Here is a 56242-nt window from a genome sequence, read left to right as displayed (position 1 = left end):
CGGTCGCCGATCGGTCCAGCGGCATTGCCCCCGAAGCGAAGACCGAATGTTCCACTCCGTCCTTGACCACACTGAAGGCGGCGTCGATGATCCCGCGAACCGGGTAGTGGCCCATCGCCGCACCGAAGTAGAACTCGCCGTCCCGCTGATGACCGTTGAACCAGTAGCGGTCGTAGTGGTTGGGGTCGGCACTGACCGGTGTGGCGACCGGGTCGGCCGAGCTGTGAATGGGGTAGTCATCAAAAGGGGTCAGCACGGTGTCAGTTTTCCGGTTCGTTGATCCTGACGAGCATCTTGCCGATGTTGGCCCCGGTGAACAGTCCGTTGAGGGCGTCGATACTGGATTCGAGTCCCTCGTAAACGGTTTCGCGATGGACGAGCAGCCCTTGTTGCTCCCATTCACTCAGCGCGGCGAAGGCCTCATCGAAGTGCGCCCACTCTTCGAGTGCGATGAAGCCCTGCATCGTCGAGGACGTGGCAAGCAGGTTGACGTAGTTGGCCGGGCCTGGGTGATCGCCGTTGAGATAGCTCGAGATGATGCCGCACATCACCACCCGTGCTTTGTGCGCCAAGTTGCCGAGCACCGCATTGAGGATGTCTCCGCCGACATTGTCGAAGTAGACGTTGATCCCGTTCGGACACTGCTCCTTGAGCGCGGCGGACACGTCGCCGGCCTTGTAGTCGACGCACGCGTCGAAGCCGAAATCCTCGACCACGGCCCGGCATTTTTCCGGGCCGCCCGCGATACCGACCACCCGGGCACCGGCGATCTTGGCGATCTGGCCTGCCACCGATCCGGTCGCGCCCGCTGCGGCCGACACCACCACCGTCTCACCGGCCTGCGGCTTGCCGACCCCCTTCATGCCGAAATACGCCGTGGCGCCCGTCGGTCCGTAGATCGACATCACCGCCAGCGGATCGGTGTAACCAACCACCGGCGTACTGAAGAGGTCGTCGCGGATGATCGCGTAGTCCTGCAGCCCCGTCAGCGTGGTGACCAGATCGCCCACCTTGTAGGCATCGCAACGTGATTCGACAACTTCGCCGATGCCGGCGACTCGGACGACCTCGCCCAATTCGAGAGCCGGCAGGTAGCCGGGTTCGCCGTCCAGCCAGGTGCGAGCGGCCGCGTCGATGCCCACATACGTCGTCCGCAGCAGTGCCTCACCGTCGGCAGGAACCGGCGCAGACGTGGTCACCATTTCCGTGTCGTCCGGGGAGACCAGCCCATTCGGGCGGCGACGCAACAGGACTTGACGGTTCTGGCGGTGCGCGGAGTCAGTCATGTCGCTGCTCATTTCTATGGAGGATCGAGAAGATCGAGGTGTCCATCCGATTTTTCATATTGATTCTTAGAATGCATATCGATTATCGTCAAGCCCCAGACTGAAAGTGTCTCGCCAGGCGGGAGGACACCCATGAGCCCGCGGGAGAAGCAACCGGGATGACATGAGCGCCAACGAATTAACGCCGCGTCGAGGGAGGCCTCCCCGTATCGACCACAGCGCCATTGTCGCAGCGGTGCGGGAGATCGGCACCGAAAACGTCACGATGCGCCGCGTGGCCGAACACCTCGGCATCAGCCTGCCCGGGCTGTATCACCACGTGAAGAACCAGGACGATCTGCTGCGACTGGCCACCGAGAGCGCCTTGGTCATGTCACCGCCCCCGCGTTATTCCGGCGAGCATTGGGCGACCTGGATGCGCAGCTATGCGTCCTACATCAGGACGGTCTTGGCCTCCGAGCCGGCGCTGGTCGAGAAGTTCGTCACCGGCGGGGTCCGCGACGAGATGGAGATGCAGTGCAACGGCGACGCCGTCGAAGCACTGGCCGGGCACGGCCTGTCGCCTGACGACGCGATGGCGGTCTGGGCTGCGGTGAGCGCGATGGCGATCGGCAGCGTCACCGAGGCGCACCGTGAACACCTCCACGCCGAAAGCGGACAGCCCTGGCTGGCCCGGATCTTCAAACTCACCGCCAAACGTTCCGCGTCCGACTATCCGACGTTGCGTGCGGTCGCACAGTCCGGGTTCGATCCGTTCAGCGAAGACGCCTTTCAGCACCGAATGACGATGTTGCTCACCGGTATCGCGGTGCAGTATGGGCTTCCGCCCGAACCCGTGGGCTAGCTACCCGGCATGCGGCGGACCAGCCCGTCGTCGAGCATCTGCTGGAAGTGGTCGGTGACCGTCTGCGCCGCCGGACGATAGGTGAGCCCCAGCTCGTTGCGGCTGCGGCTGTTGTCGAACGCCAATGGATATCCCACGTTGTGCTCGACGAACTCTCGCGTGAGTCCGGCAGCCGGCGCGATTGCCTTCACGAGCACCTTGGGTGCGGTCATCCTCGGGAACGGGTAGAACGGGCCGAACCGCCGCCGCAGTAGCTTGCCGATCTCCAGAAGCGTCAGAGAATCGGCGTTGACGATGTAGCGGCCGTGGGCCTCGGGTGTGAATCCGGCACGCAGATGGGCATCGGCGACGTCGCGCACGTCCACCACGCCCATGGTCAGCGCGGGCGCTCCGGCCAGGAGACTGCCGTCGGTGAACTGCTTCATGGTGCTCAGGCTGGCCGAATCACTGGCCGTGGTCAGCGCCGGGCCGAGCACCAGGCCCGGGTGGATGGTGACCATGTCCCAGCGGTTCTGCGCCCGTTGGTACCGCCAGGCCTCCTGCTCCGCGACCGTCTTGGAGTAGGGATAGGGCTGGTGGTCGACACTGCTGGTGGTGTTCCAATGTTCGTCGGTGAAGACACCGCCCGCGACATCCAACACCTCACGGGCGTCCCCGTAGATCGCGACCACGCTGCTGGTCAGCACCACGCGTTTGACGCTATCGGTGCGGTTCACCGAGTCGAGCACATTGCGGGTGCCCTCCAGCGCCGGGCGGACCAGTGCCTCCTGCGCGTCCTTGAAACCTGAGAGCAGGAACGGCGAGGCGGTGTGCATGACAAGCTCGCACCCGGCCATCGCGTCGTCGAAACTGCCGGGCTCGAGCAGGTCTGCCTTGAACAGTTCCAGTCGGCCGGGATGGTCGGCGGAGAGCTTGTGCAGATGCTCCAACCCGGTGGCCTTGGCAGGGTTGCGCACCGTGCCGTGGACGGTGTGACCGGCTTCGAGGAGTAACCGGACGATCCAGCTGCCGATGTACCCGCTGGCGCCCGTGACGAGCACCGGCGCGTCCGGGTCGATCGAGGTGCGAGGTGTGCTCATACGGGGGTTCCTCTCGTGCGGGTCAGCTCGAGCATATTGCTGACGGAGTGGCCGACGTGGGGGGACAGTTAGCGGTATGAGTAGCCAGAAGGTACCTAAACCCAGCGACCTCAAATCGGCCGCTCAGGCAGCCGTCGAGACGGCTCAGTCCGCCGTCGGCGCCGCCCAGGCGGTGGCAAGCGGCGCGATGCGCATTCCGCCGGCGTCGGCTCAACTTGCCGCCCAGTTACCCGATCTGCTGGAGAATCTTGCGGTCGCGACAGAACGGCTCAACACCACCATCGATCGGACCGAACGGTATATGGCCATGGCCGACCCGATGTTCCGTACGTTGGACCGCCTCCTGCCGCAACTGGAATCGTTGATCAACACGGGCAATGACGTGTTCCGGATGTTGACGAACCTGCCGGGCGTCTCCGCCATCAACCGGTTCACGGGGCGCGGTCGCGACGACCGGGACTGACACCGTTGGGTCATCGGCCTAGGTGATGCCGAGGACCGCAGCAGTGAAGCGCCAAAGTGTCTGTGTGGCTTGATCGGAATTCGGCGTCGGGATGACTCGGAGTTGTTGCGCGATGCCGTGACGCAGGCCTCCGATGACGTAAGCCGCTGCACCGTCGGGGTCCAGATCTGTTGGGAGTTCGCCGAGTTGCTGTCCATGGCGGATGTTGGCGGCGGCGTTGTCGATGAGGTCGTGAATGTAGGCCTCCCCGAGTTCGGTGAGCTGCGGGTCGCCGGCGGTACGGTTGAGCAGAATCGGCGCCAGCGGGTCGGCAAGGTGATAGGCGACGAAGCGGTGAGTGCGGTCGCGTTCACGAGTAGCCCAATCTCCGTCGGGTAGGTGGGCATCGGCGATCGCGTGGCGCAACCCGTCGTAGAAGCCGTCATAGATCGCGGTCAGAAGCCCGCTCTTCGATCCGAAGTGGTGATAGAGGGCGCCGGTACTGAGGCCGGCGCGGCGGGTCAGGCCGCTGAGTTCGAAGACGCCGTTTCCGTGCACGAGTTCGTCGCGCGCGGCATCGATCAGTTGTTGACGTCCGACCGGCGCGCGTGCCATAGTCCGAACCATAACAGAAGTCAGTTATGTTTCGGCGAGGGCGATATGAGCACTGAAGTGACGTCGTTGACGGAGTTGGCCGGCGACCTGGCCGGTACGTATCGGCGGACCCGTAGCAGTGGTGAGCAGGTGGATCCTGCGCTGGCAGACGCAGACCTGGCGGCGGTGCTGCGCGAGGGGTACGTGGTCCTGCCTGATCTGCTGAGTGCCGCCGAGCTCGACGAGATTCGGGATTCTGTAGGTCCACTGTTGGATATGCTGGGCCGCAACGGATTTGAAGGACACTCTACCCAGCGGGTGTACAGCGTGTTGAACAAGACCCGCAGCTGCGACCGCATCGCCGACCATCCGCGGGTGCTGGCGCTGCTGGATCGGTTGTTCATGCCCAACTACCTGTTGTCCATGCTGCAGGTGATCAACATCCTGCCGGGGGAGCAGGCCCAGATGTTGCACACCGATGACGGCTTCTATCCGCTGCCCCGACCGCGAAAGGCACTGGGCGCGGCCACGATCTGGGCAATCGACGACTTCACCGCCGACAACGGCGCCACCGACATCGTCGCGGGTAGCCACGAGTGGGGTGATCGACTGCCCGAGCCCACCGATCGCGAGCCGGTGGTGATGAGCGCCGGATCCTGCGTGTTCTTCGTCGGAACCCTGTGGCACGGCGGGGGCGCCAACCGTTCTGCGAACGCACGCCTGGCCCTGACAGCGCAGTATTGCGAGCCGTGGTTGCGTCCGCAGGAGGCGTTCACCTTGTCGATGACCCGCGACACCGTTCGGGCCGTCTCCGAGGACATCCGCCGCATGCTCGGCTACAGCATCCACCCACCGTTCATCGGTCAGGTCGACGGCATGCACCCCAAGCGTCTGCTCGAGCCGGAAGCCTGATCAACCGGCTGAACCCCGCAGCGTGATCTCTGAGATGTTCGTGCGGCTCTGCCCATCGAGGGTGCCCAACTTCGAAATCCACACCAGCACATTGGACGTTTCGGTCTGATTGTCGACGGTGATGGTGTTGTCGCCCGGCTGTAACGCCACGTTCGGCGTCAGCTCGGTGGTGTCGGACAGGCTGTTCGGGTGGGCACTGTCGGCCGCACGAATCTGGACTTCGGTTCCGGTGCTGGGCACGTCGATCGTCACCTCGCTCAACGCGGTCGGTGAGGGGAGCTGCAGTAGCAGGCCGACGCCCTGTTTGAAGGCCGGGAACGGCGCGGCATCCTGGTAGATGTCGGTAGACCACGACGTATCCGGGTTGCCGTCGACGGCCAGACTCGCCTGATCCGGATGGTCTGGTGAGCCGCCGGGGGAGAAGACCGTCGCACTCTGGGGCTTCACGATCGCCCCGGGCGTGGTGCCGTGCTCCGACGAGCCCAAACCGCGGATGAGAACGACCGACGTCGCAATTATCGCTGCGATCACGGCCAGAACCAGCGCGATGCGCACCGGACGCGACGTCAGTGCACGGCGGCGTTTACCTGACCTCACTTCGAACGAGTCGCGCCGGCGGCGTCCGCGGGTGCCGGCCGAATGATTGACCACCGAGTCGGCGAACAGCGTTCGGTCGTCCCAGGGGCCGCTGACCTCCACCACATCGCCGTCGGAGAGATCGCCCGTGATGGAGTTGCCACGGAGCTCGACCGGCACGACGGTGTGCGCCTCACCGGTCGACTCGTATCGCTCCACGCGGAACGTCCAGACCTCTTCCTCGCCGTCAGGCCCGGATGGTGTCTTCTGAACGTCGCGGGCGGTGCCCAGGATCGTCAGCATGGCCAACCGCTTGGTTTCCGGTGAGCTGCTCCGCTCGGGGACGTCGGATATCTCCAGCGGGGCGGTCTGGACACCAGTACCAGGCGCCACCGGTTGAGGTGTCGTCGACACATCCGTGCTCCCGCCCAGCGCCCTCGCGAAGTCCAGGCACCGCGCGTAGCGCTTGTCGGGTTGCTTGGCCAGCGCCTTGGCCATCACGGCATCCAGATGGGCGAGGTCGCGGCGGCGCTCGGACAGCCGGGGCGGTGGCGCATAGAGGTGGTTTCCGGCCTGGACGATGCGATTGGTGTCTTCGAAGACAGGCGAGCCGGTCAACAGATGGAAGGCGGTCGCCGCCAGGGCGTACTGGTCTGCTCTGCCATCGAGCGCCTTCCCGGTGAGCTGCTCGGGAGCTACATACGCGACGGTACCGATGGCCACGTCGGTCTCCGTGAGGCCATTCGCGTCGTCGGCTTCTCGGGCGATACCGAAATCGGTGAGCAATATGCGTCGCCGGGCACTTCCCGACGGGACGGTGACCAGGATGTTCGCCGGTTTGACGTCGCGGTGCAGCAGGTTGCGTTCATGCGCGACGTCGAGCGCTTCGGCGACTGCCGTGACGATCTCCACCACATCCCGCAAGGGCATCCCAGATGGGTTCTGCTCGATCAAGTGCTTGGCGTCGGTGCCCTCGACGTAGTCCATCGAGATCCACAGCCGGCCGTCGAACTCGCCCCGGTCGTGCACGCCGACGATGTGCGGATGCCACAACGATGCGGCCAGCTCCGCCTCGCGGTTGAACCGGGCGCGGAACTCCTCATCGCGCGTGGTGCTCACCGAGAGGATCTTGAGTGCATCCAGACGGGGAAGGCGAGGATGTTGGGCCAGGTAGACCTCGCCCATGCCACCGGCGCCCAGGAGCCGCTGAATGGTGTACCCGGCAAAGACGTCACCGGCATTTAACGGCATGTTCGCAGCCTACAAAGGACAGCAACTCGAGCGCGAACAGATGTTCGTCAGGGATCGCGACGTCCCGAACAGCTTCAGCCGAGGCCGTCCCAGAAGCGGGTGAGGGCCGCCGCGCCACCAGCCGGGTCCTGCACCATCCACCAATGTCCCAGTCCGTCGAGTACCTCCGTGTGTGCACCGGCCCGCGTCGCCGCTCGCTGTCGAATTTCGTCGGAGCCGATGTAGGGATCGTCGGTGGCGAGCAGGGAAAGGCCGGGCCGGGCCCGAGCATTCTCCAGTGCTCGCCCGGCCTCCGCCATCGCAGGTTGGCGGGCCGAGCGGTACAGCGCGAGGATCGCCCGTCCCATCTCTGGTCCTTGTTCGGCGGCAATCGAGGCTGCGATGTCGATCGGGATGCCCAACCCGGACATCTGGGCGGCGCGATCCTCGATGGTTCCGCCGAGCATGGTGTCGACGAGTTCTTCGCCTTCTCCGGGTGTCTGCCAGACCTGGGCCATGTCGTGCCACACGTAGTCGGGGTCGAGGACACCGATCACATCGGTGGCCCAGCTGCGCACCAGTTCGGGTCGGTGCATGACGACGCTCATCACATGGCCGCCACCCCAGTCATGCCCGACTACGTCGACTGGTTCGTCGATGTTCTCCAGCTCACCTTCGAGCCAGTCGCGGTAGGCAAGGAAGGTCGCAGCAAAGCCGTCGGGGAGTGGTGCACCAAATCCCGGCGGCGACAGCCGCACCACGTCATCGCGACCGAGCGCATCGACGAGTGGACCCCAGATCGCGTCCGTCTCCGGATTGCCGTGCACGAGAACCACAGTCATGCAGGCCATCCTTGCATCGTCATCGCCGCAGGGGCGCCTGTTGGCTTGATCCGCCTGCCGCGCTCGGAAGCTCCGTCGTTGCTGTCCTCGGTGTTGTCCGGGGAGCGTTCGGTCGGTCAGCGGGGATCGGTCGGTTCGGAGTCCTCGAGGTAGACCAAACCATTGCCGTCGGGATCGGTAAAGGAAAACATCGCCGGTACTCCCGCCATCCGGATCAGCTCGTCGTTGTGCAGCGTCACCCCGGCATCACGGACCGTGTCGTGGGCTTCTTGAGCATCAGCGGTGCCCAGGCGGATCGCGATCGGGATCTGGCTGTCGTGCGGCAGGAGCACCAGCGCGACATCCGAGCCCGGCGGCACGACCTCGATCATGCGCGCACCCGGCCAGACCTCCATGTCGGTCCGGAGTTCGCATCCCAGCACCTCGGTGTAGAACTTCAGCGCGGCGTCCTGGTCGGACACCGGAACCGACACACTCAACACTCTCGTCGTCATCGTCATGTTGGTAAGACCCTGCCGGGAAGCGAGACTCATCGCAGCGCCGCTGTCAGGGTCACGGAGCGGCTCAGCAGGCGATCTCCAGGTCGATCCATTTCGCATTGGCTTCGGCGACGAAGCCGTCCGGCAGCACCTCGTTGCCCTTGTCGCTACGTGCACAGCTGATCTCGTGGTCTCGGAGAGCCGTGAGCAGCTCGTCCAGCGGGATGTTGTTGCGGTATCTTCCGAGGCCGGCCTGTGTGGAGACCATCGCGGGGATCTCTCGCGGCAACACCTTCTCGACGAGAGTCTTGGACGTGGCGTTGTGGCTGCCGTGGTGGCCGACCTTGAAGAAGGATGCGCCACGCAGCAGCGAGCGCGCTTTGTTGTTCGCGAGGATGCGCTTCCAGGTTCCCCATTCGGCGTCGCCCGGCAGCAGCAGGCGTGCGCTGCCGATGTCCAGCACGAGCACCAGGCTTGTCGAATTGATCATGTCGTCAACGGCTTTCGCGGCCAGCAGCGCGTCGGCCGAGTGCGCGAGCCCCTTCAGCCGCTTGAGGTCGTCGTCGGCGAGCTTCGGCCCCGGATCGGTGTCGGGCACGCGCCACTGCGCCGAGAATGGGGCCGTCACCTCCTGGTGGCGGACGCCGGCGGCCTGCAACATGAGCGCCTTGTAGGTCTCGTCATCGCTCGCGGGATCAAGCTCTTCGATCTCGTCGGGATCACGCGGCGGACCGAGGACGTGCACCTTCATCCCGGTGATCACGTTGCTTTCGAAGGTCTCGGGAAAGTCGTTGCCTTCGGGCAAAAATCGGGGATCGGATCGCTCGCGGTGCTTGAACCCGTCGTGAAGCACGTCCAGCGCTCCCTGGTTGCTCCATGCCGCCAGCTCGGCATCGGGCACGAGGCCGGTGATGTCGATCCCGGCGTTCCACAGCAGGAAGTCCAGCTCCGCACGGTCGTCCGGATGGAGGTCAAAGCCCGGGGCTGCTTGGGCCAGCGCCATCGCAAACCCTTGCTGCTTCTTCCAGAGCTTCTTGGCGTCCGGGTTGTCGCGGTCCTCGACCCAGGGCATCCATACTTCGCCGATCTCGACGTTCTCCCATTCGGCCGAGTTGAAAGCGAACACATGGTCCTGGTGCCGGTGCGTAGCGATAACGACATCGATGCGGGCTCTGCCGCTGTGCGCCTTGACGTCCGCCACAATCTGCCTGGCGAGGTCGTTGGCGGTAAACGCGCCCTTGCCCTGACTGTGGAAGCCGGCGTCCACGAGGATCGTCTTCTTGCCGGGCAGTAGCAGCAGGAACGAGTCGCCGAAGCCGACGTTGTACATGCGGATCGTCATTTTCGAGCTCATCGCCACCTCCGTGCATCCATGGCCCGCGCCGAGTACGCCGCGACGATTCTGTTGGGTTCGGGATTGCGTGGCTTCCAGCCCATCCCGTATGCGTCGTCGAACGCGGTGACCCGGTCGCGCAGGGCTTGCTTCCGGTCGTCACGGAACGGCTTGCGAATGTAGTAGCGGATCTGACCGTCGATGTTGGCAACGAGTGTCAGCCCTGCGCGGTAGCGCAGGCCACCGAGGTCGTCTTCGACACTCATGGTCTGGACGATCTGCGCGACCATCTCGACCAGGAGCTCGCCAGTGGCCGCGATCCGGTGCACCGGATGGAATCCGACGACTGCCGCGGGAATGTCGATTTCGAGACCGAGATTCGGGCGGTTCAACTTCACCCAAGATCCAAGCCTGCCGCCCAGGCTTCGCCAATCGTCGTCCGGTTCCTCGGTTTCGGGGATCTGCGCATCTTCTCTCGGCGGCTCCGAAAGAGACTGGTACTGCTGCGCGTCCCAGTCGGAACGGCTCGTCACCTCGCGTGCGCGCGGCCTCTTCGTGTAGGTGCTCGACTTCGCCGGGCCCGTCGTCCGGCCGAGCTCACGCGCACCAACCTCGACCAAGTCCGCGACGATCCTCGCGAGGTCGATGTCCTTCGGCGCGGTATCGGGCTGCGCCTCGAGCAGCAGCGATTCGACAGCCAGCGAACCGACTGCCTGGGGCCGGATTCCGCGTTGACGGAACGCCTCGATCATCGAGGCGCGCACGCCGGTCTCGTCCGATCGGTTCAGTTCGAAGTCGGCCGTGATCATCGCCCGCAGGTAATCGCTGAACGTCGGGTCGACAGGCGGCAGGTAGTCAGTGGCGCGGATGCACATCGACAGGACCGTCTGCGCCGTGCGGACGCACTCTCCGGCGAGGCGGTTCACCAGGTCTGGATGCAGCTCCCCGTCCGGCAGCTTGCCGCTGCCTCCGGTCGCGATGCGAATGAGGTCGCGGGTGCGCCGTTCGTAGGTGTCGACGAACCCGTCGTACACCGCGGATACCAGGATCCAGCCGAGTGCGTGCGGCTCGGTGGTCGAGGCGACTTTCGAGGGATCGCGCGTGGCCGCGATGCTGCGCAGCGCATGGCCTTTACCCGCGGCAGAGCCGAATTGCGCGCCGATGTCCAGCAGCCGTCCCTTCGGATCCAGGAGGTTGTTGCGCGTCTCGCGGATCGCGGCGGCCACGACTTCCGGGAACGTCAGGCGCTGGAACAGCGCGACGATGTCGGCGAACGCCTCGTGCAGGGCGGGCACCTGCGCGTTCGTGGGCTCGCTATACCGGCGATGCAGGCGGCTCAGCGCCGCGTGCGCGACCTCGTGAGCCACGATGTCGTGCGACAGGCAGGTGAAGATCAGCTGGCCGGGGAGGTTCGCGCCGGGATCGTCCACATCAGCGGAGAAGTACCCGAAGAGCACGGCGTTCAGGTCGTCGTCGAAGTACGCGTTGCTGCCTTGAAAGGCGTGCGGCATGAGGCGCAGCCGCGCGCCGCCCCAGAACCGCAGGCGTCGGCCGAGCGCGCGGTCGAAGTTCTCGAGCACACGCGAGGCGACCGCGTACACCATCTGCTGGTGGAACTGCGGATCGGAATCCGACGGCTCAATGCCCTGCTGCATCGCGATCGCGGCGTCGTCGAGTTGGACCGCCTTGTAGTACACGTCGGCGGCCGCGTCGTAGTCGACCACTTCAAGCCGGTCGTCCCAGAAGGAACGCTCCGTCCGTTCGAGCTTGCGATATGGCACTTCCACGGTGACACGATGATCTCCTGCTCGCGAGATCATCGGATCGAACGCGAATATTCGCAGGGCTCTGCGTTCCGGGGATTTGCGCATCGAGGTCTCCTTGCCGGCTGCCGAAGGGGCTACTGCGGTGGAACCGTTGGCTGGAGATGCGGCGATGATTCGGGGCTGTCGATACGACGGCGCCGCAACGGGTCTGGCGTGACCAACTGACGAGTCTTCTCGTCGGTCGGAATTCCGACGAGCGGATAGTCGAGCAGAACGTGGCAGTTGACCATGCTCAGGACGTAGCCGTGCCGGATCAGCGACTCGGCGCGTGCCTGGGAGACCCGGGACAACGTCGTCTTGACGCGGCGATTGCGATCGGCCTCGCCTGCCCAGAATGCCCTGTTCTCTTCCCCCAGTGTCACGATTGCCGCCCGTGCGCGAGCGGCAATCGCATCGGACCCCGACTTGTAGGCATCGGCTATCGCGAATGGGCTGCGATTAATCTGAATCGTCGTGCCACGCAATGCCTCCTGCAACACGCCCGCGTTGGGGCCGATGTTGCCGAGGTCGTCGTCGCGGGAGATGCGGTAACGCGTGTTGAGCAGTCGCCGCCGCACCGCGGTCGTCTGGCGGTACATCACGTCCTTGACCGCCAGCAGGCTTCGGACCTCGCCGATGAGCGGAAGTGTGACCGATGGACGCGAAACCACGTCGTCGCCCGCGGAGGCATTGACCACGATGACTTCGCCGACCGGTTGCAGGCCGGGCGGGGGAGAACCTTTGAGTCGATCATCGAGTTCCAACAACCACTCTGAACCCATGTTGTCGTAGACGCCCCCATCGAGAAGCTTGAAGCATTGGGGCGCTTGCCGATCGGGGACGCCCTGCTGAGGCAGACCGAAGCGGCTCAGCGGCAGCGACACCACACTGAAGGCCCCGGGTAATGCGGCTGAGGCCTGCACCGCTCGCGCGATCCTCAGGTCACCCGGTGTGCCCCATCCGGTGCGCCACGAGTTGACGAAGTTGCTCGAAAAGAAGACGGCCTGGCCCATCTGGAGATCGGTGGCGCACAGGACGTGTGACACAACGGAGTTCATCGATGTCAGCGGTCTGCGGTGGAAGAGCGTGGTGTCGAGGGCGCGGGCAACCACTACGCTGCGCTGCTGGGCCAGCCATCCACACAGTGCGATCACGATCACCCACACCGCGGCGACCCACCAGCCGGCACCGACGAAACTGACGGTGGCCGCGAGTGCCAGCAACGCCCCGATGCTGCCCAGGTAAAGGTAGGTGACGGGAGCGGCCCATAGCGTCCCGCGGCGGGCGACCTGGGTCGCGAGCGCGCGGGCGTGCGCCCACACAGTCTCGGGGTCCACACTCGACAAGTCGACGGCATGCCCGAGGTACGCGTTGGTCAGCGATCCTCCCGAGACGGACGACACGGATCGCAGCTGAGGGCCCTTGCGGGCGTCGATCAGATACAGCAGCGCGCCGAGGTTGAACAACGCGGCGCGGTGCCCACCTCCGGACAGTGCCACCCCGATTCCGGGTCCGTCGTTTGCCATCACCCGCCCCCTCTGTTGCACATCGCGCCCGGTGGCCCGCCGAGCGCGCGAGGCGTGGGTCGTCGAGCAGCGGGACCGCCGGCCGCCGGCCGCCGGTCGTCATGTCGATTTTCGCGTGCCGTCGGCGCACCGACGTGAGTAATGCACTACTCGAATCGACATGTCTGATGGGCGGAATCCTGTGGTCGAGGAACTGCCGCCACAGTCTTGGCGCCCCGATCGAGCAGCCCGCATGCCCGGTCACCGGGTTTGAACTCCGTGCCCTTTGAGATGCCAGGGCCGCCAGGACGCGCTGCCCGCGTGGGGCATGGCCGCTCCGATGTCGTGGGCAACGATATCGAGATGCATTGCCACAACAGGCGATTTGCTTCTCTGACCGAGCGGGGGCGTGGCTGCCCGATATGGCTTGAACCCATACTTGACAGGCGTATGAGACAGGGTGTCCCATGTACCTACGGAATGGGACTCGCAGTCTCGGTAAATCGGCCACGGTGATCAACCGTCTAGGAGAAATGACGTCATGGCATTTGCGAAGGCGGTCAGTCGCTGGCGGGACGCGATGAACGTCCGTGGCGACGCGGGCTATTGCACGAGGCTGGAAACCCTCTCGGCAGGGTCAGTGCGCCGGAACTTCAACCCCTACCTGGACATTCCGTGGGATTCGCCGGAGTTCAAGGTGATCGAGAACGACCCGCGCTGGGTACTTGCGGCGGACAGCGACCCAATTGGGATGAGCCCGTGGTATCAGGCGCAGCCGCTGGAGAAGCAGATCGCGATCGGCATGTGGCGTCAGGCGAATGTCGCCAAAGCCGGCCTGCAATTCGAGAACATGCTGATCCGAGGAATCCTGAATTACACCTTCTGGGTTCCCAACGGCAGCCCCGAATATCGGTACTGCCTGCACGAGGCGGTCGAAGAGTGCAACCACACCCTGATGTTCCAGGAGATGGTGAATCACGCGGGCGTGGATGTTCCAGGTTTGGCGCGGTGGCTCAGATGGTTGCACTCACTGCCTCCGCTGTTCGCGAGTCCGATGCCGGTGTTCTTCTTCATGATGGTCCTCTGCGGCGAGGAGCCGATCGACCACATGCAGAAATCCATTCTGCGCGAGGGTAAACCGATACACCCCATCATGGAGCGCGTGATGGCGATCCACGTCGCCGAGGAAGCCCGGCACATCTCATTTGCCCACGAATTCCTGCGTCGGCGGATCCCGGAGATGCGGCGGCTCAACCGATTCGGGCTGTCGATCATCTATCCGCTCAGCTTCCGTCTGGCGGCCACGCTCATCGCGAAGCCGCCGCGCTCCTTTTGGCGTGAGTTCGACATCCCACGCTCGGTGAAGAAGGAGATCTACTGGCGGGCACCTGAATCCAGGGCGATGCTCCGTGAGATCTACGGCGACGTGCGGATGCTCGCCGTTGACACCGGCCTGATGAATCCGATCGCCAAGATCCTGTGGCGGGTTCTGCGAATCGACGGTCCGGCGTCGCGTTACCGGAGCGAACCCGCGCGCCAAGCGGTCAGCGTGGCTTGATCGACGAAACCCCCTCCACCGGATTCGCTGAGAGGGCATAGGGGACGGCGGAAGGCACATCTTTTAGGATTCGGCTCGTGCTATCCCGCCCAGCGTCCATCAGTGACGAGACGATTGCCAATGTGGTCGCCGTACACTGGCTGCCCCAGATCTCCGACATCAGTTATTTGCCATGGGGTTTCGGTGCGCACCACTGGCGGGCGAGCGGCGGCGGCACCACACTGTTCGTGACGTTGGACCAGTTGGAACCCCGACACACCAGATCGTCTCTCGAGGCTGCTTACGCCGGGGCCGCCGCCCTTGCCGCCGCCGGCTTGGACATGGTGTGCGCACCGCTGCCGGCCCGCTCCGGACGATTCACCGTCGATGTCGGAACCAGTGCGCTCAGCGTGACGCCATGGCTGCAGGGCAACAGCCCAACCGAGGCACAGGCCCGTGAACCCCAGCACGCCCGCCAAGTGGTTCTGGCTCTGGACGCGCTGCATCGCGCCGTTCCGCCTGAGGCGCTGCGGTCATGGACCCCGCAGGTCGGGCCATCGTTCGCCGACGAATTGCGGACGCGTACCGCCGAGCCCTGGACGAGCGGTCCGCTGGCAGAGAAGGCGCGGCTGGCGCTCGATGCGCACATTGAACCGATTCAGCGCTGGACCGAGCGCTACCTGGACCTGTCCGAAACAGCCTGCTCCCGACGCGACACATGGGTGCCGACGCATGGCGAGCCGCACAACGACAACCAGGTCGTGACCGCCGACGGGGTCCGGCTCGTCGATTGGGAGTCGCTAGCTCTTGCACCGCCCGAACGTGACTACGCCGACCTGGTCGCTGAGGCACAGGACCTATTGCGGCCCGACCCCGCGATGTTAGAGCTGTTCGCACTCGACTGGCGTCTCTCCGAAATCGCTGAGTACGCAAGGTGGTTCGCCGCTGCGCATATCGGCTCCGAAGACGACCACACCGCCCTGCAAGGGTTGTACGAAGAGTTGACCGAGGGTGGGAGTTAACCCATGCCACTCATCAAATCCGTTCCGCCACAACATAATACGTCACAGTGACGAATATCGCCCCTGGCCCTGGACTTTACGGGAAGGGGATAGGAGGGATCGCAGAAGGCAACTGGATCTGGGGAATCGCGGCCGGCAACTCGATCTGGGGCACATCGGCCGGCAGCTGAGCCCGCGGGATGTCGCTCGGCAGCTGGACGGTAGGCACGGCGCTGGGCAACGGGACCTGTGGAATGTCACTCGGATACGGGAACGGTGGCATGTTGGCCGGGACGGGAAGTGTTGTCACGGGATCATCCGATGCGACCGGCCAGCCCGGGTCGCCAGAGCACCCGGTGGCGAGCGCCGCGGCGGCCATCATGGCCAGCAGCGGCGCAACTCGCCACCGAGTCCGTCTCACACCAACAGCCATCTGGTTAGCCTCTTGCATTCACTGACAACGCTATCACCGGCCGTCCATGCCGGCGCGGCCGAAAGCGCCTGCGCTGCAATCGAATCTGCCACACGGGCACCAGAAGAGAAATCGTCACTGTGACGTAACTGCAGGGTCGTACCCCGGGGGTGGCCAGGGGGCGTCAGCGGCCGTCGTCACCGATCGACCGGCGCGAGTACCGGCGTGCATATCCGAGGCGTCGACGTGTGGCGACCGGCCGGCGCCGCGACGCTTGTGCGGTTTACACATCGCGCAGCCACGCCACGAACGAGACGGATGATGGTTGGGCATGAGAAGCTCCCGGAACGACTCCGCAGGCAAGGCGAAGAGATCGACTGTACGCGGCACCGGCGGTTGCGTATCGCCAGGTTGATTATGTACCGATAAGCGACATTATGTCAGTTAAAGTACTCGGTTTTCATCAGATGAATCACGAACACGCCATGTGACTCTCGCCCACCGGATCTGTGCAACTCGGCCAAATGGCGAGGAACACAACAGGTTACCGTCGACTGTAGCGAGTATGCGTTGCCGCCTTCCCGGTCGCTCCACGCGACACGCGGCGAATGAACTTCGTTTTGCGATGGACCTACCTGCGTCGATGTGGTAATGATTCATTAGATGATTCAATGATGCATCAGATGAGACAGGCTGGGAGGCTGATTTGCCCGTCGACAAGAGCGGCCGCGTGTTCCTCGTTGGCTCAGTTCCTCTGTTGCATCCCGAGGCCCAAACCGTCGAGGAAATGCTCGATGGGTGGCGCAACCAGCAACTGTGCCGCAACCTCGCCCACGACACCATCGATAAGCGCATCGCCCTGGTTCGGCGCTTCATTGCCCACTCCAATGAGTTCCCCTGGTCCTGGACGCCAGCGGTCGTTGAGGAGTTCTTCGCCGATCTGCGCGGCATCAAAGGCCGCGCACAGTCGACGTCCCGCGGCTATCAGAACGGCCTGCGGTTGTTCTGCTCGTACATCGCCGACCCAGACTACGGCTGGGATCGGGTCTGCGAGCAGCGTTTCGGCACACACCCAGCACAGGTATTTTTCGCCTGGAACAGCGCGACCCACGTCCAAGACAACGAGCAAGATCCAGAGAAGCGCCCCTTCAGCAAACAGGAGTTGCAGCACTTCTTCGATCACGCCGACGATCAAGTGACACTGATCGCCAACTCGCGGAAGAAAGGCTGGCTGCCGGCCTACCGCGACTCGGTGATGTTCAAGATCGCCTACTCCTACGGTCTGCGCTTCAACGAACTGCGTCACCTGCAGACAATCGATTTCTCGCGCAATCCCCATGCTCGCGAATTCGGCAGCTATGGAGCGGTCTTAATCCGATACGGCAAGGCGAAGAAAGGTTCCCCGCCGAAACGACGCACCGTGTTGACTGTTTTCGACTGGACACCCGAGGTCATCGCAGACTGGCTCACCCACGGCCAGCCGTATATCGCCGACGGCATTGATCTGTTCCCGAGCGAGCGCGGTTCCCTGGTTGCCGAGAACACCCTACTGAGTCGATTCCGTCGCTATTGCGACGAACTGGATCTGCCGAGCGGTCTGGACCTGCACTCGTTTCGCCGCTCCCACATCACCCACCTCATCGAAGACGGCTGGGACGCCAAATTCGTCCAGGACCAGGCTGGCCACGACTTCGCCAGCACGACAGCGCTATACACCGGCGTGTCCAGCGACTACCGGACCCGCACGGTCCGCCGCATGCTCGACCAGACCATCAAAGATGCACTCTCCTTCGGGGAGGAAAGCTCGTGAAACGCGAAGTCGACTACACCTGGCGCCTCGCCGAACTCATGGCCGCCCACGGCATGCACAACAGTACCGACTTGATCCCGCGGCTTGCAGAACGGGGAATCCAGCTCTCCCGGCCTCAGGTTTACCGCGTCGTTCACCAACGGCCAGAACGCATTTCGCTGCAATTGATGGCCGCACTCTGCGACATTCTCGGCTGCGGCGTGGAAGACCTAGTCACCGTCACCGCAACTGACGCGCGCCGCCGGAAGACCGCATCCGGTGCTGCTCCCGTTCCACCGCCAAATGTCGTCGAACTCAACAAAGCCGTCCGGCCACGGCGGGCCCGGGTCATCACAGATGGCACCGATTAACCCCACACCTCGTTCCCGTCGCCGCGGACGGCCGCCGGTCACCACAGGCCACCAAGAATGCGGCCGGTGTCACCGCAAAGCCAACAAGTTGCGGGTCTACTGGCCGGGCGACCAGCTCTGTCACAGCTGCTTCTACACCGCTATGCGCACTCACGGCATCTGCCCGATCTGTGGACACGATGGGGTGCTCCCCGGCCGCTGCAACCGCACCGATCCGAGGCCAGTCTGCTTGAACTGTGCCGGCATCCCCGGCGATTTCACCTGCCGAACCTGCGGACACGAAGGCGAAATCTACCGCCGCGGCGAATGCGCCCGATGCGCCCTACGCGATGACCTGTGCAAAGTCCTGCTGCACCATCCCGCCGATCCGGCGGCGATGGAAACCTTCCTCGAAGTTCTCTGCGGCGTCGACCGACCCGAAAGCATCCTCACCTGGAAACGCAATATCCAGGTACTTCAGTTGCTCGGCGGAATCACCTCTGGTGCAATACCTCTCACCCACGACGGCCTCACCGCAGCGGGTCCTGGCCGCCACGTTGAGCACCTCCGCAGCCTGCTGCAGCACCACGGGATGCTCCCGCCACGCGACGAACACCTTGCACGTTTCGAAGCATGGCTGGCCGCCAAACTCGACGCCGTCGCCTCACCGACGGTACGGGGCCCGGTTGAGCAATTCGCGACCTGGCACCATCTACGCCGGCTGCGCGGTGAATCCAAGCCCGGCCAAGGAACCGATGGGCCCAAACGCGCAGCGCAACAGGAAATCACCGAAACCATCAAATTCCTGACCTGGCTCGAGCAGACACACGGTCGAACCGCATCGACCTGCATACAACAGGACGTCGACGCCTACCTTGCGTCGGGGCCGACCACCCGACACTTGATCCGAACATTCTTCGTGTGGGCCAAACGCAGCAAGATCAATAATTCGGTCCAGATCGGGTTCCGACAAGCCAGGACAACCCCCTTGATCACCCAAGACCAGCGCCTTGCGTGGCTTAAAGAACTACTCACCGGCGACTCCGAAAGCCTCCCCTACCGAGTCGCCGGCATCCTGTTATTGCTCTACGCCCAACCCCTCACCAAGATCGCTGGCCTGCAGACCACCGCCATTGCACGGATCGACGGCGAGACACGCATCGCGCTCGGCAAAGAACCCATCCCGGTCCCCGAACCCTTCGCCTCACAACTGCACTACCACCTCCACAACCGGCCCAATCAGCGCACCACCGGCGGAGCCATCGGCACACCGTGGCTCTTCCCGAGCACCCGGCCCGGCCGACACATCGACCCCCAGTCGATCATGCTGCGGTTGCGCCGGCTCGGCATCAAGCTGCTCGGCTCACGCAACACGGCCCTGCGTGAACTCGTATCTGAGATACCTCCTCCCCTGGTCGCCGAAATGCTCGGCTACAGCGACCAAGTCACCCAGAAACACGCCGCAGAAGCCGGCAACACCTGGGCGATGTACGCATCCACCACTGACCGAACCAATCCCTCAACGAAAGCATCCGGCCGAACCATGACGACCGAATCACCCGAAGATCGCCCTACCGACGATGCGGACGAACCGAATAGCGATACGGCTGAGCCCACCCTGTTCGACCTCGATCCACCGGTTCGGCCCTACGACCGCCACATTGACTCCCTTCGCGCGGCGGCAAATGACCTAAATGAAGCGCAGCGTGCAGTTCATGCCGCTGAAGGACAGCTCACTCAGGTAGTTTTGCAAGGACGGAACGCTGGCCTATCGTGGATGAAAATATCAGCGACACTGGGCATCTCACGGCAGGCCGCCTACCAGCGGTGGTCGGTGCGGCTTCGTGGAATCGACGCTTTGGAAACATCCGACAGTGCGACGGACATTCAGTCCCACTTGCCTGCTGATTAGTTGTTGCGGGACAGGACGTTTTTGACGGGGCAGGAGTCCCTCGCTCCCGCACGGTCCACCCCCCGAGAGCCCTCAAGAGGCAGGGCCCAGCGAGTCCGGCGTGCGCGAGGCCCCGGTTAGCGGAATGTCGCAACCCAGTCCCGATCGGCGCGGTCGACACTCATCTCGCAGCGCACCCTTGTGCTGATACACAGATACGCCCTACAGTTAGTACTGTTTCAATACGCAGACGCGTTTCGCTGAACGGTCTTGTCTGCCGCCAGGTGGACGCGACCGAGGAAGGCTCTTTTCATGGCGATCTTTCACATCGCGTATCACGGCTACCGGCAGAAGCCGTCGCAGGAGCAGTTCGAGGAGTTCGCGGGGATGCTCAGCGCTTATTTCGCCGCCGCTCCGTACATCGAGGACGGCGCTGCCGGTCGTTATGCGGGGCCTGCTGAGGACGGATTCCACGATGCGGCGTGGGTGAAATTCAACAGCGTCGACGACTATGCGGTGCACATGCGCTCCCCGCACGGCGAGGACGAGGCGACCCATCTCAAGGAGACGGTGGCGCGGGTGCGGTCGTTCGACATCATCACCCCAGATGAACCTGCCGATACCGCAGAGAAGCTCATCGACCTCTACAAGGAGCGGTGGGAGCTGTTCCCGGATGTGGCCAAGGTGCTGCGTGAGGATGTCGACGCGCACTTCCCGTACCTGTAATCCTCAGCATGACAATGAAATTGGAGTGGAAGATGTTTCTGCGTGGTCAGATCGGGCCGTGTCCGCAGTGGCTGGAGGAGTGTGATTTCAGCGAGGAAGTCGCCGCGATCGAAGAGAACTGGATAAAGACCGGAAAGATGTTGTCCTGGCACAACATCACCGGCGGATTTCCGATCATCGGCCCCAAATTCTTGGGTCTGAGCGACGAGCAGGGTCTGACGTTGTGGTTCTATACCTTCCCCACCTTCGAGCTGTTCAAGGAGTGGGCGCTGGGCGCTCCCGAGCATGTCGCGATCCACAACAAACTGCTGGAAGCGATGCAAGCACGCGTCGGCGCCGGCGAACAGGTGGATCCGAACGCGACGTTGCCGGGCTATTCCTTTCATGCCACCGATGCGCCTCGCGAACAGATCCCGGCGATGCGCGCCGAACTGCGTGAGCTCTACCGGCAGATCGAGGCCACCGACTGGGTGGGTGTGCCGTCGGGCGCTATCCAACTGATGATGCTCGGCGACCATGACTGAGATACCACATGTTTCACCCAACGCGTGCCCTGACTATGCCCACCAAAGCAACTGACTCACAGACGTCGGCATCCGATGGCGCGGTGGCCGTCGGAGACGATTTGGTGCAGGCGGCTTTGCGGGCTGCCCGTTCCCTGGGTAAAGACGTCGCCGACGTGCCGGTGATCGCTATCGCCCGCGAGGCCGGAATCTCGCGCTCCACCCTGATCCGCCGACTGGGTGGTACCCGCGCGGCATTGGATGCGGCAGTCCGGGCCGCCGGGGTCGATCCCGGCGGGCAAGCACCGGTACGCACCCGCGCGCTGAATGCCGCCGCGGAATTGATCGATGCCCAGGGCCTGGCGGCGGCCACCCTGGAAGCCATCGCAGCGCGGGCGCAGTGCTCGGTGCACAGCCTGTACGCGGTGTTCGGCGGCCGCGATGAGCTGTTGCGGGCGCTGTTCGAGCGGCACAGCCCGCTGCTGCAGATCGAGGACTTTTTCGACGGTGACCACGGCGACCTGGCCGCCACGGTGCGCCGGTTGTACGGGATGATCGTCCACACTCTGGCCGCTGAACCCCGGGTGGCGCCGGCGTTGTTGGCCGAGGCGCTGGCTCGCCCGGAGAGCCCAGCCATTCAGAACCTGCTGAGCCACAATGCACCTCGGCTGCTAGCCAGCATTGGCGCGTGGCTCACCGCAGAAATTGAGGCAGGCCATATCCGGGAGATGCCGTTGGTTGTGTTGCTGCAGTTGCTCATCGCCCCGGTGTCAGTCCACATGCTGACGCGGCCGACCATGGGCCGCATTCCTGGTATCGAGTTGCCCGACCTTGATGGCGTCTGCGACATCTTCGCCGGTGCGTTCCTGCGGGCAGTCGCCCTCCCCTCACCGCCGCCCAAAATCAAGACCAAAACCACGACTCGAAAGAAGGCCACACCATGACCACACCAGATCCGACCCGCACGGCCCGCATCGTGCTGGGAACGGCGTTCACCGGCGCCGGCATCGCCCACGTCGTCAAACACGAGTTCTTCGAAAGCCTGGTGCCGGAATCAATGTCGAAGTGGCGCAAACCGATCAGCGCAGTCACCGCGGTGATTCAGTTCGTCGGCGGGATCAGCATGTTCATCCCCCGACTGCGCGGGCTGGCCCGGTGGACCAACCTGGCGATGTTGGTGCCGACCCTGCCGGCCGCGGTCGCCCAGACCCGCCACCCCGACCAGATGCGCGCACTCGGCGTGGACCCCAAGCTGGTCATCGCCCGCATCCCCGCGCAAGCGTTGGTGGCCGCCGCGACCTGGTGGGCCACCCGGCCGCCCACCGCCGAGCAGCACCAGCTGCCGATCTGAACAGCCCAGACCGGAGGGGACGTTCCCATGTGGGAGTGGTTTGAACGCTATTGGAGCTCAGTCGGCCTGGGTGCAGCGACCGTCCTGCTCCTGCTGTTGTTCTTCACCGACACGTTCCGTGACCGTGTAGGTGTTTCGCGGTGGCGGGATCCGGTGTGGCTGGCGTGGCTGATGGTGGTGGCTTACCTGCTGCACAACTTCGAGGAATACGGCATCGACGCCAAAGGCCGCGCTTTCCACTTCCCGGTCACCGCATGTGCCCAATACGGTTTCGACTCCGTGGATGGTTGCCCACTGGTGCCGTCGTTCTTTGTCGCGGTCAATATTCCGTTCATCTGGGTTGTGCTGCCGATCGCCGCGCTGTGGTGCCGCCGCAACCCGGCGGTCGGGCTGACCGGGGTCGGTCTGTTGTTCACCAACGCACTGAGCCACATCGGCGGCATGTTCACCCCGATGGGTTACTCACCGGGAACATTGACCGCCACAGTGATTTTCATTCCGTTGTCGGTGTGGGTGTTCGTCATCTTCTTCGGTAAGAACAAGCTGCTGGCCTACCCGGTCCTGGCCGCTATCCTGATCGCCTCAATCCTGGCCCAGGCGATTCTGCTGGCGCTACTGCTCGGACTGTCACACGGCACCGTCTCGCTGCCGGCAGCGATCGTCATCCAAGCCATCGACCCGGTGCTGCTGTTGCTGTTGCCGTGGTTGGCCGGCCGCAAATGGCCTCCGCGACCCGCGACCGCACCCGCTGCGGCATGACCACACCACGACAGGGGACCACATGACCGGACACCGCCTGTCCGCGATCCACATCGAGGGCCTGGTCAAGAAATTCGGGGCGTTCACCGCCCTGGACGGATTGAGTCTCACCGTCTCCCAAGGGGAGGTCCATGGCTTTCTTGGCCCGAACGGGGCCGGGAAGTCCACGACCATCCGCGTGCTGTTGGGCCTATTGCGCCGCAACGCCGGCACGCTATCGCTGCTCGGTGGGGATCCGTGGCGTGACGTCGTCGAACTTCACCGCCGGCTGGCGTATGTGCCCGGCGATGTGGTGTTGTGGCCCAGTTTGTCTGGCGGAGAGGCCATCGACCTGCTCGGCAACCTGCGTGGCGGGCTGAACGAGGCTCGCCGCGCGGAGTTGATCGAGCGGTTCGAACTCGACCCCACCAAACGCGGCCGGCAGTACTCCAAAGGCAACCGCCAGAAAGTCGCCATCATCGCCGCGCTGTCCTCTGATGTGGAGCTGCTCATCCTCGATGAACCCACCTCGGGATTGGATCCGTTGATGGAGGCCGTCTTTCAGCAGGAGATCGCCAACGATAAAGCCCGTGGGCGCACCGTGTTGCTGTCGAGTCACATCATGAGTGAGGTCGAAGCGCTGGCCGACCGAGTCAGCATCATCCGTTCCGGCCGGGTGGTGCAGACCGGATCCCTCGACGAGTTGCGCGGGCAGACCCGCGCCACCATCACCGCCACCCTGGGTAGGCCGCCGCGGGATCTGCGGGAACTGCGCGGTATCCGCTACCCCCGACTGGACGGCAACCGCTTCACCGCCACGGTCGACAACGGCCAGATCAACGCTGCGATGGCTGACCTCGTGCGCTACGACATGACCAACCTGACCGTGACCCCGCCCTCGCTGGAAGACCTGTTCCTGCAGCAGTACACCACCACCGGACAGCCATGACTATGAGTGCAGTCACCGGGGCTCGGACGCTGCTGCCGGTCACCGCCAGGACCAACGCCCGCAGTATTGCCCCCTGGATCCTCGGTGTCACCGCCCTGTCGGCTTCGTCAATCCTGGCCTACCGGTTGGTGTTTCCCGACCTGGCCGACCGCCAACAACTCGCCGGTGCGCTCGGGGCCAACCCGGCGCTGTCGCTGATCTTCGGACCCGCCCGTGACCTGCTCACCAACGACGGGTTCAACGCGTGGCGCTCCGGCGCGTTGGGCACGTTTTTCACCGCACTGATGGCGATCCTCACCGTGGTGGCGACCAGCCGCGCCGATGAGGACTCCGGGCAAGCTGAACTGCTGGCCTCCGGGGTGATGGGCCGCCAAGCCCGGCTGGCTGTCTCGGTTGCCCTGCCCAGCCTCGCCTCATTCGCGGTCGGAGTCGTGTGCTTTGTGGTGACCATCGCCGTCGGCGGCGCGGTGGTGCCCTCCCTGTTGTTGGCGGCCACGTTCACCGCGTCGGGGTTGATGTTCACCGGTGTCGCCGCCGTCGCGGTGCAGCTGGGCTCCGAGGCCCGCTCGGCCAGCAGCATCGCCATCGCCGTCCTGGGGATCTGCTTCGTGCTGCGTGGATTCATCGACACTATCGACGCCCCCGACTGGGCGTCCTGGGCCACCCCGTTCGGCTGGCTCGAACACGTCCGGCCCGCCACCGACAACAATCCCTGGCCCTTGTTGCTCGCGCTGGCGTTGGCACTCGTACTAATCGGTGTCGGGTTCGCGCTGGACGCCCGCCGAGACTACGGGGCCGGCATCATCGCGGGACGGCCCGGACCCGCCCGCGGAGGCACCGTCGCCAACGTCTGGGGTCTGGCGATACGCCTCAATCGCGGCTCGCTGATCACCTGGCTGATCGCGTTCGCCGGGCTGGGGGTCATCTTCGGCTACCTGGCCACCTCCATCACCGACCTGCTCGCCACCAACACCTCCCTGACCGGTGTGCTGGCCGCCGGAGGAGGTGACGCCTCGAACCTAACGTTCGCGTTCCTGGTGACCCTGCTGCAGATGATCGGGCTGATCGCCGCGATTGCCGGCGTCCAGATCGTCAACCGGATCATTATCGAGGAGAACAACTTCCGCGTCGAACCTCTGCTCGCCGGGGCGCTGCGTCGGCCGACCTACCTGGCCTCCAACCTCGTCATCGCCTACCTGACACCCGCGGTCTGCCTGCTCATCGCCGCCAGCGTCATAGGCCTGGTCGCCGCCAGCACCGGTATCGCCTTCGGCGACGTGCTCGCCCAAGCAGCCGTCACCATTCCGGCGGTGTGGACGCTGATCGCCGTAGGCGCGGCTGCCGTCGGTGCCCGGCCCGCGATACGGCTGGCCGGCTGGGGAGCCATCATTGCCGCCTTCGGCCTGACCATCCTCGGTCCCACCTTCAAACTGCCCGAATGGGCGCTGTCGATCAGCCCGCTACACCACGTCCCCAACATCACCGCATCCCCGCACTGGACCAGCCTGGCGATAGTCGCCGTGGTGTTCGGCCTACTGACCGTCGTTGCCTTCGCCGGATTTCGTAGACGCGACATCGCCTGAACAGACTGGCACCGAACGTAACCCGAACGGAGGGCACCATGCCACTGCCACGACCACTGCGCGTCCTGCCGCGCTACCTCAACCCCGTCCTGCGGCCGGTCGCCGGATACCTGCCACCCCTGGCAGTACTGCATCACACAGGGCGGAAAAGCGGAAACCCCTACGCCAGCCCGGTCCAGGCCTACCCCGTCCCCGGCGGGTACATCGCCGCCTACGCCTACAGCGACAGCCCTCAATGGGCGCAGAATCTCTTGACGGTCGGCCACGGACAGATGGCTCGTGCGGGCAAGCGATATACGATCGCCAACCCACGACACCTCGGTGACGAAGGTTTAGAGCAGTTACCCAAGCCCGTAGCCGCAATGATGCGCGGGATGGGGGTGCGCGGCTTCCTCCAGTTCGATACCACTGTGCAGCAATAACTCTCGAATCCCAACGATCAGGAGGTCAGAAGTGAGGCTTGAAGGCAAGGTTGCATTGGTCACCGGCGCTACCGGCGGTATGGGCGGCGCGTCGGCCCGCCTGTTCGCCAAGGAAGGCGCAGCTGTTCTGGTGGCCGCGCGTCACCAAGAACTAGCCGACCCGATCGTGCAGGAGATCACCGACGCCGGCGGCAAGGCAGCGTTTGTGTCCCTGGACATTACCGCGCACGAACAGTGGGAGGCAGCAGTCCAGCAGGCCAAGGATCAGTTCGGTGGATTGCACATCCTGATGAATGTCGTCGGAAGCAACGATCTCGTCATGCTCCCCGACGTCGACCTCGATGCCTGGAACAAGGTTTTCGAAATCAACGTCACCGCCACCATGGTCGGCATGAAGACCTGCGCACCGCTGATCCGCGACTCCGGTGGCGGCTCGATCGTCAATATCGGTTCCGTCGGCGGACTTTCAGGAACCTTCTCCACTGCCTACTCCTCATCCAAGTGGGCATTGGAAGGTCTGTCCCGCTCAGCGGCCTACATCTACGCAGACTGGGGCATCCGCTGCAACGTCATACAACCCGGATTCATCAAAACCAAGATGACAGCCCCCATGCAATCCAACCCCGCGCTCAAGGCCGTGGTCGACCAGCAGATGAACGACACCGTGCTGCTGCGCCGCATGGGCGAACCAGAAGAAATCGCCAACACAGCGCTGTTTCTTGCCAGCGACGAATCTTCCTACATCACGGGCACCGACATCGTCGTGGACGGCGGATGGTTCTCCGCCGCCGCCTATCTCACCAACGAACGACGCAACCACATGCTCGACATGATGCAGCAAGCCAAAAAATAGTGCCTAAGAACTTTTCAAGCCGAATTCGATAGCCGGGTCGGAAACTGCGCATCCAGCAAACGAGACACCGGTCGGGCATTCATGCCATCTTCGTTGCATCGCAGTGGCGACGGGACCGCTCAATCACCTCCGCCGGACTGTTCTCGGGATCTCACCGCACCGTCGTTCAGCGAGGAATACGGCGGAATCGAATACGGAGGGTTACCAGTAAAAGTCTTCGTTTTCGTTTGATGAATCAGCCCTGGCCCAGCATCCTGCCCGGTCTCGCTATATCTGGCGGTCTTCTCAAAAATCTGGCGGACGAAGGGCCGGTGAATTGACCTCATACGACTGGGCAACCGGGTACCTCGCAGGTCTGATCGCGGTCAGTATCGCCGTGCTCGTACTCGAAGTGGAAGCACACGTAGTGCATCCGCTCGAACACCGCGGCGAAGTGCGCGCTGGCGGATAGTTCTCCGCATGCGCGGCACACTTGAGCAGGAGCGAGCAGCGCTTCAAGTGCTTCATCCACCACGCGATCGATGTCGGCGGCCGTGCACTCAGCCTCATGAACATCGCCACCCGCCGTCCGGCGGACAACATGGCGCGAACCGTCCACGTGAACTACCACCGAAGCGGTGAACGGGAACGTGTCTCCGGGCACAGTGAACAGCAGGTCGTGCTTCGACGTACGACAGTAAACGTGCTGCCCCCAGCGCTCGCGTGCTGCGACAAGTGTTGTCGCATTGCTCAGGGCAGCAGGAATACCGAGGCGGTTCCTCAAAAAGTCGAGGCTCTCGACCCACGAGGGATATGTGAACTGCACGCCTCGATCGTGCCTCAGGCAGGACTCCTTGACGAGCGACTTCTAGTGGTTGATGCCAGCAGGTCGCCTACTTCTACGCGGACTTCCACTCCACACGGCTGCGTGAACCGCAACGGCGCCTCGCCGCCCCGCCCATCGTGATTCATCGCCTACACCCCCGGGAATACGGCGGAATCGAATATGACGGGTTACCAGTAAAGTCCTACATCTTAATCGGATGAATCAACTCCCGCCTGATCCACTCCGGCGGCTCAGCACCACCGCTACCCGGGCACATTAGGCCGAAAGTCGTTGTTCTGCCGCGTTTGTGGGCCAGCTTGACCTCGCAGCTCCCGAGTGGCGCGTCCTGCTCGACGCCGGACCGAGCGCGGCACTCCACCGCTGCAGGAATACGACAGGATCGAATGCGCGACGCTTCCGTTCGCGCCGTAAGCTCACGGCGTGCACAACGTGACCCTGGCCAGCGCCGCGTCAACGGCGGCGCTGACGGTGGGGCTGGCGGCCTATGCAGCGTTGATCTTCGCCGGCATCGCGGTGGCGATCTACGACGCACGCCGGCACCGCCGAGGCAGGGCGATTGCTGCCGCGGTGATGGTCGGCGTGCTGACTCTGGTTGGGCTGGTTATCGCGATCGTCAGCAGTGTCGCGTGAACCTTCATAATGCGGCAACCTTCCCCTACGACGCGCCGATCCGGCGAGCTGCCCCAGTGACCGTCACTGCTTTCCACGAAGCGATTCACCCGTCTGTCGCGATATGCGCATTCGTCACGGACTGAGGCTGTAGTTCCTGCAGACCCAACCGGGCAGTCAGCAATTATCTCGTGCCGCAGAGGGATACAAGATCTGGTCCGGCCGCTGGCCAGCAGTCTGCGCCTCTCCCCTGTCGCATTCCTGCTGCCTGTAGCGAGAAGTAAGGCGGAATCGAATATGGGCGGGTTACCCGTAAACTACGCCGTTTTCATCAGATGAATCACTGACTGGCCTCTTGTCGGCCGCCGCTCCTCGCGTCGCTTTCGGCTGCGTTGCAAGACTCTCCGCCCGCCGTCCCGGTGTTGCAGTCTCATTGTCGGCTGCAATGCCACCTGCACCCAATCGTGCCGATCGGCACTTTAGTCGAATGCCATGTGGTGCAGCACAACATAAGTCGTGCCACCCTCAACTTGTGGGACGAGTACCAGAATATTGCGCCCTCCCACGTCTTGACCGCACCACCCGTAATCGTTGTCGTTGATGGTGATGCCCGCGTACTTCAAAATGTCACTGTCGGTATCAGACATGGACGGCACATAGTCGAGATCCATCTACTCCGGCAGCGTCGCACTGAAACCGTTGTCGGACCTAGTTGAGTTCGGCAGATTGTTCAGCGGTGATGAGTTCAGGACGGCCGCTGACATCGTCCGGGACGAGGCTGCGAGGTTCGGCGCTACCGGTGACTCTTCGTTGTTCAACGATGATTCGCGGCGTGACATCGACATACGTGGTGCCGGCTACGAGTTCAACGTGCGCCAGTCAAAGGCCGCTATCGTGAACATCACCGGTGACTGCTTCCTCAAGCAGCGCGTCATCGAACTTCCCCCGGTCAACTCCCGCCGCCACCGCCCATTGTGCCGTCACAATCCTCGTCGACCCCATGATTCGGACTTCTCTCCAGGACACAACGGCAAACTCGGTGGACGTCCAGGCGAAAGCCGTTTCCCGGGCGACAACCCCTACGATGTGAAGAGTTCGTGGAGATGCTGATCGATTGCGGCGAGGGCCTCCCCTGGATTGATGACCTCCAGGTCGAGAACGGGTGTCAGGCCGGTCAATGCAAGGATGCGGTCGGTCTCGGTGTTCACGTCGCGATGACAGTCGATCTCCCCATCCGTAATCGCTTGCGCGATGATCACTTTGACCTGTTCCCGTCCCTGGCGTAGACCCTCGCGCGTGTGATCGCGAATCGTGTTGTCGTGCAGTGCTTCGAGGACGTAAGCGGCATTCATTCGGCTCGTCGCGCGCGCATCGTCATGCAGCGGCAGCATTTCGGTGAGTATCAACCGCAGGACGTCTCGCGGATGCGGCACCGCGCCGAGCGCCTCCAGACCACGCGCCACTCGCTGAGCAGTCTGTTCGGCAGCGAAGTCCATCGCGAAAGAAAGCAACTCCTGACGACTCGCGAAGTAATGCTGGAGTTGGCCGTGTGACATCTCGGCCTCCGCCGCCACCTCACGCAGACTCAGACGCAGAACCCCGCGTTGATCCACTACCCGCCACAGGGCGCGAGCGATGGTTTCGCGGCGTTCTCGGTGGTCGACCTGTTTCGGCAACGCACACCCCCTTTTCGTTATTACCATACACCTGACATAATACAACCGACTTGGAAAGGGACGGTACGAATGACCAGTCAGCCAAGGAAAGTCGAACCACTCACCGAGGACCGCGACCGGTCGAGCCGGGCGGAGGTTGGCGGCGCGCCGCACGCCCTCCCCGGCGAGTGCACCCGTTTCGAGTTGGGGAGCGCGCGATGACCGCATTCACCGACCCCGAGCTGGCGGCAGCATATTTCGCGGCCTACGACGCGGTGATGGCCAATTGGCCGGTGCCGGCCGAGACGGTAGATCTTCCGGGACGTTACGGAACGACTCGGGTCACCTCCGCGGGCCCGACCGCAGCGCCGTCGCTGGTACTGCTCCACGGATACAGCGGCACGTCCGGAATGTGGTATCCGGTAGTCGGTTCACTGGCCGAGGAGCACCACGTGCGGGCCGTAGACACCATGGGCGAACCGGGCCGCAGCCGACACACCGGTGCCGCCTTGACCAGCATGGACGATCTGGTGGACTGGCTGGCGGAAACTTTCGATCTGCTCGAGCTGCCCGCCGCCGACCTGTGCGGCCAGTCCCTAGGTGGTCACCTCGCGCTCCGGTTCGCGCTCGCCCATCCCGAACGGGTGCGGCGGCTGGTCCTGCTCGATCCACCCTTGGTCTTCGTCGGGCTCAGCCCCGAGTTCGAGGAGCTGGGCCGAAACCGCGACCCGCACCCGACTTTCGAGGATGCTCGCGCGATGCTGGCACCGGGCGCCTCCGGCAGCGGACCGGCGCATCTGGAGGCCTACCTCGACCTGCTCGCTCACGGAGCCGCGCACTTCCCGGCCTCGCCGATCGTTCATCCCCACCTGCCGGACGGGCTGACGCACCTGCCGGTCCCGACCCTCGTCGCACTGGCCGGGGCGAGTCAGGTGCACGATTCGGAGGCAGCAGCGGAAGCCGCGCGGCGTGCCGGAGCGCACACGGTGATTCTCCCCGGCGCGGGACACGGTCTCTTGGCCGACGTCGAACCCGTCCGCAGCCTTGTCCTCGAACACCTCCGGCGGAGGGACTGGCCGACCTGCCACCGCGACAGTGGACCCACCTTATGAGGGCGATCGCTGGTGGCGCGGCCGCCGGCACCGGCAGTCGCTGCAATTCTTGTTGTTGACGACGTTCCTGCGGTTTGTGTGGGCGATGTCCGCCATGGCCGTCGTGGTAACTGCGCCGAACCTGCGTAGGTGCATCTCTTCACTGGGTGAAATATGGCGAAATCGAATATGGCGGGTCACGCGGCATACACCGTATACCGCAATCGTTATCCCGTTGTCCCCTAGCTCATTTCGCTGGAATCACCGGTCGCTCGTGTTTCGACCCAGCAGGTCGCGTTCCAGGAAATCTCGGAAGATTCGCGCGAGATTCGTCGCGATTGGGTCGGAGCAATCACCGAGTCGGTTTCCGAGTTGGAAGGCCTCATTGACAACGGCCCGACGTGGCAGCTCAGCACGGACCTCGTCGCCGAATTCCGTCTGTACTTGTTCCCTGATCGACTGGTCGATGCCGTTTCTACGGTCGAAACCGGATAAAACTACACCACACCACCTGAGTGGATGTGTTCGTTGGATACGCTCAACTCTGTCACGGGCCTCGCGGGCTTTGCGCACCGCATCAAGGGTCGGAGTGATCGGCGCGTACGCAACGTCACCTAGATGCATTGCCAGGGCTTCCAGAGAGCCAGTGCGGCCGCCAGTGTCGATCAGGACAACCTCATAACGACCAAAGATGCCGGCAGCGTCAAAGATGGCCCGCAACAATCCGGTGTCCGATACGCCGAAGCCCGCAACACGGCCCAAGGAAGCACCTGCAGGCAGCAAATCGATGCCGGGCCATCTAGTTTCAATGATCTCCTCATCGATTCGCTTCGCACCTTTGTCGGGATTCCCCCAAAAACTGATATCGGCATCCTCGAGCACCGAACCCAAGCCGGTCGAATGCTGCGACACTCCAAAGTGATTAGACAGATTTCGCTCTGGGTCTGCGTCGACCAACAACGCGGAGATCCCGGCCCGCGAGGCCTCCCCCGCCAGCATCATCTGCCATAGCGTTTTCGCTGTTCCGCCCTTACCGGAAAGCACCAGCACCGAAACAGCTACCATCGCGAGCCCTTATGCATTGCCTGACTCACCTCGCTGCATTCCTCCATCGTCTTCGCGCTGTTGCCAGACACCATGCGCTCTCAGCCTATATGTCGGACAGAGGACCTCGCGCACGCTGTGTTACACGCCGACGGCTAGGCGGTGGCCTGACCACTCATGGCGGCACAACTACCCGGGGAGCCCCGCCAGGGTGGACACTATGCCGTGGCCCTTTCTGCAACAGTGTTCAAAGTCGAACTTGGCGTCTCCGATGTCGATCACGGTTACTACGCCGATCACACGCTGACGGTGGCCCGCCATCCCAGTGAGACCGATGAGCGGATGGTGGTGCGGTTGTTGGCGTTTGGCCTGCGCGCACACCGACTCAGCGACGTCGACGGTGAGTTGGCGTTCGGGCCGGGCCTGTCCACCCCTGGCGTGCCGGACTTGCGGCTCGCCGACTACACCGGCCGGATCCTGGAGTGGATCAATGTCGGCCAGCCCGACGAACGCGTGTTGGGCAAGGCGGCCGGCCAGGCCGACCAGGTGCTGCTGTTCCCGTTTGCCGCCGGCGTGGCCACCTGGTGGCGCACCGTCGGCCCCAAAGTGGCGGGGCTGGCGAACCTGTCGGTGGTGCAGATTCCGCACGCACCGGTGCAGCAACTAGCCCAGACTGTCGATCGACGGATCTCCGCGCAGGTGATGATGATCGAAGGTCAGGTGACGATGACCGTAGGCGGAGTCGACGTCACCTTCACGCCCGAGCCATTGCAGTGAGTGTCTGAGCCCGAGGTGCCAGTCGATGGTTCAGGCGCCATGGACGCCGACGCCATCGACAAGCTGACAACCCTCAACGAACGAATCATGCATCACTTGGATACCGGCGACTCCTCGGGCGAAGACGCGCCTTCGTAAACCAACCGTCGCCCCTCGACATCTACTACAGGACGTCGTAGCTTGAGGTGATGAGGGTGGGGATCATCGGTGGCGGTTTCGCGGGATTGGCGGCAGCCATTGCATTTCGGCAAGTCGGTCACGACGTCTCGGTGTTCGAGAAATCCCTTGGACCATCCGTTGCCGGCGGCGCTATCTCCCTCGCCCCGAATGCGCTCACTTGCTTGTCGATCCTCGGCGTTCGAGGACGTGTCGTGACTGAACCGTGGTCACGTATGCCTGCCACCGTGCGCACTTCGGATGGCGCTGTACTCATCCGCCGAACGCTTGCGCAGCTCACCGGTGGAGATCGGTACGCCGCAGTGGCGCGCAGTCAGCTACTCAGCTGGTTGACCGAAAGGCTTCCGCCCGACTGCCTGCACTACTCCAGCATCGTGACAGGGGTGCGTACGGACGGTGTCGTGGTCATCGACGGGAGGGAACGCCGTTTTGATCTGGTCATCGGCGCGGACGGAACACGGGGCATTGTCAGAAAATCGCTCTGGCCGGACGCACCTCCACCGCACTCCACCGGAATCACAGGATGGGCCTGGATCGTCGACCGGCAACTAGATGCCGGTTTCGGACCAATCTGGGGCCGTACAACAGATTTCGGGATCTTGCCCCTCGTCGATGGCCGTACCTACATCTACGGCGGAACCCGGGAAGACGGAACCGAACTGCACGCGTACCGCCACTGGCCGGCACCACTCCCGACGCTTATTGACGCCGCGGATCCCAACCGCATGGTCGCTGTGGAAATTTTCGAAGCCCGACCACCGCGCCAACTCGTACGCGGCAAGGTCGCACTCATCGGCGATGCCGCCCACACGATGCGCCCGACGTTCGGCCAAGGCGCAGCACTGGCCATGGAAGACGCCGTCACTTTAGCCAAGGGTGGCGCCGAGGGCCTGGCCAAACGCCGGGCGCGAATCCTCACGCTGTACACCGCCTCAAAGGCTGGATCGCATTTCGCGACCCCAGGCCTTCACACGGCGGAAACGGTCCGAAATCTGGCTTTACGGCTCACGCCTGACGGTATCTTCGGTCTCATGGCGGGGGCGGTCAGCCACTGGCGGCCAGCGGGAATGGGCATCGGCACGCTGGGCTCGCGCACCAATACCTGAGCTGCGCTACACGTACCCGAGGCGCTACACGCCGCCGCGGCGCAGCATCCGACCCTGCGCGGTCTTGAAGTCAATCTTCTTGCCGCGCAACCAGGTACCTTTCACCACACCGGCCAGTGCCCGTCCGTCGTATGGGCTGATCGGGTTCTTGTGGTGCAGCTTGTGCACGTCGACGACCTGCGCCGAGTCGGGCTCGAAGATCGCGAAGTCGGCGTCGTAGCCAAGCGCGATCTTGCCCTTGTTGTTCAGTCCGGCGAGCGCGGCGGGTTTGGCCGCCATCCACTCGAGCACCTGCGTGAGCTTTATCCCGCGACGCTTGGCCTCGGTCCAGATCAACGACAGGCCGAGCTGCAGTGACGCGACACCGCCCCAGGCAACGCCGAAGTCACCGTTCTCGACGTCCTTCAGGTCGACCGTCGACGGTGAGTGGTCGGAGACGATGCAGTCGATCGTGCCGTCGAGCAGGCCCTGCCACAGCAGCTCACGATTCGACGCCTCACGGATCGGCGGGCAGCACTTGAATGCCGTTGCGCCGTTGGGGATCTCCTCGGCGAGAAGCGTCAAGTAGTGCGGGCACGTCTCGACAGAGATTTTGACGCCGTCACGCTTTGCGGTCGCGAGCATCGGCAGTGCATCCGACGACGACAGGTGCAGGATGTGCGCGCGGGCGCCGGTCCACCGAGCACGCTCGATGACCTCGGCGATCGCCACATTCTCGGCGCCGCGCGGCCGCGACGCGAGGAAGCGTTCGTACCGGTCCCCCTCGGCTGTGGGGGCATGGTCGATGGCGCGAGAGTCCTCGGCGTGCACGATCATCATGGAGTCGAAGTCGGCCAGCACGGCCATGTCCTTCTCCATCTCATCCGCGTCGAGATGCGGGAACTCGTCGACGCCGGAGTGCAGCAGGAAGCATTTGAAGCCGAACACGCCTTCGTCGTGCAGACCGCGCAGATCGTCGGTGTTGCCCGGAATGGCGCCGCCCCAGAAACCGACGTCGATGTGCGTCTTGCCCGATGCCGCCGCACGCTTGGCGTTGAGTGCTTCGACGTTGACCGTCGGCGGGATCGAGTTCAGTGGCATGTCGATCAGCGTGGTCACACCGCCCGCCGCCGCCGCGCGGGTAGCGGAGTCGAACCCCTCCCACTCGGTGCGGCCCGGCTCGTTGACGTGCACGTGCGTATCGACCAGGCCGGGGATCATGACCTGCTCGTCGGTGAGTTCGATGATCTCCGCGCCGGTGAGGCCACTCCCCAGCGGCTCGATCGCGACGACGCGACCGTCGCGGATGCCGATTTCGCGGGCGACGATTCCCGCCGTCGTCAGCGTGCGTTCGCCTCGGACCACCAGGTCGAATTCAGGGTGGTTCAGCGTCTCGGGCGCATCGGTGGTCATCGGCAGCTCTCCATGACTAGCAGCATAATTCCTCATCGTGGAAACAACGCTCCACCCTTCGGGCAACTTTAAGTGTGAGCACAGACACAGTCAATCGCGTCAAAGGCTTGACAGTGGGCGCCTGGATGCGACTTACTTACTAAATTCGTGGAATATTACTTCCACATAATGGAATGTATGCGTCGACGTCGTGCGTCGTCGCACTGACCGTGACAGGCTTATCCATGACCACAGAGTCCACCGGGCTCATCGGCGACTCCAGTCGTACCGATGCGACCCCGTTCGCCGACGTGAGCCCGTTGTTGTACAACGCCGATCTCGCGCCCACCAAGCGCGAAGGTCGACGGTGGGGCGCGTACAACATCTTCACCTTGTGGGCGAACGACGTACACAGCCTGGGGAACTACTCGTTCGCCATCGGTCTGTTCGCCCTCGGCCTGGGTGGGTGGCAGATCCTGCTGGTCCTCGGCCTCGGCGGCGCCTTCCTCTTCCTGCTGCTCAGCCTGTCCGGATTCATGGGAGAAAAGACCGGAGTCCCGTTCCCGGTGATGAGCCGCATCTCGTTCGGCATCCGCGGCGCGCAGATTCCCGCCGTCGTCCGCGGCGCGGTCGCGATCGCCTGGTTCGGCATCCAGACCTACCTCGCGTCGGTGGTGCTGCGCATTCTGATCGTCGCGCTCGCACCGTCGGCCCAGACGCTCGACTCGAACAGCTTCCTGGGGTTGTCGACGCTCGGTTGGATCTCGTTCCTCGGGTTGTGGGTGATCCAGGTGGTCATCGTCAGCTACGGCATGGAGATGATCCGGAAGTACGAGGCGGTCGCCGGTCCGGTCATTCTGATCACGATGGTCGCTCTCGCGGTCTGGATGCTCAGCAGCGCCGACTGGACCATCGCGTGGACCACGCCCGACTCACTGACCGGTGTGGACATGTGGCTGAAGATCGTTGGCGGCGCGAGCCTGTGGGTCGCGATCTACGGCACGTTCGTCCTCAACTTCTGTGACTTCACGCGCAACGCGACGTCGAAGCGGGCCATCGTGAAAGGCAACTTCTGGGGCATCCCGCTCAACATGCTGGTGTTCGGCAGCATCGTCGTCACTCTGGCCGGCGCTCAGTTCCGCATCGACGGACGCATCATCGAATCCCCCGCCGACATCGTCAAGGAAGTGCCGAACACCCTGCTGCTGGTGCTCGCGGGACTCGCGCTGCTGATCCTGACCATCGCGGTGAACCTGATGGCGAACTTCGTCGCCCCGATCTATGCGCTGAACAACCTGTTCCCGAAGCACCTCAACTTCCGTCGCGCAGCACTGATCTCGGCGGTCGTCGGCCTGGTGATCCTGCCCTGGAACCTGTACAACTCCCCCGCCGTCATCAACTACTTCCTCGGCGGCCTCGGCGCCATCCTCGGGCCGCTGTTCGGCATCATCATGGCCGACTACTGGCTGGTGCGTCGTTCCAAGATCAACGTTCCCGCCCTGTTCTCAACCGATGCGCTCGGTGAATACCACTACGCGAAGGGCATCAACGTGCGTGCCGTGCTCGCCCTCATCATCACCGCGGTGGTGGCACTCCTGCTCGCGTTCGTTCCGGCCTTCCGAGTCGTCTCGGAGTTCTCCTGGTTCATCGGCGCAGGACTCGGTGCGATCGTGTACCTGACGGTCGCAGACCGCCGAGGACCGTTCCACGACGTCTCCGGCGAGCCCATCGCCGTGGCGAGCACGCACTAGACAGGAACCGCCATGAGAATCCTCGTCGCCAACGTCAACACGACGGCCTCGATGACCGATGCGATCGCCGAGTCGGCACGCGGTGTCGCGTCGCCGGGTACCGAGATCGTCGGCATCACACCGCGTTTCGGTGCGGACTCGTGTGAAGGAAACTTCGAGAGCTACCTCGCGGCCATCGCGGTCATGGACGCGATCACGTCCTACCCCGAGCCGTTCGACGCAGTGATTCAGGCCGGCTACGGCGAGCACGGTCGGGAAGGTCTGCAGGAGTTGCTCGACGTCCCGGTGGTCGACATCACCGAGGCGGCCGCGTCGACGGCGATGTATCTGGGCCACAAGTACTCGGTCGTCACCACGCTCGACCGCACCGTCCCGCTGATCGAAGACCGTCTGAAGCTCGCGGGACTCGATGCGCGGTGCGCTTCGGTGCGGGCGTCGGGCCTCGGTGTGCTCGAACTCGAGTCGGATCCGGATCGGGCGGTCGAGGCGATCGTCCGCCAGTCTCGAGAGGCTGTCGAGAACGACCACGCCGAGGTGATCTGCCTCGGCTGCGGCGGCATGGCCGAGCTCGAAGCGAAGGTGAGGGCCGCGACCGGCGTCCCGATCGTCGACGGAGTCCGCTCGGCGGTCACCATTGCCGAAGGGCTGGTTCGGATGGGTCTGTCCACGTCGAAGGTGCGGACCTACGCGACTCCGCGCAAGAAGAAGGTCATCGGCTGGCCAATCCAGCCGTAGACCGGCGACTCAGACGAGACTGAGCGCCCCCATGTGGGCGCCCGGTCTCGTTGTCTCAGAGCATGATCTGGCGGTTGACGTCCTTGTACAACAGGTAACGGAAGTTCGATGGCCCGCCCGCGTAGCACGCCTGCGGGCAGAAGGCGCGCAGCGAGAGGAAGTCGCCTTCCTGCACTTCGACCCAGTCTCCGTTGAGGTGATAGACGGCCTTGCCCTCGAGCATCAGCAGGCCGTGTTCCATCACGTGGGTCTCGGCGAACGGAATGGTCGCGCCGGGTTCGAACGTGACGACGTTGACGTGCATGTCGTACGCGAGGTCCTGTGGGTCGAGCATGCGTGTCGTCCGCCATTTGCCGTCGGTTCCTGGCATGGCTGACGGTTCGATGTCCTGCTCGTTGCCGAACTTGACCGACGGCGTGTGGCCCTCGATGACCTCATAGCGCTTGCGGATCCACACGAAAGTCGCGTCGGCGTCGCCGTTGTTGTGGGCTGACCAGTCGGTGCCCGCCGGAAGGTAGGCGAAGCCGCCCTCGGTGAGGGTCTGCGACTGATCTGCCGCGTCGACGGTGAGCGCACCGGACGTGACGAACAGGAAGCTCTGCACCGCGGGTTGCGGCTCGGGTCGCTGCGCCCCGCCACCCGGCTTGACCTCGACGATCGCCTGGTAATACGTGGTCGCACCACCGGCGACCGGGCGGTTGATGATCCACGCGCGCGTATCGGTCCACTCCGGGAACACCGAGGTGACGATGTCGGAGAGGACGCCGCGCGGGATCACCGTGTAGGCCTCGGTGACGATGGCGCGGTCGGTCAGCAGATCGGTCTGCGGGGGCAGTCCGCCGCGGGGCGTGTAGTACGACGCTTCGGTCCTTGGGGGGGTCACGGGTTGCTCCTGGTGGTGTGGCCGAGCGCGATGTCGCGCACGGTGGACATGGAGAGATCGGTGGCTGTCTCGATCTCATCGACGGTGAGGGCGCCGCACACGCTGCCCCGATGGATGACGTTGGCGAGCGCGCGGGCGGTGGCCGGCTCGTCCATGACGGTCGAGTCGAGCCGGTGGACATAGTTGCGTAGGCGGGTCGCGGCCGGCGCGAAGGCGCCACGGTAGAACGCATAGGTGGCCAGGAATCGGGTGACGAGTTGGGCGGGGTGCATATCCCAGCCCTGGTAGATGCCACGTTCCAGGTGGCGCCGGACCAGGCGCGCGTGCAGCTTTCACGCCTTGGCGACATTGTCGGGCTCGCCGACCGGGAGGATGTTGGTCGAGCCGTCGGACAGGTGCACGCCCGTGCCGGCGACGGCGAGTTGCATGACGTTCTTGGCGTGGTCCGCCGCGGGATGCTCCATCGACTGGTAGGCGGCGGCGATACCGAGGGACGCCGAGTAGTCGTAGGTCCCGTAGTGCAGTGAGCTGACGCGGCCCTGGCCGGCGTGGATGAACTGGGCAACGGGTGCGCGGCCATCGGCGCCGAGGATCGCCTGCGGCGTTTCGACCTGCACTTCGAAGCGGATGTGGCCGGAGGTGAGTCCGTTCGCCCCTTCGAGTGCGCTCGCGACCATGACCATCGCCTCAACCTGGTCGACGGACGTCACCTTGGGCAGGGTGAGGGTGAGACCGTCCGGGAGACCGCCGGATTCGACGAGCCCGCTGACGAACATGTCGAGTGTGCGCAGTCCGCGCGCCCGGGTGCCGGCTTCGAAGCATTTGAATCGGGTGCCGACGAACGGCGTCGAGGTGCCCGCGTCGAGCGCGATCCGCAGCGCGGCGATCGCCTGTGCAACATCGGCGTCCTCGGTCGCGTCGTCGAAGGTGCCGTAGCCGTCCTCGAAGTCGATGCGGAGGTCTTCGATCGGCTCGGTGGCCAGCTTGTTTTGGACGAGGCCTGCGAGAGTCTCGGGTTCACAGTCGGTTCCGCTGCCTGCGCCGAGGAGTGCGGCCACGGCGTCGAGCCCGCCCGCGTCCTTCGCAGCCGCAAGGGCGATCGATCCCCAGTCGGCGGGCATCGTCGCCGAGTACCGGTTGCCCGGGATGTAGACGGTGTGGACCGGCTGCCGACGGCCGTCGTCGCCGGGGTATCGGTTCACCAGTTCTGCGTCAGCGGCCGAGAGGCGGCGATCGACGTCGGCCAGCACCGCATCGTCGAGGCGTCGTGTCACAGATGTGCCTCCCTTGTCTGAAAGTTCTCGTATGGACACAATTCCACATTGTGGAGTTTAACGCGAGTGCAATCGGCGCCTGATATGCGTTTCCTCATCGAAACACTTATTCCATATTGCGGAAATAATCTTGCGCGTGTTGGATGGAACGACAGTTGTCGGCCGGGAGTGGAATGTATGGCGGAGAAGACAGGCGGCGTGCAGTCGGTGGAGCGCGCGTTCGAGCTGATGGAGTTGATCGGGCGTGCCGGAGGAGAGTGCTCGCTGACAGAGTTGTCGGCGGAGTCTCCGTTGCCGCCGCCGACCATTCACCGTTTCCTGCGCACCCTGGTCGGAATCGGCTACGTGCGCCAACTACCCAATCGCCGCTACGCCCTGGGGCCGCGATTGATTCGGCTCGGCGAAGTTGCGAACCGCCAATTGGGCGCGGTCGCCGCTCCGGTACTGCAGTCGTTGGTCGACGAACTGTCCGAGACCGCGAGTCTCGCAGTGCTGGACGGTGACATGGTGATCTACACCGGACAGGTTCTGCCTTCGACGCTGGTGCGCACGAACAGTGAAGTCGGCCAGCGCGTCGGTCTGCACACGTCCGGTGTGGGCAAGGCTGTTCTGGGCGAGTTGGACGACGCGCGCATTCTGAAACTGGTGACACAGTCCGGACTTCCCGCACCGACCGAGAACAGTGCATCCACCCTCTCCGCGGTATTCGCGAACGTCGAGCGCGTGCGCATCGACGGGTACGCGATCGACAACGAGGAACTCGAGATCGGGATTCGCTCCGTCGCGATGGCAGTGCCCGGCGCCCCGACTCCGATGGCAATCGGCATCTCCGGGCCCTCGGCTCAGGTCAGTGAGGAACTCATCGCCCGAGCCGTGCCCGCGCTGAAGAAGGCCACCGGCGTGATCTCGGAAGCCCTGATCGGGGCCAAAGAGCAGTAAATGTCGGCCTACCGCTACTCACGCAAGGGTGTCGACGCCTAACCCAGACGGTCGCGGAACATGCCACCGCGGCGAGCTACGGGCCATGCTGATCGACGCACTGCCTACCGGCGCGATCCGCTGGGGACACAAGGCGGTCCGGGCGGTGGCCACCACCAGCGGCCAGCCCGAAGTCGTCTGCGACCTGCCCGGTGCGCTCCTCGATATCGAGCAGGCCGCCCTGCCCACGTGTCGTTGGTGACGCCTCGGCTTCGTACACCGCTGCCGGCACGCCGTGACGGTTCAGCGTGCAGGCGATCCGTACGAGCAGTTCTGTGCAAATGGCCAAACCGGACCTGATCCGGGCACCAATAGTGGCCGGAGGTGCCGGGCAGTATGTTTCCTCGGGTGTGGGAGGAACGTGCGGGCCGATCACCGTGGGTACGCACAGTCTGGCGCGCGAACGTGGAGAGTCCCGAACGCTATTCGGTAATCGGATCCGAGTATTGGGGTTTGTCGTTCATCCGTCGCCGGGACGGAGAGTTGGCCGCGGAGCTGGACGGTCCGAGCCTGCGCAATCGGGTCGTCGACGGGCATTTGGGTGAGCGGTACTGGGGCGTCGAACTCGCCGCCTATGTCGCAATCCCAGGCGTGCCCAAGCGGGCGATACTCGGCGAGACGGTGACCTTGCCCGTATCGGGCGGCCACGTCCTCCTCGGGGATCACCGATGGCCGCTGCCAACCTGGCCCGATCTTGAAGACTGGGTCGATCACCTGGCTGAGAACCGCGGGCTACTGGTCGACGAGGAGGTCCGCAAGGCACTGAACGGGGATCGGATCGGCGCCTCGGAACGGACTTGGCAACGCCGCTACCGTCGCACGGTCGGGCTGACCGCTCAACAGATCGATCAACTTCACCGCGCGCAGCACGGCTACTTCCTGTTGCAGACGGGGCACTCGCCTGCGGAAGCGGCGGCCGCGGCCGGATTCGCCGATCAGCCGCATCTGACGCGCTCACTGCGGTTGATCCGCGGTCAGACCCCGGCCGCGATCATTGCCGCCCAAAGGCGTAGGCAGCACTGACGCGCCCGCAGACGACACCGCGACGGTGTCGGCATCGGGAGTTGTCGTTCTGGTTCAAGAACTGGCCTGCGGTCTCGCGATCAACTAGTGGTGACGAAAGGAAACCCATGACTGCTGTCCCCGCTGCACCGGCCGGATTCTCGACGATCAACCCGTTCATCGTCACGCGTGACGCCGAGGGGCTGATCCGTTTTCTGACCGATGTGTTCGACGCCGTCGAGCATCCCGACGCCCGCACCGTCGACGACGACGGGCTCCTCCTGCATGCCGAGCTTCAGATCGGTGGCAGCACTGTGATGTTCGCCGAACGGAAGCCCGGCTGGCCATTCACCCCGGCACTGCTGCAAGTTTATGTCGACAATGTCGAGGTCGTGCTGGAGCGTGCGGCCGCCGGCAGTGCCGAGATCATCACCTCACCAACCGAGTTCTTCGGTGAAGTCTTCTCCCGTTTCCTCGACCCCTGGCACAACCTGTGGTGGGTATACCAACGCGGGACCGCCCTGGACAACAACCGGGGCGAGAGCTCCACCGGCACCGACTGGTCCGGAAACACTGACGATTCGGCGGCGTGGGAGCCGACTCCCGAACTCACCTATATCCACGACACACTGCTTCAGGCGCTCCCCAAAGTCCTTGACCCCCATAACTGATCGACCAGAAGTAGGTTCCAATCATGGCGAACCAAGACATCAGCTACGACGACGCCGACGCCCCTTGGAATCAGGAAGCCGGCCAAGATCCATCGAACTGGAACGACGACGTGATTGCCGAGTTCCGGGCGAACGCGGGCCAGGTCGGCGGTCACTACATCGGGTCCCCGCTGATCCTGTTGACTACGACCGGTGCCCGTAGCGGTGCGCTCCGAGTAGTGCCTCTGGCGCCCAACTATCGCGGCGACATGCTCTACCTCAGCTCGTTCCGAGAAGATCGGGATCCGGACTGGTTCCACAACATCAGAACGAACCCGACCGTCACTGTCGAGATCGGGACCGAGACGCGTCAGGGAACGGCGACGGCGCTGGCGGGTGCCGAGTACGACGAGTTCGCCGAGTGGGTGCGGCGAAACAACCAGCTGTTGGCCGAGTTCCAGGCGACGATCGACCGGCCGGTGCCACTGGTGACGATCCGCTTCGCGCCCACTCGATCCATGGGATGACAGGCAGCTCTCCCCCCGCCACATCTGGAGCGAGGAACTGCTGCGTGGCGGAAGGAATACGGCCGAGTCGAATAAAGCGGGATGTCGAGGAACCGCACTCGCCGAATACTAGAACGTGTTCTAATTCGGTGCATGTCCAGTTCAGCGGCGGGGCACGCGGACCCTGCGTTTGCGGAAGTAAAGGCCGTTTTTGAAGCAGGTTTGGCCAACGGCGACGACCTCGGCGCCGCGGTGGCGGTATTCGTCGACGGTCGTGCGGTGGTGGATCTATGGGGAGGCATCGCCGACAGACGGACCGGACGTCCGTGGACGCGCGACACCGCGTGTCCAACCTTTTCCTGCACCAAGGGTGTGACCGCGACGGCCGCCCTCATGGTCGTCCAGCAATGCGGCCACGGCGCCGACGACCCGGTGAGCGCCTGGTGGCCGGAATTCGCACAACACGACAAGCACGAGACCACGCTGAGCGACCTGATGGCCCACCGAGCCGGGTTGCCCGTCGTGGAGCGCCCGGTTTCGGTGGCCCAAGCTGCCGACCCCGCGGCGATGGCCGGCCTGTTGGCCGGCCAATCCCCACTCTGGCAGCCCGGGACCGAACATGGTTATCACGCTTTGTCTTTCGGCTGGCTGGTCGGCGAATTCGTGCGCCGCCACAGCGATATGACTGTCGGCGAGTTCACCCGGCGCCACTTGGGCGATCGGCTGTTCATCGGCGCGTCCGGTACGGCGGTGCCCGACGTTGCCCGGATCAGTTCGCCACCGCCGGAGCAGCGGGTCTGGAGTGTCGAGAACGCGCCGCCGATACCGGGCGACACCGTCGCCGAGATGGTGACCGCGATGTCCGATCCAGAATCGCTGTTCATCCGGGCATCAACGAATCCCGTTGCATCCTATAACGATCCAGAAGTGCTGGCGGCCGGCTGGCCCGCGGCTGGGCTCGTCACCACCGCTCGTGACCTGGCCAAATTCTATGGCGACCTGATCAGCGGAACCCTGGTTGCCCCGGGCCCTCTGCAGGAAGCGACGACAGAACGCGTGCGCGGCAACGACCGGGTGCTGTGTTTGGAAAGCGCATTCGGGCTCGGCTACATGCTGCCGTCGCAGAACTTCGTGGTGCCCGAACCGGCACAACGGACGGCTTTCGGCCACCCGGGCGCCGGCGGCTCGGTGGGACTGGCCGATCTCGAACACAAGGTCGCTTTCGCGTTCACGCCCAATCTGCGCCGCGACTGGTTGGCCGGCGATCGCCGTGCCTATCGGCTCATCGCCGCGGTGTACGACGCGCTGTGACACCGCGACGCAACTGACACCCGCGGCGCTCCCCCACGCCGAACATCACGCCCTTCCTTGAAGGGCTCCCGGCTTTCCTGAAGTGTTGAGAGTATGAATCGCAACGTGCTCATTCGCACCTTTGCCGCTCTACGGTTCACTACCGGCATCGCCGCCTGGTTGGCTCCGAACACCACGGGTCGACTCATCGGACTCAGTGCCGGCCGCGACCAGCCACTCACGACTCAACTCTTCGGCTCGCGGGAGCTGACGTTGGCAGTCGCGATCACCGAAACCGCTTCCCCACGATTGCAGACTCGGGCGCTACAGCTAGGACTACTCACCGACCTCCTGGACGTCATCGCTGCTGCACGTGGGATCCGAGCCCGAACGCTCTCGCCTACCGGCGCAATCGTCGCCGGCGGCGGCGCCGCACTTTTCGCAGGCCTGGGAGTCGCGGCCCTCACTAGTCGAGAGCAAGCGGCCGTCCATCCTGCGTAGCATTCATTGCGCGCAGGTCATACACATACGACCGGTCGCCCTTGGGGCTCACCCACACACCTTCCGGCGGCAGGTCACCACGCCCCGCATAGTCGAACGGTCGCGATGAAACGACTGATCGGGTTCAGCGCTACAACCGTCGGACATCGAGCGCGGTCTCGGCTACCGCGGCGGCGTCGCGCCGTTCGACGAAATACGCTCCCGCGGTGTGATTTTCGGCGACGGCTTCGACGAACTGAATGCCGCGGTAGACAACGCCGGCACCGTCATCGGTGGCGAACGCTGATGGAAGAACCGCGGTGCCCACCAACTCATGTAGTAGCGGCCGGCGCTGATCCTCGGAGTCGTAGTGCACGCCGTTGGCGTAGGGCAGGAACCCCAGCCCGTTGGTAATAGGTCGTAGTTGCGGGCCGAACGAATCGGTGGTGCCGCCGGCGTGCCAGCAGATGGAACCGGCCGAGATGCCGGTCAGCACCACCCCGGCCTGCCACGCTGTACGTAGGGCTTCATCGACTCCGTGCAGTCGCCACATCGCCAGCAGTCCCGCGACACTGCCGCCGAACACCCACACCACATCCTGCTCCAACAGATGCGCGGTGACATCGTCGACGGTCGGCATCGGGAACAACGCCACATGCGACGGGACGAAGCCACGAACCTGCGCCGCCTCGGTGAGGTAGTGCAGGACCGCCTTGTCGTCACCCATCGCCGTCGCCAACATGCAGACGCGCGGAGGTCGTCCGGTGACACCGGAAAGCTCCACCGCGTAATCGGTCAAGGCGGTGAACTCGAGACGCGTGCGCCGCCCCGGTCCTATTCCGCCACTGGTCGCCAGAATGGTGGGTGCATCCGCAGGCATGGCTGGGACGGTAGGCGCACCGCCCGTTGGGGGCAATCCGGTTTTCGGCCGGCGACGAGGTCATGCACCGCAAGGAATAAACCCGCACCTCGGTCAACTTGGCTCAAAAGTCGGCCCTCTCCCAGACCCAGGAGCATCCATGACCCGTCCCGTTCGCGTCGCCGTGCAGATCCAGCCCGGCGGTGCCCCCGACTACCGCACTTGGCGCGACGCCGTCCTGGCCGCCGACGACCTCGGCGTTGACGTGATCTTCGGTTACGACCACTTCCATCGCCCGGCGATGAAGGCTCTCGTCGACGGCAAGCCCGTCCTGTTCGACGAGCAACCCGACGTCGCCAATTTCGAGGGCTGGACCGCGCTCGCATCGTGGGGTGAGATCACCTCGCATGCCGAGATCGGGCTCCTCGTGACCGGCGTCGGGTACCGCAACCCGGACCTGCTCGCCGACATGGCGCGCACCGTCGACCACATCAGTGGCGGCCGGCTCATCCTTGGCCTGGGCGCCGGATGGTACGAAAAGGACTACACCACCTATGGTTACGACTTCGGCACCTTCGGCTCCCGCTTCGATCTGTTCGACGAGAGCCTGATCCGCATCGAGAACCGGCTCACCGCACTGATCCCGCCGCCGCTGCGCAAGGTGCCCATCCTCATCGGCGGCACGGGCCCCAAGCGCTCGCTGCCCGCCGTCGCCAGGCATGCCGACATCTGGCACGCGTTCCAGGACCTCGACGCGTTCCGCAAGTCCAGCGACCGCGTCGACGAGTTGGCAGCGACATTCGGCCGCAACGGCGCCGATATCGAACGCTCGACCCTGTGGCAGGACGCCGACAGCGCCGACGCCTTCCGCGAAGCCGGCGTCACGCTGTTCCAGACCGAGCTCACCTCCGACAACGGATACGACCTCGCATCTCTGAAGCAGGTGGTCGCCTGGAGGGACAACGGGTGACGACAGTCGGCGTGTGTCTTTGACGGGTGTGGCGCGATGACGTGCGCATCGCGCTTGCCGCGGCGATCCGCGCCGAGGCCGAGAACGGGCGGCGTCGCGCTGCGCTCAGTCACGGGCTCGGCTCATGCGCAGGATCAAGGCAACCGTGTCCTCCGAGTGCAGTGCCGGAGTGAGAACTTTCTGCAAGAGCAGGCCACGAATAGTGGCAGTGGCGACGGTGGCCATGTCCCGCGCTTCCTTGGTGTCGTGCCCCTCGCGTTCCGCGAGTGAGGCCAGCGTCGCGGTCAGGTCGTCGAGCGAGTCGATGAACTCGCGAAACTCTTCTGGGCTGTAGGCGGCGAGCCCCACGACGTGAAAGAAGCCGCGGATGCGTGACAGCTGCTCGGGGCGCGTGTAGGTCCGCCAGATCGCCACGACGAGGTCGTCAAACGTGCCCTGCTGAGCGGTCTTGAAAAGCGCCTCGTTGTCACGAGATCGCTGCACCGTAAGCATGGCCGCCAAAACGCCCGAGAGTGACCCGAAGTGGTACCGCAGCAGTGCGTGGCTGGTCCCAGCTCGAGTGGCGACCTCCCGCAGCGACACCTCCGGCGAAGGGAGGTCCCCCTCGAAGGCGTCGAGCAGCCGAACCAGGAGCCGGTCGCGTGCGCCGCCGTTGAGTTCCGTGCTTGACAGGGCCACTCCCGCAGTTTATCCATTGGATAAGAGTCATCCAATGGATAATTATTACTGAGGGCGCCGTCCTGCGAGGCCCGCTGAGTTGTGAAGGACCCTTGATGAGCTCCATGTGGCACGGCTGTCTCGCCGACACCGACTATTTCGAGATGCGCTCCAGCGGTGGGCATGACTACGGCGTGTGGGTGACCACGCCGCCCGGCTACAACCGCGTCACGGCACGACTGCCTGTCGTGTACGTGCTCGACGGGAACTGGGCTGTGGGCCTGACGGCTCCGCTGATCGTCACCCAGATGGACCCGATGCAGCGGATCCAGCCCTACATCCAAGTCAGCGTCGGCTACGCGGGCGAGCAAGCACAAGACTGGGATCGGCTGCGCAACCGAGACTTCGTGCCACCGGGCGAGCCCATCGCCAAGGAACTCATCGATGCCGTCGAGATGGGGTTGGAGACCGGCGCGAGGACCCGAGAGGAATCCGACGCCTACCTGGCCGAATTACGCGACACTCATGCCGACGTGTTCCTGAGCTTCCTTACTTCCGAACTGCACCCGCGGATCGAACACGACTATGACACAGCCGCAAGCGGTCACGGTCTTTTCGGCTACTCCTACGGCGGACTTTTCAGTCTCTACACCTGGCTCACCGGCAGCACCCTCTTCGAGAGCATCGCAGCGGGCAGCCCCGGCGTCATCTCCGAAGACAGTCAGATCTTCGCCCAGCTCGACGAGTTGGGCGACAGCCGGCGTGGCACCAAACTTCACGTAACCCTCAACGACAGAGAGCTTCTCGGAGACCTGGCCGTGTACCAAAGCCTCGCGAAGAACACGGCCATCGTCCTCCATCGCCTCAAGTCTCGCAACGAAGCAGTCACCAGCGAGATCCTGCGCGAAACGCACGTGACTGGCGTGCAGGCCTCGTTCCTCAGTTACCTCAGGACCTGTCGGCCTATGTGAGTGCGATATCGGCCCAAACAGGGTCGGCCCAGGCGGACAATGACCATATGTCCACTGCGCTCTGGATCCTGGTCGCGGTCCTTGCCGTCGGCATCATCGCCGGCGGCTTGCTGCGGATACGGGCTTGGTTGCAGCGGCCGGCCCCGCCCGAGATCATCGACGCCGCGCGCCGTCGCAATGAGCAGGACGATCGCTCCCCCGATTGACATGCCTGGACTAGCACAATTGCTCACCGAGAACTCATAACGAATCAACTTTGTTCTCAGCTGGTTTCAGCATGGGAACCTGTGGGCGCCCGATGGTCAGCCACACTAGGACACGCACCCGACGTCATGGAGGAACGATTCCGGAATGAGCCCCGTCGCCGAATTCGATTTCATCATCGTGGGAGCAGGCAGTGCGGGTTGCCTGCTCGCCAATCGGCTGAGCGCGAACCCCGATCACCGTGTGCTCTTGATCGAGGCCGGCGGCAAAGACAACTGGTTCTGGATCAAGGTGCCGGTGGGCTATCTGTACACCATCGCCAATCCCCGCACCGACTGGTGCTTCACTACCGAGGCCGATCCAGGCCTGGCCGGCCGCAGCATTCACTATGCGCGGGGCCGCGTGATCGGTGGTTGCTCGTCGATCAACGCCATGATTCACATGCGCGGACAGTCAAGCGATTACGATCTGTGGGCGCAGGCCACTGGTGACGACCGATGGCGCTGGGGCGGCCCGGACACCCCTGGCGAGACACTGGCGATCTACAAGAAGTTGGAAGACTACTTCGGCGGGGCCGACGAGTGGCACGGCACCGGTGGAGAGATCCGTGTCGAGCGGCCGCGCGTGCGCTGGAAGATCTTGGATGCCTGGCAGGCCGCCGCCGCCCAGACCGGCATCGCCCCCATCGCGGAATTCAACCGGGGCGACAATTCGGGCAGCGCCTATTTTCACGTCAACCAACGACGAGGCAGGCGCTGGTCGATGGCGGATGCGTTCCTGCATCCCATCGCCCACCGGCCCAATCTCACCGTCTACACCGGGACCCAGGCCCTGGGACTCCTGATGGACAACCAGGTTCCCGACGATCAGCGGCGCGGCGCGTGGACCACGGCCCAGCATCGCGTCACCGGCCTGCGAATGCTCAAGGACGGCCAGACTCTCGACGTCCAAGCCCGCCGAGAGGTGATCCTGAGCGCCGGGGCGATCGGCTCGCCACATCTCATGCAGGCCTCGGGTCTGGGCCCGGCAGGGCTGCTCACCCAGCATCACGTGCCGGTGGTCGTCGATCTGCCAGGAGTGGGCGAAAATCTCCAGGACCACCTGCAGCTGCGCACGGTCTACCGCGTGCGAGGCGCCCGGACCGTCAACACGCTGTACCGGAACTGGGTCACCCGTGGCGGCATGGGACTTCAGTACCTGACGCTGCGATCAGGGCCGATGACCATGCCGCCCTCCACGCTGGGGGCTTTCGCAAAAAGCGACCCGGTGCTGGCGAGTCCCGATTTGGAGTGGCATGTGCAGCCGTTGTCGCTACCCAAGTTCGGCGAACCACTTCACCGCTATGCAGCGATCACTCCCTCGGTCTGCAACCTGCGCCCCAGCTCCCGTGGCCATGTGCGCATGGCCAGTGCCGATCCGCTGGCCAATCCAAAGATCACCTGTAACTACCTGTCGACTGACGATGATCGTCACATTGCCGTAAAGGGTCTTCGGATGACCCGGCAGATCATGGCAGCGCCGGCGCTGGCCCCCTATGGCCCGGAAGAGTTGCTACCCGGCCCACAACTGGTGAGCGACGAAGACCTGCAGCAAGCCTCTGGTGAACTCGGCACAACAATCTTCCACCCAGTGGGCACCTGCGCGATGGGAGCTTTTGACACACACGGTGTTCCGCGGTCACGTGCCACGGTGCTCGACACCGACTGCCGGGTGTATCGCGTCGCAGGGCTTCGAGTGGTGGATGCATCGGCGATGCCCACCATCACGTCCGGCAACACCAACGCGCCGGTCATGCTGATCGCCGAGCGCGCTGCGCGGGCGATCCTGGGATAGCGGGAGTCAAGGCAAAACAGTAACTCTCCTGGCATATCCCAACCGAGAAAGACCAGAGTTCCCAGTAGCGCGCCCTTGGATGTCGGTAGCGTCGGTGTAAGCAGTCGACTTGGAGGTGACCAGAGCAGGAAGGACGTGGGCAAATGGGCTCTCTCGACAGAGTTCGCGTCCGTGGTGCGCGCGAGCACAATCTGCGAGACGTCGATGTGGAGGTCCCGCGCGACGCCCTCGTTGCCTTCACCGGCGTGTCGGGCTCGGGTAAATCTTCGCTGACCTTCGGAACACTGTTCGCCGAGTCCCAGCGGCGGTACCTGGAATCCGTTGCGCCCTATGCGCGTCGCCTGATCGACCAGGTGGGCGTTCCGGATGTCGACTCGATCGAAGGAATGCCGCCGGCCGTCGCCCTGCGTCAGCAGCGAGGTGCAACAAGCACACGGTCGTCGGTCGGCAGCGTGACGACACTGTCCAGCCTGATCCGCATGCTGTACTCGCGTGCGGGTAACTACCCGGCGAAGCAGCCGATGCTCTACGCAGAAGACTTCTCCCCCAACACACCTCAGGGCGCCTGCCCCACCTGTCATGGCATGGGCCGGGTATACGAGGTGACCGAAGCACTGATGGTCCCGGACCCGACGCTGACGATCCGTGACCGCGCAATCGCCTCGTGGCCACCCGCCTGGTACGGGCAGAACCTGCGGGACATCCTGGTCTCGCTCGGTTACGACGTCGACATCCCCTGGGAGAAGCTGCCGCGCAAAGACCGTGAGTGGATCCTGTTCACCGAAGATCGCCCAACGGTACCGGTGTACGCCGGGCTTACCCCGGCGCAAACCCGCCGTGCCATCAAGGACGACTGGGAACCCAGCTACCAGGGCACCTTCATCGGTGCTCGCCGGTACGTGCTGGATACTTTCGCCACCACCAAGAGCGCCGGCGTCAAGAAGCGCGTCTCGCAGTTCGTCGGAAGTGGACCATGCCCAGCGTGCCACGGAAAGCGGTTGAAACCCGAGGCGCTCTCGGTGACATTCGAGGGTCTCGACATCGCCGCGCTGTCACGGCTCACGTTGGACCAACTCGCTGTGCTCTGCTGCACTGTGCTCGGCCCCGACTGGGCGCCCGAGGTGTCCAGTGAGGTACTCGACAAGAAGACACGAAGGTCGGCGGTCAAGGCCCGCGTGGAGGCTGGAGGGTCCGCTCATACCGCGGCGCCAGATGTTCGGCAAACACCCAACATGTCGGCCGAGAAGCGTGCCGCCGCACAGCGATTGGTGGCGGATCTGCAGGAGCGGCTGCAACCGCTGATCGATTTGGGGCTGGGATATCTATCTCTCGCACGCAGCACGCCAACTCTCTCGGGAGGAGAGCTGCAGCGTGTCCGGCTGGCGACACAGCTGTCGTCTCAGCTGTTCGGAGTCGTGTACGTGCTGGATGAACCATCGGCCGGTCTGCACCCTCGCGACCGCGACGCGTTGCGCGACATCTTGCAGGGACTCAAACGCAGCGGCAACAGCGTTTTCGTGGTCGAGCACTCACTCGATATCATCGCCGCCGCAGACTGGCTGGTCGACATCGGGCCGGGTGCAGGCGTGGACGGCGGTCAGATCCTCTATAGCGGGCCGCCGGCCGGTCTGGCCAAAGTCACTGAATCTGTCACGCGCCGTTACTTGTTCGGTAAGGGCGCACAGTCCAGTTCGCGCACCCCACGGCATCGGAGCGACTGGCTTGAGCTCGCCGACGTGCGGCGCAACAACCTGCACGATATTTCTGTGTCGGTCCCGTTGCGATGCCTCACCGCAGTTACCGGAGTATCCGGATCGGGCAAGTCAAGCCTCGTCGCACACGCGCTCGCCGAAATCGTCGGCGATCACCTTGGCCGCCCCGTCCGCTTCGACGACTTGGGTGACGACGACCTGCTCGCCGAGGCCGCGCCTCCCGCCTCGGGCGAGGTGGTCGGCGACCCCCGCGGCATACGCAGAGTCGTGTGCATCGACCAGAAACCGATCGGCCGCACGCCGCGATCCAATGTCGCCACCTACACAGGAGTGTTCGACCACATCCGGCGAAGGTTCGCCGAGACTCCGGAGGCACAGGCTCGGGGCCACAAGCCTGGGCGATTCTCCTTCAACGTCGCAGGCGGGCGCTGCCCAACCTGCGAAGGCGAAGGGTGGGTGATGGTCGAACTGCTTTTCCTCCCAAGTGTTTACAGCCCATGCCCGGAGTGCCATGGAACCCGATACAACGCAGAGACTCTCGAAATCAGATGGCACGGCCACAACATCGCCGAGGTGCTCGAGCTCAGCGTTTCGTCAGCAAGGGGATTCTTCGACGGCGAGGCGGACATACTTCGAGCTATTGAGGCACTATGCGACGTCGGGCTCGGCTATCTACGACTCGGACATCCAGCCACCGAACTGTCGGGGGGCGAGGCGCAACGCGTCAAGCTCGCCGGTGAACTGCAGCGTGCGCACCGTGGCGACACCCTCTATCTTCTCGACGAGCCCACTGCGGGGCTCCACCCCGCCGACACCGACCGGCTGCTCGCACACCTGCACCGGCTCGTCGACGCGGGCAACACTGTGGTTGCCGCCGAACTGGATATGCGGGTAGTCGCACAGGCTGACTACGTCATCGACCTGGGTCCCGGCGCCGGCGCGGCCGGCGGCAGGATCGTCGCTGCGGGGACGCCTGCGGAGATTGCGGAATGCTCGGACAGCGCAACTGCGCCCTACCTGGCCGCTGCGCGCTGTCGCTGAACCGCCGTGAGTCTGCGTTCGTTCACCATCCACCGAAGACTTGAGCACGATCTCGTGATTCGCCGCGATGAGTTCCGTTCCCCGGTGCAGTCTGATCTGTATGGGCAGACTCATCTATGGCTTCACCGTGTCGGTGGACGGGTACATCGCCGACGCACAAGGCAGCATCGACTGGTCCGAGCCGAGCGAAGAACTGCACCAGTATTGGAACGACTTCGAGCGGGAGACCGCGTGCGCGTTCTACGGACGGCGGCTCTACGAACTGATGTCCGCATACTGGCCGACTGCCGACAAAGCCCCGGACGCAACCCCTCTGATCGTTGACTTCGCCCACGTCTGGCGCGACATGCCCAAGGTCGTGTTCTCGAGCACGCTGGAGGCCGTCGACTGGAACTCCCGACTGGAACGCGGTGACCCGGTCGAGGTGGTGAAAAAGTTGAAAGCCGAGACCGAAGGCCAGATGGAGGTGGCCGGCGCGACACTGGCCGCGCCGATCGTGCAGGCCGGACTGGTGGACGAGTACCGACTCGTGATCGCACCCACCGCCGTGGGCGGCGGTACCCCGTTCTTCCCGACACTGCCGTCATGGATCTCGCTGCGACTGTTGGAGAACCGCACCTTCCCAGGCGGCACGGTCCTGCTGCGCTATGAGGCGCAACACGACTGATCTGGGTCGTCGCGTTACTCCGCGTTCTGCCCGAGTAGCGAGAAGAACGTGTACGACGGGTCATCGGGCCCCGGACTACCGAATGGAGTGGCGCGCGTCATCGGATGACTCACGTCGACGGTCGACGGGTTGTGCACGTGCGCCCAGTCGGTCACGATCTGCCGGGCGGTGAATTTCCATGCACCATCGCGCTTTTCATACTTGTCCAGGTACCGCCCACCGATGATGAGCTCGGTTTCGCCGTCGCCCGAGACAAACGTGTGGGTGGCGATGCTGTAGATCTCCCCCTCCGCGCGGTCGCCGCTCACCGCGAAGTTCGTCGTGGTGATGTGATGTTGCATCGACCGGAGATACGGACGGGTGTCAACGAGCGTGCGCAGGAAATCGTCGACGGACCCCGATGAGAAAGCGCCGTGGTCGTCGTCCGCGTCCTGGTGGTACAGGCTCCGGAGCGTGACGATGTCCCCGCGATCGACCGCCCGGCAGTACCCGTGCACCAGCTTGCGCAGTGCGAATTCGTCGAGCATCTCCTGCACGAGCGGATCTGGTGTGGCGGCCGACATCCTGCCAACCTAGACGACCGACCCGGTCTGCCCCCTCGACAGCTCTCGACGCGAATGTCGGCCGGCTACAGCCCGGACGGGACAACCTTGTCGTTGACCGTCACCTTGACGTCGCCGGTCTTCGCGTCGAACTCGACCTTGCCGTGCTCGAACGTCGACACCAGCAGATCGCCGTCGGCGTTCTCGTCACTGGTAGGGACACCCAGCGGGCCTGCCGAGCCGTTGTCGCCGGTGACCGCCGGCACGCCGGCCGGGTCGCGTGGGACATTCCAGGCTTCCCGGATCTTGCCCGAGGTGATGTACGCAGGCGTGCCCGCCTCGTCATTCTTGGCGACGATCACCCCGCCCTGGAACTGCTGGAACACCACGCCACTGTCCCGGGTGCCCGCGTTACGGTCACCCGTCAGCGGCCTGCCGAGGAGTTCCTTCTGTTTGTCGGTGGCCGACGAGTATTTGGCAGCGATCGGGCCGGTCAGCGTCACCTCGACGTCTCTCTCGCCGATGAGCTTGACCGGCGCGGTCTGCGCCGGGTTTTGAACCGTGGAGGTGGAGATCAATCCGACCTGAGGCGACATCGATGCGTCGACGCTCTTGTCGTTGCTGCAGCCCGCGGTGATCAGCGCGACTGCAGCCAGACCGGCAAGTGCCGTTTGGCGGTATGCGCTCGTCCTCATGGGTTTCCTCTCGCGTGTACCTGCGGTGTGGGTCAAGTTACAACTGAACCCTCGTCCGGCCGGGACTATAACCCAACCACTTGAGTGGCGCAGGCGATCGCTGTCTGACACCGCCGTTCGACGGCGTAGCGGCACAGCCCCTAGATAACTTCTGCGCGAATAGAACTCACTGAGCTTCGCCGCGCCCCTAATACCGTGACCGGGCACTCCTACCGAATCCGATGTCGCATCTCGACCCCGGATTTCAACCACGAGAGGCGCGTTGACACCCATGTTGAATCGTTTCGCCACGCTGGCCGCTGTCTGCGTCTTGGCCCCGGTTGCCTTGACGCCCCTCGCGTCGGCCGACCCGCCGCCACCACCGCCGGATCCCGCCGCACCCGTCGATGCCGGACCCCCGCCGGACAACGGGCTGGTCGCCTCCGCCGAGCCGGGCGTGGTCACCACCCCCGACGGCTGGAAACTCACAGTGTCGGCCAAAGACGAGAGCCAGCTGCCGGTCGCGCCGCTGACCACCGCGGCATCGTCACGTGAGTACATGGTGGGAGCCACCTTCACCGGCACCGTCACCGGCGGCGGATCCACCTCGCTGACCGGCGGCACGCTGGACACGGGCTACCAGATCGGCTGCGGAATCGAGCTGGGCCAGGTCCGTCTGATCGGGTCCATCGGTCTGAGCACGTCGGGCTCGACGCTGGCCGGCATCATCCCGACCGGGGTGAGCATGCCGATCTCGGGCACCTTGGAGGTCCACCCCAAGCCCGGCACCGTCACCAACGTCTCGGTGAACAAGAAGTCGTTCAAGGCCGCACCGGTGCGCGTCACGTTGAAGGACGTTCACATCAAGGTGGACG

Annotated in this window: 57 protein-coding genes and 2 pseudogenes (1 of these 59 cut by a window edge); 37 read left to right on the top strand and 22 right to left on the bottom strand. The window is 64.2% G+C overall.

The features are described 5' to 3' along the window. Positions 1-256, bottom strand: the start of a protein-coding gene (locus tag A5779_RS10290; protein ID WP_064881451.1) for an Rv3169 family protein. Its footprint begins 863 nt before the window's first position; only the first 256 of its 1119 coding nucleotides appear in the window; it begins with the start codon at positions 254-256; its stop codon lies beyond the left edge, outside the window. A 4-nt stretch (positions 257-260) separates the two neighbouring features. Continuing rightward, the gene (locus A5779_RS10285) at positions 261-1286 is read right to left on the bottom strand and encodes an NADP-dependent oxidoreductase (RefSeq protein WP_064881536.1); all 1026 of its coding nucleotides are present in this window, start codon (positions 1284-1286) and stop codon (positions 261-263) included. Between the two features lie 235 nt (positions 1287-1521). Here A5779_RS10285 and A5779_RS10280 point away from each other — a divergent pair, with 235 nt between their 5' ends. Next, a complete protein-coding gene (locus A5779_RS10280; protein ID WP_236734719.1) occupies positions 1522-2130 on the top strand; it encodes a TetR family transcriptional regulator in 609 nt (202 codons plus the stop codon). Here A5779_RS10280 and A5779_RS10275 read toward each other — a convergent pair. Next, complete coding sequence (locus A5779_RS10275; RefSeq protein ID WP_207549061.1) at positions 2127-3209, bottom strand: SDR family oxidoreductase; 1083 nt, start codon at positions 3207-3209, stop codon at positions 2127-2129. The genes A5779_RS10280 and A5779_RS10275 overlap by 4 nt on opposite strands. 76 nt (positions 3210-3285) lie before the next feature. Between A5779_RS10275 and A5779_RS10270 the strand changes: the two genes are divergently transcribed. Then, the gene (locus A5779_RS10270) at positions 3286-3672 is read left to right on the top strand and encodes a hypothetical protein (RefSeq protein ID WP_064881447.1); all 387 of its coding nucleotides are present in this window, start codon (positions 3286-3288) and stop codon (positions 3670-3672) included. An 18-nt stretch (positions 3673-3690) separates the two neighbouring features. On the opposite strand, the gene A5779_RS10265 is transcribed toward A5779_RS10270, so the two are convergent. After that, on the bottom strand, positions 3691-4266 hold the full coding sequence (locus A5779_RS10265; protein WP_064881445.1) for a TetR/AcrR family transcriptional regulator: 576 nt from the start codon (positions 4264-4266) through the stop codon (positions 3691-3693). A gap of 45 nt (positions 4267-4311) precedes the next feature. On the opposite strand from A5779_RS10265, the gene A5779_RS10260 reads away from it, so the two are divergent. Then, positions 4312-5157, top strand: a complete 846-nt coding sequence (locus A5779_RS10260) for a phytanoyl-CoA dioxygenase family protein (RefSeq protein ID WP_064881443.1) — start codon at positions 4312-4314, stop codon at positions 5155-5157. Here the strand turns inward: A5779_RS10260 and A5779_RS10255 are convergent, their stop codons facing one another. The 6 genes from A5779_RS10255 to A5779_RS10230 all read right to left on the bottom strand — a co-directional run bounded on the left by A5779_RS10255 (position 5158) and on the right by A5779_RS10230 (position 12948). Further along, positions 5158-6984 (bottom strand): serine/threonine-protein kinase, encoded by a 1827-nt coding sequence (locus A5779_RS10255; RefSeq protein ID WP_064881441.1) that lies wholly within the window; start codon positions 6982-6984, stop codon positions 5158-5160. It abuts the gene before it with no gap. Positions 6985-7058: 74 nt separating this feature from the next. Beyond that, positions 7059-7805: an alpha/beta fold hydrolase gene (locus A5779_RS10250; RefSeq protein ID WP_064881532.1), complete on the bottom strand. Its 747-nt coding sequence runs from the start codon at positions 7803-7805 to the stop codon at positions 7059-7061. Positions 7806-7921: 116 nt separating this feature from the next. After that, complete coding sequence (locus A5779_RS10245) at positions 7922-8299, bottom strand: VOC family protein (protein WP_236734718.1); 378 nt, start codon at positions 8297-8299, stop codon at positions 7922-7924. 70 nt (positions 8300-8369) lie between these two features. Then, positions 8370-9638 (bottom strand): MBL fold metallo-hydrolase, encoded by a 1269-nt coding sequence (locus A5779_RS10240; protein ID WP_131811626.1) that lies wholly within the window; start codon positions 9636-9638, stop codon positions 8370-8372. Next, positions 9635-11488, bottom strand: a complete 1854-nt coding sequence (locus tag A5779_RS10235) for a gluzincin family metallopeptidase (RefSeq protein ID WP_131811625.1) — start codon at positions 11486-11488, stop codon at positions 9635-9637. Before A5779_RS10235 ends, A5779_RS10240 begins: the two co-directional genes overlap by 4 nt. 29 nt (positions 11489-11517) lie before the next feature. Further along, positions 11518-12948 (bottom strand): patatin-like phospholipase family protein, encoded by a 1431-nt coding sequence (locus A5779_RS10230; protein WP_064881434.1) that lies wholly within the window; start codon positions 12946-12948, stop codon positions 11518-11520. Positions 12949-13468: 520 nt separating this feature from the next. Here A5779_RS10230 and A5779_RS10225 point away from each other — a divergent pair. Beyond that, a complete protein-coding gene (locus tag A5779_RS10225) occupies positions 13469-14485 on the top strand; it encodes an AurF N-oxygenase family protein (RefSeq protein ID WP_064881432.1) in 1017 nt (338 codons plus the stop codon). Positions 14486-14562: 77 nt separating this feature from the next. After that, on the top strand, positions 14563-15486 hold the full coding sequence (locus A5779_RS10220; RefSeq protein WP_064881430.1) for a protein kinase family protein: 924 nt from the start codon (positions 14563-14565) through the stop codon (positions 15484-15486). Positions 15487-15562: 76 nt separating this feature from the next. On the opposite strand, the gene A5779_RS10215 is transcribed toward A5779_RS10220, so the two are convergent. Next, positions 15563-15886, bottom strand: a complete 324-nt coding sequence (locus tag A5779_RS10215) for a hypothetical protein (protein ID WP_110777101.1) — start codon at positions 15884-15886, stop codon at positions 15563-15565. 697 nt (positions 15887-16583) lie between these two features. Here A5779_RS10215 and A5779_RS10210 point away from each other — a divergent pair. From A5779_RS10210 to A5779_RS10155, 12 genes and pseudogenes are all read left to right on the top strand, one after another. Continuing rightward, entirely contained in the window at positions 16584-17687 is a 1104-nt protein-coding gene (locus A5779_RS10210; protein ID WP_210741278.1) for a tyrosine-type recombinase/integrase, read from the top strand. Then, complete coding sequence (locus A5779_RS10205) at positions 17684-18037, top strand: helix-turn-helix domain-containing protein (protein WP_044518572.1); 354 nt, start codon at positions 17684-17686, stop codon at positions 18035-18037. Before A5779_RS10210 ends, A5779_RS10205 begins: the two co-directional genes overlap by 4 nt. 142 nt (positions 18038-18179) lie before the next feature. Next, positions 18180-19514 (top strand): annotated as a pseudogene (locus tag A5779_RS10200) (hypothetical protein); the annotation flags it as partial. Between the two features lie 705 nt (positions 19515-20219). Then, positions 20220-20633 (top strand): hypothetical protein, encoded by a 414-nt coding sequence (locus tag A5779_RS10195; protein ID WP_044518573.1) that lies wholly within the window; start codon positions 20220-20222, stop codon positions 20631-20633. Between the two features lie 8 nt (positions 20634-20641). Further along, positions 20642-21157 carry a hypothetical protein gene (locus tag A5779_RS10190; protein WP_044518574.1) on the top strand — a complete coding sequence of 172 codons (516 nt, stop codon included), beginning with the start codon at positions 20642-20644 and terminating at the stop codon, positions 21155-21157. Between the two features lie 35 nt (positions 21158-21192). Then, positions 21193-22080 (top strand): TetR/AcrR family transcriptional regulator, encoded by an 888-nt coding sequence (locus tag A5779_RS10185; RefSeq protein WP_044518575.1) that lies wholly within the window; start codon positions 21193-21195, stop codon positions 22078-22080. After that, the gene (locus tag A5779_RS10180; RefSeq protein WP_044518576.1) at positions 22077-22487 is read left to right on the top strand and encodes a DoxX family protein; all 411 of its coding nucleotides are present in this window, start codon (positions 22077-22079) and stop codon (positions 22485-22487) included. Before A5779_RS10185 ends, A5779_RS10180 begins: the two co-directional genes overlap by 4 nt. Before the next feature lie 27 nt (positions 22488-22514). Continuing rightward, complete coding sequence (locus A5779_RS10175) at positions 22515-23246, top strand: HXXEE domain-containing protein (RefSeq protein WP_044518577.1); 732 nt, start codon at positions 22515-22517, stop codon at positions 23244-23246. Between the two features lie 22 nt (positions 23247-23268). Then, complete coding sequence (locus A5779_RS10170) at positions 23269-24174, top strand: ABC transporter ATP-binding protein (RefSeq protein ID WP_044518578.1); 906 nt, start codon at positions 23269-23271, stop codon at positions 24172-24174. Then, the gene (locus A5779_RS10165; protein ID WP_044518579.1) at positions 24171-25757 is read left to right on the top strand and encodes an ABC transporter permease; all 1587 of its coding nucleotides are present in this window, start codon (positions 24171-24173) and stop codon (positions 25755-25757) included. Before A5779_RS10170 ends, A5779_RS10165 begins: the two co-directional genes overlap by 4 nt. Positions 25758-25795: 38 nt before the next feature. Further along, positions 25796-26179 carry a nitroreductase family deazaflavin-dependent oxidoreductase gene (locus tag A5779_RS10160; RefSeq protein WP_044518581.1) on the top strand — a complete coding sequence of 128 codons (384 nt, stop codon included), beginning with the start codon at positions 25796-25798 and terminating at the stop codon, positions 26177-26179. 31 nt (positions 26180-26210) lie between these two features. Further along, positions 26211-27032, top strand: coding sequence for an SDR family NAD(P)-dependent oxidoreductase (locus A5779_RS10155; RefSeq protein WP_044518582.1), 822 nt, complete (start codon positions 26211-26213; stop codon positions 27030-27032). A 322-nt stretch (positions 27033-27354) separates the two neighbouring features. Here A5779_RS10155 and A5779_RS10150 read toward each other — a convergent pair whose 3' ends face one another. Next, positions 27355-27837: a hypothetical protein gene (locus A5779_RS10150; RefSeq protein ID WP_064881424.1), complete on the bottom strand. Its 483-nt coding sequence runs from the start codon at positions 27835-27837 to the stop codon at positions 27355-27357. A 441-nt stretch (positions 27838-28278) separates the two neighbouring features. On the opposite strand from A5779_RS10150, the gene A5779_RS10145 reads away from it, so the two are divergent. Beyond that, a complete protein-coding gene (locus tag A5779_RS10145; protein WP_064881422.1) occupies positions 28279-28488 on the top strand; it encodes a hypothetical protein in 210 nt (69 codons plus the stop codon). 458 nt (positions 28489-28946) lie between these two features. Here the strand turns inward: A5779_RS10145 and A5779_RS10140 are convergent, their stop codons facing one another. Then, positions 28947-29138: a hypothetical protein gene (locus A5779_RS10140; protein ID WP_064881420.1), complete on the bottom strand. Its 192-nt coding sequence runs from the start codon at positions 29136-29138 to the stop codon at positions 28947-28949. Positions 29139-29166: 28 nt separating this feature from the next. Between A5779_RS10140 and A5779_RS34960 the strand changes: the two genes are divergently transcribed. Then, positions 29167-29577 carry an LppA family lipoprotein gene (locus tag A5779_RS34960; protein WP_413784906.1) on the top strand — a complete coding sequence of 137 codons (411 nt, stop codon included), beginning with the start codon at positions 29167-29169 and terminating at the stop codon, positions 29575-29577. Here the strand turns inward: A5779_RS34960 and A5779_RS10135 are convergent. Then, positions 29547-30143 (bottom strand): TetR/AcrR family transcriptional regulator, encoded by a 597-nt coding sequence (locus A5779_RS10135; protein WP_064881418.1) that lies wholly within the window; start codon positions 30141-30143, stop codon positions 29547-29549. The genes A5779_RS34960 and A5779_RS10135 overlap by 31 nt on opposite strands. A 197-nt stretch (positions 30144-30340) precedes the next feature. Between A5779_RS10135 and A5779_RS10130 the strand changes: the two genes are divergently transcribed. Continuing rightward, entirely contained in the window at positions 30341-31234 is an 894-nt protein-coding gene (locus tag A5779_RS10130; protein WP_064881415.1) for an alpha/beta fold hydrolase, read from the top strand. A gap of 240 nt (positions 31235-31474) precedes the next feature. Here the strand turns inward: A5779_RS10130 and A5779_RS10125 are convergent, their stop codons facing one another. Further along, complete coding sequence (locus A5779_RS10125; protein ID WP_064881413.1) at positions 31475-32278, bottom strand: ParA family protein; 804 nt, start codon at positions 32276-32278, stop codon at positions 31475-31477. A gap of 204 nt (positions 32279-32482) precedes the next feature. Here A5779_RS10125 and A5779_RS10120 point away from each other — a divergent pair, with 204 nt between their 5' ends. Both A5779_RS10120 and A5779_RS10115 read left to right on the top strand, forming a co-directional pair. Then, positions 32483-33034: a YaeQ family protein gene (locus A5779_RS10120; RefSeq protein WP_064881531.1), complete on the top strand. Its 552-nt coding sequence runs from the start codon at positions 32483-32485 to the stop codon at positions 33032-33034. Between the two features lie 194 nt (positions 33035-33228). After that, on the top strand, positions 33229-34317 hold the full coding sequence (locus A5779_RS10115) for an FAD-dependent monooxygenase (protein WP_165609769.1): 1089 nt from the start codon (positions 33229-33231) through the stop codon (positions 34315-34317). 24 nt (positions 34318-34341) lie between these two features. On the opposite strand, the gene allB is transcribed toward A5779_RS10115, so the two are convergent. Continuing rightward, positions 34342-35709, bottom strand: a complete 1368-nt coding sequence (allB, locus tag A5779_RS10110) for an allantoinase AllB (protein WP_064881409.1) — start codon at positions 35707-35709, stop codon at positions 34342-34344. 224 nt (positions 35710-35933) lie between these two features. Between allB and A5779_RS10105 the strand changes: the two genes are divergently transcribed. Continuing rightward, the gene (locus A5779_RS10105; protein ID WP_064881407.1) at positions 35934-37439 is read left to right on the top strand and encodes an NCS1 family nucleobase:cation symporter-1; all 1506 of its coding nucleotides are present in this window, start codon (positions 35934-35936) and stop codon (positions 37437-37439) included. 12 nt (positions 37440-37451) lie between these two features. Beyond that, positions 37452-38174: an aspartate/glutamate racemase family protein gene (locus tag A5779_RS10100; RefSeq protein ID WP_064881405.1), complete on the top strand. Its 723-nt coding sequence runs from the start codon at positions 37452-37454 to the stop codon at positions 38172-38174. Positions 38175-38229: 55 nt separating this feature from the next. On the opposite strand, the gene A5779_RS10095 is transcribed toward A5779_RS10100, so the two are convergent. Together A5779_RS10095 and A5779_RS10090 are read right to left on the bottom strand one after the other, a co-directional pair. Further along, positions 38230-39057, bottom strand: coding sequence for a bifunctional allantoicase/(S)-ureidoglycine aminohydrolase (locus tag A5779_RS10095; RefSeq protein ID WP_064881403.1), 828 nt, complete (start codon positions 39055-39057; stop codon positions 38230-38232). Then, a pseudogene (locus A5779_RS10090) lies at positions 39054-40331 on the bottom strand (DUF6986 family protein). The gene A5779_RS10095 and the pseudogene A5779_RS10090 overlap by 4 nt, the downstream one beginning before the upstream one ends. 177 nt (positions 40332-40508) lie before the next feature. Between A5779_RS10090 and A5779_RS10085 the strand changes: the two are divergent. From A5779_RS10085 to A5779_RS10065, 6 genes are all read left to right on the top strand, one after another. Further along, entirely contained in the window at positions 40509-41270 is a 762-nt protein-coding gene (locus A5779_RS10085) for an IclR family transcriptional regulator (protein WP_064881401.1), read from the top strand. An 85-nt stretch (positions 41271-41355) separates the two neighbouring features. Further along, the gene (locus tag A5779_RS34015; RefSeq protein ID WP_165609768.1) at positions 41356-41511 is read left to right on the top strand and encodes a hypothetical protein; all 156 of its coding nucleotides are present in this window, start codon (positions 41356-41358) and stop codon (positions 41509-41511) included. A 203-nt stretch (positions 41512-41714) separates the two neighbouring features. Next, positions 41715-42332 (top strand): helix-turn-helix domain-containing protein, encoded by a 618-nt coding sequence (locus A5779_RS10080; protein WP_207549060.1) that lies wholly within the window; start codon positions 41715-41717, stop codon positions 42330-42332. A 107-nt stretch (positions 42333-42439) separates the two neighbouring features. Further along, complete coding sequence (locus A5779_RS10075) at positions 42440-42982, top strand: VOC family protein (RefSeq protein WP_064881397.1); 543 nt, start codon at positions 42440-42442, stop codon at positions 42980-42982. 23 nt (positions 42983-43005) lie between these two features. Next, positions 43006-43488 (top strand): nitroreductase/quinone reductase family protein, encoded by a 483-nt coding sequence (locus tag A5779_RS10070; RefSeq protein WP_064881395.1) that lies wholly within the window; start codon positions 43006-43008, stop codon positions 43486-43488. Positions 43489-43569: 81 nt separating this feature from the next. After that, a complete protein-coding gene (locus A5779_RS10065; RefSeq protein WP_236734717.1) occupies positions 43570-44778 on the top strand; it encodes a serine hydrolase domain-containing protein in 1209 nt (402 codons plus the stop codon). A 610-nt stretch (positions 44779-45388) separates the two neighbouring features. On the opposite strand, the gene A5779_RS10055 is transcribed toward A5779_RS10065, so the two are convergent. Continuing rightward, positions 45389-46117, bottom strand: coding sequence for a Type 1 glutamine amidotransferase-like domain-containing protein (locus A5779_RS10055; protein WP_064881388.1), 729 nt, complete (start codon positions 46115-46117; stop codon positions 45389-45391). A gap of 139 nt (positions 46118-46256) precedes the next feature. Here A5779_RS10055 and A5779_RS10050 point away from each other — a divergent pair, with 139 nt between their 5' ends. Then, the gene (locus A5779_RS10050) at positions 46257-47066 is read left to right on the top strand and encodes an LLM class F420-dependent oxidoreductase (RefSeq protein ID WP_064881385.1); all 810 of its coding nucleotides are present in this window, start codon (positions 46257-46259) and stop codon (positions 47064-47066) included. Positions 47067-47171: 105 nt separating this feature from the next. On the opposite strand, the gene A5779_RS10045 is transcribed toward A5779_RS10050, so the two are convergent. Next, positions 47172-47744: a TetR/AcrR family transcriptional regulator gene (locus A5779_RS10045; RefSeq protein WP_064881383.1), complete on the bottom strand. Its 573-nt coding sequence runs from the start codon at positions 47742-47744 to the stop codon at positions 47172-47174. A gap of 95 nt (positions 47745-47839) precedes the next feature. On the opposite strand from A5779_RS10045, the gene A5779_RS10040 reads away from it, so the two are divergent. The 5 genes from A5779_RS10040 to A5779_RS10025 all read left to right on the top strand — a co-directional run bounded on the left by A5779_RS10040 (position 47840) and on the right by A5779_RS10025 (position 54151). Beyond that, the gene (locus A5779_RS10040; protein WP_064881381.1) at positions 47840-48694 is read left to right on the top strand and encodes an alpha/beta hydrolase; all 855 of its coding nucleotides are present in this window, start codon (positions 47840-47842) and stop codon (positions 48692-48694) included. Positions 48695-48741: 47 nt separating this feature from the next. Then, complete coding sequence (locus tag A5779_RS34010) at positions 48742-48900, top strand: hypothetical protein (protein ID WP_165609767.1); 159 nt, start codon at positions 48742-48744, stop codon at positions 48898-48900. 145 nt (positions 48901-49045) lie between these two features. Beyond that, entirely contained in the window at positions 49046-50731 is a 1686-nt protein-coding gene (locus tag A5779_RS10035; protein ID WP_064881379.1) for a GMC family oxidoreductase, read from the top strand. A gap of 143 nt (positions 50732-50874) precedes the next feature. After that, positions 50875-53484, top strand: coding sequence for an excinuclease ABC subunit UvrA (locus A5779_RS10030; protein WP_064881377.1), 2610 nt, complete (start codon positions 50875-50877; stop codon positions 53482-53484). A gap of 100 nt (positions 53485-53584) precedes the next feature. Further along, positions 53585-54151: a dihydrofolate reductase family protein gene (locus tag A5779_RS10025; RefSeq protein WP_064881375.1), complete on the top strand. Its 567-nt coding sequence runs from the start codon at positions 53585-53587 to the stop codon at positions 54149-54151. Positions 54152-54165: 14 nt separating this feature from the next. Here A5779_RS10025 and A5779_RS10020 read toward each other — a convergent pair whose 3' ends face one another. Next, positions 54166-54714, bottom strand: coding sequence for a nuclear transport factor 2 family protein (locus tag A5779_RS10020; protein ID WP_064881373.1), 549 nt, complete (start codon positions 54712-54714; stop codon positions 54166-54168). A gap of 65 nt (positions 54715-54779) precedes the next feature. Next, positions 54780-55388: an LGFP repeat-containing protein gene (locus A5779_RS10015; RefSeq protein ID WP_064881372.1), complete on the bottom strand. Its 609-nt coding sequence runs from the start codon at positions 55386-55388 to the stop codon at positions 54780-54782. A 271-nt stretch (positions 55389-55659) separates the two neighbouring features. Between A5779_RS10015 and A5779_RS10010 the strand changes: the two genes are divergently transcribed. Continuing rightward, positions 55660-56242 (top strand): MspA family porin (locus A5779_RS10010; protein ID WP_064881370.1); only part of this gene is annotated, 583 nt, incomplete at its 3' end.

It is taken from the genome of Mycolicibacterium peregrinum (assembly GCF_001665625.1).
GTDB lineage: Bacteria > Actinomycetota > Actinomycetes > Mycobacteriales > Mycobacteriaceae > Mycobacterium > Mycobacterium peregrinum_B.
The sequence above is the reverse complement of the archived record's forward strand: the minus strand, read 5'-3'. Positions and strand labels throughout refer to the sequence as shown.

What these genes read in the sequence shown, in the direction of transcription:
- A5779_RS10100 (WP_064881405.1), top strand. Translation starts at nt 37,452, where the DNA reads ATGAGAATCCTCGTCGCCAACGTCAACACGACGGCCTCGATGACCGAT.
- A5779_RS10040 (WP_064881381.1), top strand. Translation starts at nt 47,840, where the DNA reads ATGAGCTCCATGTGGCACGGCTGTCTCGCCGACACCGACTATTTCGAG.
- A5779_RS10285 (WP_064881536.1), bottom strand. Translation starts at nt 1,286, where the DNA reads ATGACTGACTCCGCGCACCGCCAGAACCGTCAAGTCCTGTTGCGTCGC.
- A5779_RS10165 (WP_044518579.1), top strand. Translation starts at nt 24,171, where the DNA reads ATGACTATGAGTGCAGTCACCGGGGCTCGGACGCTGCTGCCGGTCACC.
- A5779_RS10185 (WP_044518575.1), top strand. Translation starts at nt 21,193, where the DNA reads ATGCCCACCAAAGCAACTGACTCACAGACGTCGGCATCCGATGGCGCG.
- A5779_RS10160 (WP_044518581.1), top strand. Translation starts at nt 25,796, where the DNA reads ATGCCACTGCCACGACCACTGCGCGTCCTGCCGCGCTACCTCAACCCC.
- A5779_RS10050 (WP_064881385.1), top strand. Translation starts at nt 46,257, where the DNA reads ATGACCCGTCCCGTTCGCGTCGCCGTGCAGATCCAGCCCGGCGGTGCC.
- A5779_RS10275 (WP_207549061.1), bottom strand. Translation starts at nt 3,209, where the DNA reads ATGAGCACACCTCGCACCTCGATCGACCCGGACGCGCCGGTGCTCGTC.
- A5779_RS10225 (WP_064881432.1), top strand. Translation starts at nt 13,469, where the DNA reads ATGGCATTTGCGAAGGCGGTCAGTCGCTGGCGGGACGCGATGAACGTC.
- A5779_RS10070 (WP_064881395.1), top strand. Translation starts at nt 43,006, where the DNA reads ATGGCGAACCAAGACATCAGCTACGACGACGCCGACGCCCCTTGGAAT.
- A5779_RS10245 (WP_236734718.1), bottom strand. Translation starts at nt 8,299, where the DNA reads ATGACGACGAGAGTGTTGAGTGTGTCGGTTCCGGTGTCCGACCAGGAC.
- A5779_RS10190 (WP_044518574.1), top strand. Translation starts at nt 20,642, where the DNA reads ATGACAATGAAATTGGAGTGGAAGATGTTTCTGCGTGGTCAGATCGGG.
- A5779_RS10030 (WP_064881377.1), top strand. Translation starts at nt 50,875, where the DNA reads ATGGGCTCTCTCGACAGAGTTCGCGTCCGTGGTGCGCGCGAGCACAAT.
- A5779_RS34015 (WP_165609768.1), top strand. Translation starts at nt 41,356, where the DNA reads ATGCTGATCGACGCACTGCCTACCGGCGCGATCCGCTGGGGACACAAG.
- allB (WP_064881409.1), bottom strand. Translation starts at nt 35,709, where the DNA reads ATGACCACCGATGCGCCCGAGACGCTGAACCACCCTGAATTCGACCTG.
- A5779_RS10085 (WP_064881401.1), top strand. Translation starts at nt 40,509, where the DNA reads ATGGCGGAGAAGACAGGCGGCGTGCAGTCGGTGGAGCGCGCGTTCGAG.
- A5779_RS10035 (WP_064881379.1), top strand. Translation starts at nt 49,046, where the DNA reads ATGAGCCCCGTCGCCGAATTCGATTTCATCATCGTGGGAGCAGGCAGT.
- A5779_RS10130 (WP_064881415.1), top strand. Translation starts at nt 30,341, where the DNA reads ATGACCGCATTCACCGACCCCGAGCTGGCGGCAGCATATTTCGCGGCC.
- A5779_RS10240 (WP_131811626.1), bottom strand. Translation starts at nt 9,638, where the DNA reads ATGAGCTCGAAAATGACGATCCGCATGTACAACGTCGGCTTCGGCGAC.
- A5779_RS10170 (WP_044518578.1), top strand. Translation starts at nt 23,269, where the DNA reads ATGACCGGACACCGCCTGTCCGCGATCCACATCGAGGGCCTGGTCAAG.
- A5779_RS10065 (WP_236734717.1), top strand. Translation starts at nt 43,570, where the DNA reads ATGTCGAGGAACCGCACTCGCCGAATACTAGAACGTGTTCTAATTCGG.
- A5779_RS34010 (WP_165609767.1), top strand. Translation starts at nt 48,742, where the DNA reads ATGTCCACTGCGCTCTGGATCCTGGTCGCGGTCCTTGCCGTCGGCATC.
- A5779_RS10015 (WP_064881372.1), bottom strand. Translation starts at nt 55,388, where the DNA reads ATGAGGACGAGCGCATACCGCCAAACGGCACTTGCCGGTCTGGCTGCA.
- A5779_RS10075 (WP_064881397.1), top strand. Translation starts at nt 42,440, where the DNA reads ATGACTGCTGTCCCCGCTGCACCGGCCGGATTCTCGACGATCAACCCG.
- A5779_RS10260 (WP_064881443.1), top strand. Translation starts at nt 4,312, where the DNA reads ATGAGCACTGAAGTGACGTCGTTGACGGAGTTGGCCGGCGACCTGGCC.
- A5779_RS10140 (WP_064881420.1), bottom strand. Translation starts at nt 29,138, where the DNA reads ATGGATCTCGACTATGTGCCGTCCATGTCTGATACCGACAGTGACATT.
- A5779_RS10175 (WP_044518577.1), top strand. Translation starts at nt 22,515, where the DNA reads ATGTGGGAGTGGTTTGAACGCTATTGGAGCTCAGTCGGCCTGGGTGCA.
- A5779_RS10055 (WP_064881388.1), bottom strand. Translation starts at nt 46,117, where the DNA reads ATGCCTGCGGATGCACCCACCATTCTGGCGACCAGTGGCGGAATAGGA.
- A5779_RS10105 (WP_064881407.1), top strand. Translation starts at nt 35,934, where the DNA reads ATGACCACAGAGTCCACCGGGCTCATCGGCGACTCCAGTCGTACCGAT.
- A5779_RS10020 (WP_064881373.1), bottom strand. Translation starts at nt 54,714, where the DNA reads ATGTCGGCCGCCACACCAGATCCGCTCGTGCAGGAGATGCTCGACGAA.
- A5779_RS10235 (WP_131811625.1), bottom strand. Translation starts at nt 11,488, where the DNA reads ATGCGCAAATCCCCGGAACGCAGAGCCCTGCGAATATTCGCGTTCGAT.
- A5779_RS10180 (WP_044518576.1), top strand. Translation starts at nt 22,077, where the DNA reads ATGACCACACCAGATCCGACCCGCACGGCCCGCATCGTGCTGGGAACG.
- A5779_RS10230 (WP_064881434.1), bottom strand. Translation starts at nt 12,948, where the DNA reads ATGGCAAACGACGGACCCGGAATCGGGGTGGCACTGTCCGGAGGTGGG.
- A5779_RS10270 (WP_064881447.1), top strand. Translation starts at nt 3,286, where the DNA reads ATGAGTAGCCAGAAGGTACCTAAACCCAGCGACCTCAAATCGGCCGCT.
- A5779_RS10195 (WP_044518573.1), top strand. Translation starts at nt 20,220, where the DNA reads ATGGCGATCTTTCACATCGCGTATCACGGCTACCGGCAGAAGCCGTCG.
- A5779_RS10025 (WP_064881375.1), top strand. Translation starts at nt 53,585, where the DNA reads ATGGGCAGACTCATCTATGGCTTCACCGTGTCGGTGGACGGGTACATC.
- A5779_RS10125 (WP_064881413.1), bottom strand. Translation starts at nt 32,278, where the DNA reads ATGGTAGCTGTTTCGGTGCTGGTGCTTTCCGGTAAGGGCGGAACAGCG.
- A5779_RS10255 (WP_064881441.1), bottom strand. Translation starts at nt 6,984, where the DNA reads ATGCCGTTAAATGCCGGTGACGTCTTTGCCGGGTACACCATTCAGCGG.
- A5779_RS10250 (WP_064881532.1), bottom strand. Translation starts at nt 7,805, where the DNA reads ATGACTGTGGTTCTCGTGCACGGCAATCCGGAGACGGACGCGATCTGG.
- A5779_RS10265 (WP_064881445.1), bottom strand. Translation starts at nt 4,266, where the DNA reads ATGGCACGCGCGCCGGTCGGACGTCAACAACTGATCGATGCCGCGCGC.